Annotated in this window: 55 protein-coding genes and 1 riboswitch; of the genes, 24 read left to right on the top strand and 31 right to left on the bottom strand. The window is 72.1% G+C overall.

Features of this window, described 5'->3' with window-relative positions; genetic code table 11:
- The first annotated feature begins 563 nt into the window (after window positions 1-563).
- The 4 genes from ACIPKM_RS10410 to ACIPKM_RS10395 all read left to right on the top strand — a co-directional run bounded on the left by ACIPKM_RS10410 (window position 564) and on the right by ACIPKM_RS10395 (window position 4,959).
- A complete protein-coding gene (locus ACIPKM_RS10410) occupies window positions 564-1,334 on the top strand; it encodes a winged helix-turn-helix domain-containing protein (protein ID WP_070418345.1) in 771 nt (256 codons plus the stop codon).
- A gap of 282 nt (window positions 1,335-1,616) precedes the next feature.
- A complete protein-coding gene (locus ACIPKM_RS10405) occupies window positions 1,617-2,129 on the top strand; it encodes a MarR family winged helix-turn-helix transcriptional regulator (RefSeq protein WP_254790971.1) in 513 nt (170 codons plus the stop codon).
- A complete protein-coding gene (locus tag ACIPKM_RS10400) occupies window positions 2,126-3,475 on the top strand; it encodes a deoxyribodipyrimidine photo-lyase (protein ID WP_071296691.1) in 1,350 nt (449 codons plus the stop codon). The genes ACIPKM_RS10405 and ACIPKM_RS10400 overlap by 4 nt, the downstream gene beginning before the upstream one ends.
- Window positions 3,472-4,959 carry a serine hydrolase gene (locus ACIPKM_RS10395; protein WP_071296690.1) on the top strand — a complete coding sequence of 496 codons (1,488 nt, stop codon included), beginning with the start codon at window positions 3,472-3,474 and terminating at the stop codon, window positions 4,957-4,959. The genes ACIPKM_RS10400 and ACIPKM_RS10395 overlap by 4 nt, the downstream gene beginning before the upstream one ends.
- A 51-nt stretch (window positions 4,960-5,010) precedes the next feature.
- Here ACIPKM_RS10395 and ACIPKM_RS10390 read toward each other — a convergent pair whose 3' ends face one another.
- Window positions 5,011-5,985 (bottom strand): carbohydrate kinase family protein, encoded by a 975-nt coding sequence (locus tag ACIPKM_RS10390; protein ID WP_139202090.1) that lies wholly within the window; start codon window positions 5,983-5,985, stop codon window positions 5,011-5,013.
- Between the two features lie 160 nt (window positions 5,986-6,145).
- Here ACIPKM_RS10390 and ACIPKM_RS10385 point away from each other — a divergent pair, with 160 nt between their 5' ends.
- A complete protein-coding gene (locus ACIPKM_RS10385) occupies window positions 6,146-6,721 on the top strand; it encodes a TetR/AcrR family transcriptional regulator (protein WP_071296689.1) in 576 nt (191 codons plus the stop codon).
- Window positions 6,722-6,821: 100 nt separating this feature from the next.
- On the opposite strand, the gene ACIPKM_RS10380 is transcribed toward ACIPKM_RS10385, so the two are convergent.
- From ACIPKM_RS10380 to ACIPKM_RS10360, 5 genes are all read right to left on the bottom strand, one after another.
- Window positions 6,822-7,436, bottom strand: coding sequence for a superoxide dismutase (locus ACIPKM_RS10380; RefSeq protein WP_070418340.1), 615 nt, complete (start codon window positions 7,434-7,436; stop codon window positions 6,822-6,824).
- Window positions 7,437-7,480: 44 nt separating this feature from the next.
- Complete coding sequence (locus tag ACIPKM_RS10375) at window positions 7,481-7,990, bottom strand: flavin reductase family protein (RefSeq protein WP_070418339.1); 510 nt, start codon at window positions 7,988-7,990, stop codon at window positions 7,481-7,483.
- Between the two features lie 258 nt (window positions 7,991-8,248).
- Entirely contained in the window at window positions 8,249-9,772 is a 1,524-nt protein-coding gene (locus tag ACIPKM_RS10370; protein ID WP_402736710.1) for an MFS transporter, read from the bottom strand.
- Window positions 9,773-9,992: 220 nt separating this feature from the next.
- Complete coding sequence (locus ACIPKM_RS10365) at window positions 9,993-11,015, bottom strand: LacI family DNA-binding transcriptional regulator (RefSeq protein ID WP_071296384.1); 1,023 nt, start codon at window positions 11,013-11,015, stop codon at window positions 9,993-9,995.
- A complete protein-coding gene (locus ACIPKM_RS10360) occupies window positions 10,994-13,054 on the bottom strand; it encodes an aldo/keto reductase (RefSeq protein WP_336697507.1) in 2,061 nt (686 codons plus the stop codon). Before ACIPKM_RS10360 ends, ACIPKM_RS10365 begins: the two co-directional genes overlap by 22 nt.
- Window positions 13,055-13,237: 183 nt before the next feature.
- Here ACIPKM_RS10360 and ACIPKM_RS10355 point away from each other — a divergent pair, with 183 nt between their 5' ends.
- The 5 genes from ACIPKM_RS10355 to ACIPKM_RS10335 all read left to right on the top strand — a co-directional run bounded on the left by ACIPKM_RS10355 (window position 13,238) and on the right by ACIPKM_RS10335 (window position 17,565).
- The gene (locus ACIPKM_RS10355) at window positions 13,238-14,539 is read left to right on the top strand and encodes an extracellular solute-binding protein (protein WP_402736709.1); all 1,302 of its coding nucleotides are present in this window, start codon (window positions 13,238-13,240) and stop codon (window positions 14,537-14,539) included.
- The gene (locus tag ACIPKM_RS10350; RefSeq protein WP_402736708.1) at window positions 14,536-15,576 is read left to right on the top strand and encodes a carbohydrate ABC transporter permease; all 1,041 of its coding nucleotides are present in this window, start codon (window positions 14,536-14,538) and stop codon (window positions 15,574-15,576) included. Before ACIPKM_RS10355 ends, ACIPKM_RS10350 begins: the two co-directional genes overlap by 4 nt.
- Window positions 15,573-16,496, top strand: coding sequence for a carbohydrate ABC transporter permease (locus tag ACIPKM_RS10345; protein ID WP_083295259.1), 924 nt, complete (start codon window positions 15,573-15,575; stop codon window positions 16,494-16,496). The genes ACIPKM_RS10350 and ACIPKM_RS10345 overlap by 4 nt, the downstream gene beginning before the upstream one ends.
- A gap of 283 nt (window positions 16,497-16,779) precedes the next feature.
- On the top strand, window positions 16,780-17,328 hold the full coding sequence (locus ACIPKM_RS10340; protein WP_070418334.1) for a TetR/AcrR family transcriptional regulator: 549 nt from the start codon (window positions 16,780-16,782) through the stop codon (window positions 17,326-17,328).
- A 66-nt stretch (window positions 17,329-17,394) separates the two neighbouring features.
- A complete protein-coding gene (locus ACIPKM_RS10335) occupies window positions 17,395-17,565 on the top strand; it encodes a hypothetical protein (protein WP_156794867.1) in 171 nt (56 codons plus the stop codon).
- Window positions 17,566-17,737: 172 nt separating this feature from the next.
- On the opposite strand, the gene ribH is transcribed toward ACIPKM_RS10335, so the two are convergent.
- The 7 genes from ribH to ACIPKM_RS10300 form a co-directional block, all read right to left on the bottom strand.
- The gene (gene ribH, locus ACIPKM_RS10330; protein WP_402736707.1) at window positions 17,738-18,217 is read right to left on the bottom strand and encodes a 6,7-dimethyl-8-ribityllumazine synthase; all 480 of its coding nucleotides are present in this window, start codon (window positions 18,215-18,217) and stop codon (window positions 17,738-17,740) included.
- Window positions 18,214-18,930 carry a 3,4-dihydroxy-2-butanone-4-phosphate synthase gene (gene ribB / locus ACIPKM_RS10325; RefSeq protein ID WP_402736706.1) on the bottom strand — a complete coding sequence of 239 codons (717 nt, stop codon included), beginning with the start codon at window positions 18,928-18,930 and terminating at the stop codon, window positions 18,214-18,216. Before ribB ends, ribH begins: the two co-directional genes overlap by 4 nt.
- Window positions 18,930-19,631: a riboflavin synthase gene (locus tag ACIPKM_RS10320; protein WP_092386297.1), complete on the bottom strand. Its 702-nt coding sequence runs from the start codon at window positions 19,629-19,631 to the stop codon at window positions 18,930-18,932. Before ACIPKM_RS10320 ends, ribB begins: the two co-directional genes overlap by 1 nt.
- 91 nt (window positions 19,632-19,722) lie before the next feature.
- Window positions 19,723-19,857, bottom strand: a riboswitch (FMN riboswitch).
- A 197-nt stretch (window positions 19,858-20,054) separates the two neighbouring features.
- Window positions 20,055-22,478 (bottom strand): bifunctional lysylphosphatidylglycerol flippase/synthetase MprF, encoded by a 2,424-nt coding sequence (locus ACIPKM_RS10315; RefSeq protein ID WP_402736705.1) that lies wholly within the window; start codon window positions 22,476-22,478, stop codon window positions 20,055-20,057.
- Entirely contained in the window at window positions 22,475-23,788 is a 1,314-nt protein-coding gene (locus ACIPKM_RS10310) for an alpha/beta hydrolase (RefSeq protein WP_402736704.1), read from the bottom strand. The genes ACIPKM_RS10315 and ACIPKM_RS10310 overlap by 4 nt, the downstream gene beginning before the upstream one ends.
- A gap of 188 nt (window positions 23,789-23,976) precedes the next feature.
- Window positions 23,977-25,620, bottom strand: coding sequence for a chaplin family protein (locus ACIPKM_RS10305; protein WP_402736703.1), 1,644 nt, complete (start codon window positions 25,618-25,620; stop codon window positions 23,977-23,979).
- A 90-nt stretch (window positions 25,621-25,710) separates the two neighbouring features.
- Entirely contained in the window at window positions 25,711-27,057 is a 1,347-nt protein-coding gene (locus tag ACIPKM_RS10300) for a hypothetical protein (RefSeq protein ID WP_402736702.1), read from the bottom strand.
- Between the two features lie 111 nt (window positions 27,058-27,168).
- Here ACIPKM_RS10300 and ACIPKM_RS10295 point away from each other — a divergent pair, with 111 nt between their 5' ends.
- Entirely contained in the window at window positions 27,169-27,600 is a 432-nt protein-coding gene (locus ACIPKM_RS10295) for a GNAT family N-acetyltransferase (RefSeq protein ID WP_402736701.1), read from the top strand.
- Window position 27,601: 1 nt separating this feature from the next.
- Here ACIPKM_RS10295 and ACIPKM_RS10290 read toward each other — a convergent pair whose 3' ends face one another.
- Window positions 27,602-28,129 carry an Lrp/AsnC family transcriptional regulator gene (locus ACIPKM_RS10290; RefSeq protein WP_070418327.1) on the bottom strand — a complete coding sequence of 176 codons (528 nt, stop codon included), beginning with the start codon at window positions 28,127-28,129 and terminating at the stop codon, window positions 27,602-27,604.
- 9 nt (window positions 28,130-28,138) lie between these two features.
- Window positions 28,139-28,705: a TetR/AcrR family transcriptional regulator gene (locus ACIPKM_RS10285; protein WP_071296392.1), complete on the bottom strand. Its 567-nt coding sequence runs from the start codon at window positions 28,703-28,705 to the stop codon at window positions 28,139-28,141.
- A 110-nt stretch (window positions 28,706-28,815) separates the two neighbouring features.
- On the opposite strand from ACIPKM_RS10285, the gene ACIPKM_RS10280 reads away from it, so the two are divergent.
- Entirely contained in the window at window positions 28,816-30,291 is a 1,476-nt protein-coding gene (locus ACIPKM_RS10280) for an MFS transporter (protein WP_402736700.1), read from the top strand.
- Between the two features lie 316 nt (window positions 30,292-30,607).
- Window positions 30,608-31,018 (top strand): phage holin family protein, encoded by a 411-nt coding sequence (locus tag ACIPKM_RS10275; protein WP_402736699.1) that lies wholly within the window; start codon window positions 30,608-30,610, stop codon window positions 31,016-31,018.
- On the opposite strand, the gene ACIPKM_RS10270 is transcribed toward ACIPKM_RS10275, so the two are convergent.
- Window positions 31,019-31,525 carry a hypothetical protein gene (locus tag ACIPKM_RS10270; RefSeq protein ID WP_071296394.1) on the bottom strand — a complete coding sequence of 169 codons (507 nt, stop codon included), beginning with the start codon at window positions 31,523-31,525 and terminating at the stop codon, window positions 31,019-31,021. It abuts the gene before it with no gap.
- 37 nt (window positions 31,526-31,562) lie between these two features.
- Window positions 31,563-31,952 (bottom strand): DUF5997 family protein, encoded by a 390-nt coding sequence (locus ACIPKM_RS10265; protein ID WP_070418322.1) that lies wholly within the window; start codon window positions 31,950-31,952, stop codon window positions 31,563-31,565.
- A gap of 33 nt (window positions 31,953-31,985) precedes the next feature.
- On the opposite strand from ACIPKM_RS10265, the gene ACIPKM_RS10260 reads away from it, so the two are divergent.
- Entirely contained in the window at window positions 31,986-32,747 is a 762-nt protein-coding gene (locus tag ACIPKM_RS10260) for a LysR family transcriptional regulator substrate-binding protein (RefSeq protein WP_402736698.1), read from the top strand.
- Window positions 32,744-33,214, top strand: a complete 471-nt coding sequence (locus tag ACIPKM_RS10255; RefSeq protein WP_402736697.1) for a GNAT family N-acetyltransferase — start codon at window positions 32,744-32,746, stop codon at window positions 33,212-33,214. The genes ACIPKM_RS10260 and ACIPKM_RS10255 overlap by 4 nt, the downstream gene beginning before the upstream one ends.
- Window position 33,215: 1 nt before the next feature.
- On the opposite strand, the gene ACIPKM_RS10250 is transcribed toward ACIPKM_RS10255, so the two are convergent.
- Genes ACIPKM_RS10250 through ACIPKM_RS10240 form a run of 3 tightly spaced genes read right to left on the bottom strand, consistent with a single transcriptional unit; the run spans window position 33,216 to window position 35,137 of the window.
- Complete coding sequence (locus tag ACIPKM_RS10250) at window positions 33,216-34,025, bottom strand: DJ-1/PfpI family protein (RefSeq protein ID WP_229086308.1); 810 nt, start codon at window positions 34,023-34,025, stop codon at window positions 33,216-33,218.
- Between the two features lie 38 nt (window positions 34,026-34,063).
- A complete protein-coding gene (locus ACIPKM_RS10245; RefSeq protein ID WP_402736696.1) occupies window positions 34,064-34,681 on the bottom strand; it encodes a DNA-3-methyladenine glycosylase I in 618 nt (205 codons plus the stop codon).
- 39 nt (window positions 34,682-34,720) lie between these two features.
- On the bottom strand, window positions 34,721-35,137 hold the full coding sequence (locus tag ACIPKM_RS10240; protein ID WP_071296396.1) for a VOC family protein: 417 nt from the start codon (window positions 35,135-35,137) through the stop codon (window positions 34,721-34,723).
- Window positions 35,138-35,233: 96 nt separating this feature from the next.
- On the opposite strand from ACIPKM_RS10240, the gene ACIPKM_RS10235 reads away from it, so the two are divergent.
- Window positions 35,234-35,764 carry a DUF3800 domain-containing protein gene (locus tag ACIPKM_RS10235; RefSeq protein ID WP_402736695.1) on the top strand — a complete coding sequence of 177 codons (531 nt, stop codon included), beginning with the start codon at window positions 35,234-35,236 and terminating at the stop codon, window positions 35,762-35,764.
- Window positions 35,765-35,960: 196 nt separating this feature from the next.
- Here the strand turns inward: ACIPKM_RS10235 and ACIPKM_RS10230 are convergent, their stop codons facing one another.
- Window positions 35,961-36,290, bottom strand: coding sequence for a hypothetical protein (locus ACIPKM_RS10230; RefSeq protein ID WP_071294543.1), 330 nt, complete (start codon window positions 36,288-36,290; stop codon window positions 35,961-35,963).
- A gap of 30 nt (window positions 36,291-36,320) precedes the next feature.
- Complete coding sequence (locus ACIPKM_RS10225; RefSeq protein WP_071294544.1) at window positions 36,321-37,991, bottom strand: sodium:solute symporter family protein; 1,671 nt, start codon at window positions 37,989-37,991, stop codon at window positions 36,321-36,323.
- A 139-nt stretch (window positions 37,992-38,130) separates the two neighbouring features.
- Here ACIPKM_RS10225 and aroQ point away from each other — a divergent pair, with 139 nt between their 5' ends.
- Complete coding sequence (gene aroQ, locus ACIPKM_RS10220; RefSeq protein ID WP_070418316.1) at window positions 38,131-38,574, top strand: type II 3-dehydroquinate dehydratase; 444 nt, start codon at window positions 38,131-38,133, stop codon at window positions 38,572-38,574.
- A 78-nt stretch (window positions 38,575-38,652) separates the two neighbouring features.
- On the opposite strand, the gene ACIPKM_RS10215 is transcribed toward aroQ, so the two are convergent.
- Window positions 38,653-39,249: an NAD(P)H-dependent oxidoreductase gene (locus tag ACIPKM_RS10215; RefSeq protein WP_092386639.1), complete on the bottom strand. Its 597-nt coding sequence runs from the start codon at window positions 39,247-39,249 to the stop codon at window positions 38,653-38,655.
- A gap of 88 nt (window positions 39,250-39,337) precedes the next feature.
- Between ACIPKM_RS10215 and ACIPKM_RS10210 the strand changes: the two genes are divergently transcribed.
- The gene (locus ACIPKM_RS10210; RefSeq protein WP_402736694.1) at window positions 39,338-39,799 is read left to right on the top strand and encodes an MSMEG_6728 family protein; all 462 of its coding nucleotides are present in this window, start codon (window positions 39,338-39,340) and stop codon (window positions 39,797-39,799) included.
- Window positions 39,800-39,820: 21 nt separating this feature from the next.
- On the opposite strand, the gene ACIPKM_RS10205 is transcribed toward ACIPKM_RS10210, so the two are convergent.
- The 7 genes from ACIPKM_RS10205 to ACIPKM_RS10175 all read right to left on the bottom strand — a co-directional run bounded on the left by ACIPKM_RS10205 (window position 39,821) and on the right by ACIPKM_RS10175 (window position 46,344).
- Window positions 39,821-40,111 (bottom strand): hypothetical protein, encoded by a 291-nt coding sequence (locus ACIPKM_RS10205; protein ID WP_402736693.1) that lies wholly within the window; start codon window positions 40,109-40,111, stop codon window positions 39,821-39,823.
- Window positions 40,112-40,356: 245 nt separating this feature from the next.
- Complete coding sequence (locus tag ACIPKM_RS10200) at window positions 40,357-40,623, bottom strand: hypothetical protein (RefSeq protein WP_070418313.1); 267 nt, start codon at window positions 40,621-40,623, stop codon at window positions 40,357-40,359.
- Window positions 40,624-40,713: 90 nt separating this feature from the next.
- Window positions 40,714-41,853 carry a cysteine desulfurase family protein gene (locus tag ACIPKM_RS10195; RefSeq protein WP_402736692.1) on the bottom strand — a complete coding sequence of 380 codons (1,140 nt, stop codon included), beginning with the start codon at window positions 41,851-41,853 and terminating at the stop codon, window positions 40,714-40,716.
- 1 nt (window position 41,854) lies between these two features.
- The gene (gene nadC, locus ACIPKM_RS10190) at window positions 41,855-42,739 is read right to left on the bottom strand and encodes a carboxylating nicotinate-nucleotide diphosphorylase (RefSeq protein ID WP_402736691.1); all 885 of its coding nucleotides are present in this window, start codon (window positions 42,737-42,739) and stop codon (window positions 41,855-41,857) included.
- Window positions 42,736-44,355, bottom strand: coding sequence for an L-aspartate oxidase (gene nadB, locus ACIPKM_RS10185; RefSeq protein ID WP_402736690.1), 1,620 nt, complete (start codon window positions 44,353-44,355; stop codon window positions 42,736-42,738). Before nadB ends, nadC begins: the two co-directional genes overlap by 4 nt.
- Window positions 44,356-44,357: 2 nt before the next feature.
- Window positions 44,358-45,629, bottom strand: a complete 1,272-nt coding sequence (nadA, locus tag ACIPKM_RS10180) for a quinolinate synthase NadA (RefSeq protein WP_402736689.1) — start codon at window positions 45,627-45,629, stop codon at window positions 44,358-44,360.
- A gap of 16 nt (window positions 45,630-45,645) precedes the next feature.
- Window positions 45,646-46,344, bottom strand: a complete 699-nt coding sequence (locus ACIPKM_RS10175) for an NrtR DNA-binding winged helix domain-containing protein (RefSeq protein WP_070418308.1) — start codon at window positions 46,342-46,344, stop codon at window positions 45,646-45,648.
- Window positions 46,345-46,466: 122 nt separating this feature from the next.
- Here ACIPKM_RS10175 and ACIPKM_RS10170 point away from each other — a divergent pair, with 122 nt between their 5' ends.
- The 3 genes from ACIPKM_RS10170 to ACIPKM_RS10160 all read left to right on the top strand — a co-directional run bounded on the left by ACIPKM_RS10170 (window position 46,467) and on the right by ACIPKM_RS10160 (window position 49,628).
- Window positions 46,467-46,730: an acylphosphatase gene (locus ACIPKM_RS10170; RefSeq protein ID WP_083403155.1), complete on the top strand. Its 264-nt coding sequence runs from the start codon at window positions 46,467-46,469 to the stop codon at window positions 46,728-46,730.
- A 128-nt stretch (window positions 46,731-46,858) separates the two neighbouring features.
- Entirely contained in the window at window positions 46,859-48,337 is a 1,479-nt protein-coding gene (locus ACIPKM_RS10165; RefSeq protein ID WP_083295252.1) for an MDR family MFS transporter, read from the top strand.
- Between the two features lie 43 nt (window positions 48,338-48,380).
- A complete protein-coding gene (locus tag ACIPKM_RS10160) occupies window positions 48,381-49,628 on the top strand; it encodes a D-arabinono-1,4-lactone oxidase (RefSeq protein WP_402736688.1) in 1,248 nt (415 codons plus the stop codon).
- 49 nt (window positions 49,629-49,677) lie between these two features.
- Here ACIPKM_RS10160 and ACIPKM_RS10155 read toward each other — a convergent pair whose 3' ends face one another.
- Entirely contained in the window at window positions 49,678-50,166 is a 489-nt protein-coding gene (locus ACIPKM_RS10155) for a 2'-5' RNA ligase family protein (RefSeq protein WP_402736687.1), read from the bottom strand.
- A 143-nt stretch (window positions 50,167-50,309) separates the two neighbouring features.
- Between ACIPKM_RS10155 and ACIPKM_RS10150 the strand changes: the two genes are divergently transcribed.
- Genes ACIPKM_RS10150 through ACIPKM_RS10140 form a run of 3 tightly spaced genes read left to right on the top strand, consistent with a single transcriptional unit; the run spans window position 50,310 to window position 52,968 of the window.
- Window positions 50,310-51,260 carry a MetQ/NlpA family ABC transporter substrate-binding protein gene (locus tag ACIPKM_RS10150; RefSeq protein ID WP_402736686.1) on the top strand — a complete coding sequence of 317 codons (951 nt, stop codon included), beginning with the start codon at window positions 50,310-50,312 and terminating at the stop codon, window positions 51,258-51,260.
- Entirely contained in the window at window positions 51,260-52,300 is a 1,041-nt protein-coding gene (locus tag ACIPKM_RS10145) for a methionine ABC transporter ATP-binding protein (RefSeq protein ID WP_071294557.1), read from the top strand. The genes ACIPKM_RS10150 and ACIPKM_RS10145 overlap by 1 nt, the downstream gene beginning before the upstream one ends.
- Window positions 52,297-52,968, top strand: a complete 672-nt coding sequence (locus ACIPKM_RS10140) for a methionine ABC transporter permease (protein ID WP_217642545.1) — start codon at window positions 52,297-52,299, stop codon at window positions 52,966-52,968. The genes ACIPKM_RS10145 and ACIPKM_RS10140 overlap by 4 nt, the downstream gene beginning before the upstream one ends.
- The last annotated feature ends 267 nt before the right edge of the window (window positions 52,969-53,235 follow it).

The following is a 53,235-nucleotide window of genomic DNA, read 5'->3' as shown; positions in this document are numbered from 1 at the left end:
GGGACCCCCCGGTGCTTTCGGGGGTTTGGGGGGGTTGGGGGGGGGGGTGGCCGGGCGTGGGCGGGGGGCCGCGGGGGGGGGTCCCCCCCCCCCCCCGTGGGGGGGGGGGGGGGGGGCCCGGGGCCCCCCCCGCCTCCTGTCCGTCATGACGGTGCGTTCGCAGAACGCACCGTCCGTGCGGACGGTTGACACGACGTTGGTATCCCACCGATACTCGTCCCATGACTGCAACCGTGTCCACCCGCGTCCTCTCCGAGGCCCAGGGGACCGCCGGCATGATGATGCCGGCCACGGCCGTCATGCGTTGTCGAATGTGTGCCTGATCGGCACCCGTTCCAGCCGGATCCCCCGCGACACCACCCCCGTCGCGCGAGCGTGATCCCCGGGTGACGACCACGTCGACGACGCGCACCACGTCACGAGGTCTGTCCCCCGTACCCCCGGGTCGGCCCCGGTCCGCAGCAGGACCGCAGGGCCCACGGCACTCGCCGTACCCGGACCGACGCATTCGACACGGCCGCGGCACACCTCGACACCGCAGCCACATCGCCCGGAGAACCGCCATGTCGCTCACCATCGCTCAGCCCCGCACCGCCCTCCGCACCGCCGCACCCGCGCCGACCGACCTCGGCACCGTGACCCCGATCCGTCCGCGTCGCGAGCCCGTCGCACCGCCCGTCGCCACCGGCGTGCCGACCAGCCCGGTCGTCGCCCCGCAGCGCAACCGTGCCCTGCCCGAGGGCACCGAGGCACGCGGCTTCGCCCTCTACGTCGGCATCGACGAGGCGAAGGCAGCGGCGGCGGGCACGACCCTCGCTGCGGTCGTCGAGCAGCTCAAGGCCCTGACCGCGCAGCTCGTCCCGACCTCGGAGACGTACGCCGCCGTGGCCGTCGCCGCCGAGGGCTCCGGCGGCCGTGACGTCGACGTCGTCCGGCTCGCCCTGCAGGACCGCTCCGCCGTGGCTGCCCGCAAGCAGGCCGAGAAGCCCGAGCCGGAGGAGACCGGGGTCGTCATCGACATCTCCCGGAAGCGCGTCACGCTCGACGGCGAAGCCGCTCCCCTGACGTACAAGGAGTTCGAGCTCCTGCAGTTCCTCGTCCTCCGCGAGGGCCAGACCGTCGACCGCTCGGCGATCATCGACGGCCTGTGGTCGGACGGCGAGGACGAGACCCCGAACGAGCGCACGATCGACGTCCACGTCCGTCGCCTCCGCTCGAAGCTCGGCGCCTTCGAGGAGATCGTCCGCACCGTGCGCGGTGTCGGCTACCGCTTCGACCGCCACGCCGACGTCGCCGTGCGCTACGCCTCGACGCCGTCGCCGGACCTCTTCTGATCCTGATCGGTCGTTCTTGGTGAACTCGCAGCGAACGACCGCCGCGTCCGGTAGCGCGCCGTTACCCGTTCGTTATACAGTCGTGCGTGCAGACGGTGTTTGCTGTGGCACCGCCTGTGGAATGTGATTGCAGGACACTCTTGGTGCAAGGGAGAGGGCCGGTCATCCCCGTGATGACCGGCCCTCGTTGCGTCCCGGGGGACACGGCTGCGCGTCAGCAGCATCGCGTGTCCGAGGCCGTCGGTAGTGTGGCATGACCGTACGACCAGAGGGAGCGCGACCGTGAACGAGCCACGCCGCAGCGAGAAGGCGACCGCAGTCGCTGCCTGGGAAGCGCTCTTCCGCGCCCAGGTCACGGTGATGCGCGCGCTCAACGCCGACTTCCCGGGCGGCGAGATCTCGTTCAACGAGTACGACGTCTGCTTCAACCTCTCCACGCAGCCCGGCCGCCGCTGCCGGATGCGCGAACTGACCGGCCACCTGCTCCTGACGCAGCCGAGCGTCAGCCGCCTGGTCGACCGGCTCACCGCGCGCGGCATCGTCGAGAAGCAGCCGGACCCCGCCGACGCCCGCGGCGTCATCGTGGCCCTCACCGCGCACGGCTTCGACGTGTACCGCGCCGTCGCCGTCCAGCACGCGCAGACCATCGCCGACCAGGTCGGTGCCGGCCTCGACGACGCCGAGCTGCGCACGCTCACCGAACTCTGCACGAAGCTCCGGACCGCGGCGGGTGCGGCCTCACCCCGACGTGGCGCGACCCGGGCGGCGTCCGACGTCGACGCGGCAACGGTGTGACCGGCGCCCTGGTCTGGCTCCGCGACGACCTCCGTCTCGCGGACAACCCGGCACTCCGAGCAGCGATCGAACACGGCGGCGACGTCACGGTCGCGTACGTCCTCGACGAGCAGTCCCCCGGCATCCGCCCGATCGGGGCTGCGGCACGGTGGTGGCTGCACCACTCGCTCGCCGCGCTCGACGATGAGCTCCGCGAACGTGGGTCCCGACTGGTCCTCCGCCGCGGGCCCGCTGCCGAGGCCGTCGACGCGCTCGTGTCCGACACCGGCGCCGACGCGGTGTTCTGGAACCGCCGGTACGGCCGAGCCGAGCGGGACCTCGACGCCGGCATCAAGTCGACGCTCACCGACGGCGGGACCGAGGCGCACAGCTTCGCCGCAAGCCTGCTCTGGGAACCGTGGACCGTCCTCACCGGGCAGGGCGAGCCGTACAAGGTGTTCACGCCGTTCTGGCGTGCCGCCCAGGCGATGCCCGAGCCCCGCCACCCGCTGCCCAAGCCGCGTGACCTCCCCGCGGCGCCCCGGGTCGCGAGCGACGACCTCGACGACTGGGACCTGCTGCCGACGCACCCCGACTGGGCCGGCGGTCTCCGGGACGCCTGGGAACCCGGCGAGCAGGGCGCGCACCGGCGGCTCGAACACTTCGTGCACCACGCGCTCGAGGACTACGACCAGCGCGACGAACCCGCGATGGCCGCCACGAGCGACCTCTCCCCGCACCTGCGGTGGGGCGAGGTCAGTCCGTACCAGGTCTGGCACCGCCTGCACGGCCAGCTCGAGCCCGAGCAGCGCAAGAACGCCTCGGCGTTCCTCCGGCAGCTGGCCTGGCGCGAGTTCAACTGGAACGAGTACTTCCACTGCGAGGACATCACCACGGTGAACGTCCGGCGCGAGTTCGACGCCTTCCCCTGGCGGGACGTCCCCGACGCCGAGGTCGACCGCTGGCGGACCGGGACGACCGGGTTCGACCTCGTCGACGCGGGCATGCGGGAGCTCTGGCACTCGGGTGCGATGCACAACCGGGTCCGGCTCGCGACGGCCAGCTTCCTCGTGAAGAACATGCTCGTCGACTGGCGCGTGGGCGAGCAGTGGTTCTGGGACACCCTCGTCGACGCCGACTCCGCCAACAACGCGGCGAACTGGCAGTGGGTCGCCGGGTCCGGGTTCGACGCGGCGCCGTACTTCCGGGTGTTCAACCCGGACCGGCAGCTCGAGCGGTTCGACCCGCACCGCGAGTACGTGCACCGCTGGGTCCCCGCCGACGAAGACCGTCCGGAGCCCATGCTCGACCTCAAGGAGACCCGGCAGCGGGCACTCGACGCGTACGACCGGATGCGCCGGTCGTGAGCGGTATCGATCCGCAGGTGATCGCGGACGTCGACGCGCTGTTCCGCGAACGAGTCGAACGCGGCGTCGCACCGAGCAGCGTCTGGGGCGTGTTCGACCGCACCGGGCTCGTCGCCTCGGGCGGGCACGGCGACCGCGGCGACGGCATCGCTCCCGACGCCGACACCGTGTACCGGATCGCCTCCTGCACGAAGAGCGTGACGGCGGCCACCCTGCTCGCGCTCGTGGCGGACGACCGTGTCCGGCTGGACGCGCCGATCACCGACTTCGTCCCGGCCTTCGCCGACGTCGTGCTGCCCACCGCCGACTCCCCCGTGCCGACGCTCCGCATGCTCCTCACCATGGCCGGCGGCTTCCCGACCGACGATCCGTGGGCCGACCGGCAGGAGTCGATCTCGGACGCCGAGCTCGACGACGTTCTGCGCGCGGGGCTCCTGTTCGACTCGGTCCCAGGGACCCGGTTCGCCTACTCGAACACCGGGTACGCGTTGCTCGGCCGGGCGATCGCCGTCGTGGCCGGCCGTCCCTTCCCCGAGGTCGCGACCGAACTCCTCCTCGGCCCCCTCGGCCTGCGCGACACCGTCTTCCGCGCCGACGACGCCCGCGGTCACGTGGTCACGGGCGTGCGGCCCGCCACTGACGGGGCGGGCGTCGGCACGTGGGAGCCGCTGGCGATGTCGGGCCCCGGCGCGTTCTCGTCGATCGGCGGGCTCTTCTCGACGGTCACGGACCTCGCCCGCTGGGGTCGGCACCTCGCGTCGGCGTTCACCGAGACGCCCGAGCCCGGACCGGTCTCCCCGGCCGACCGCCGACTCATGCAGCAGGCGATGCGGGTCGTGCCCGCAGCGGTGGTGCCGACCTCGAGCCGCGCGACGGCCTACGGCTTCGGGCTCTTCGTCGAGCAGGACCCGGCGTTCGGCGAGCTCGTCTCGCACTCCGGCGGGTACCCGGGGTTCTCGGCGCACATGCGGTGGTCGGTCCGGAACGGCCTCGGCGTCGTCGCCTTCGAGAACGCCACGCAGGCGAAGGTCTCGGCGGCGGCGGACCGGGCGCTCGACCTCGTGCTGACCGCCCGCGCGAGCGCCCGCGCGACCGCCGCGGCCGACCGTGCATCCGCGGGCGGCGCACTGGCGGACCGTGCACCCGGCACCGGACCGACCGTGGACGCGACGCGGGCGGCGCAGGCTGCCGTGACGCGCCTCCTGGCCCACTGGGACGACGAGCTCGCCGATGCGATCTGCACGCCGAACGTGGCGATGGACGTGCCGTACGAACGACGCCGCCGGGCCATCGCGGAGGCGGTGGCGGCCGTCGGTGCCGACCTCGGGGCGGAACCGGTGGCCGACGAGTCCCAGGCCCCGTCGCACCTGCGCTGGTGGCTGCCGGGGACGGCCGGTCGGCTGCGCGTCGAGATCCGGTTGGCGCCGCTCGCGGCCGGCCTCGTGCAGACCCTGGTGGTCCGGGCCGAACCCAGCGAGCACTGACCCCGCGACCGGTGGTACCGGCCGAACCCAGCGAGCGCTGACGCGCGGGCGTCAGACCGGCGGACGCCCGCCCACGAACCCGAGCGCCCGCGCCGCGACCCGCGTGCCCTCGCGCGCAGCCGCCGCGACCCGCACCGGATCGGTCGCCCACGCACGGAGGAACCCCGCGGCGAACGCGTCCCCGGCGCCGAGCGTGTCCACCACCGTCGCCGGCGTGATCGGCACCCGCTGCGGCGTCCGACCACGCCGCCCGAGCAGGACGCCCTCGGTCCCCATGGTCACCACGACCAGGGGCACGCGGTCGGCGAGCGACTCGATCGCCTCCGTGACGGTGGGTGCTCCGGTGAGCGCGAGTGCCTCGTCCTCGCTCGGGAAGAGGGCATCGAGGCCGGAGAGCGCCTCGAGGAACTCCGACGCACCGACCGCACGCACCACCGCGGCGGAGGAGGGGTCGAGGGACACCCGGGCGGAACCGGACCGGGCCTGGGCGACGAGTGCCGCGATGCGGTCCGGACCGCCTCCGCCGAGCATCGCCGAGCCGGTCAGGTGCACGATGTCCGCGCGCGCCACGAGGTCGACCGGCAGGTCCTCCGCCGACAGCACCCCGCTCGCTGCGGGATCGGACATCGCGGTCCGACCGTTCCCGTTCCGCACGGACACGACGGCGCCGGTCGCGGTCCGGGCGTCGTAGCGGATGTGCGCGCGGACGCCGGCGTCGGCGAGCGATCGCTCGTGCCGGTAGACGTCGTCCACGCCGACCCGCCCCACCAGGTCCACGTCGGCGCCGAGCCAGCCGAGCCAGGTCGCGGTGTTGCCCGCGGCGCCGACCGGTCGGTGCCGGATGACCGCGGCCGGGTCGTGTGCACCCATGCTCGCGGCCGTGGTGTGCACGAGCACCCCGTCCAGGACGTCGCCGACGACGAGGAAGCGCTTCCCCGCCCCGCGACGGCGTCCGGCGACCGCCCGCCCGGCACGGGGTGCCTCGGGGCGCGACGGGGCCACAGGGCGCTCTGGAGGCATGGACATCGGCCCCATCCTACGTGGAATCGAGTAAAACTCCGCTTCTCGCCACAAATCCCTTGCACCCGTTATAGATTCCCGGCTGTTTCCCGGCGATCGTCAGTAATATACTCTGTGATCGTATGTGAACGGTCGCGTACTGCCCATCACGCTCGTTGGAGACGCCATGCCCCGCAAGCCCGACCCGACACTCAAGCCGGCGATCATCGCGAAGGTGGCCGAGCACCTGCAGGACACCAAGCTCGAGGACGTCTCCGTCCGTAGCCTCGGTCGGGTGCTCGGGACGAGCGCGTACCCGATCGTGTACCACTTCGGCACGCGCGAAGCCCTGATCGACGCCGTGGTGGACCACCTGGCGGAATCGGTCTCCGACGTCACGCTCGACCCCGGCGCCGACGACCTCGGGCTGACCGACTACCTCATCGCGGTGTTCGGCGGGCTCGACGACCCCGAGCGCTCCCTCGCCGCCCGGCTCACCTTCGAGCTCGGATCGGTCGAGTCGCTCGACGGCCGTGATCGCGAGCGCACCTTCCACCGCGCGCAGGTGAGCGCGATCGCCGCCTGGTGCGCCGAACACGGCTACGGCGCGGTGGATGCCGAACGGGCGGCCCGCGGTGCCGTCCTCGCGGCTCGGGGCGTGCAGTGGGGCACGATCGTCGACCGCGAGCGGGCGACGCCCGACGCCGCGCTGCGCGCGATCGCGCAGAAGCTGGTCGCCGGGGCCCACTTCCAGTCGGCCTGAGCGGTCGACGCGCACCGACGAACGACGGGAGGCGCGGTGCCAGCCGGCACCGCGCCTCCCGTCGTTCACCGGGTCACGACCGTGACCCGCTGCGTCCGTCTCAGAGGGTGACGAAGCTCTGCGACTTCGCGTTCGCGAAGCGCGCGGCGACGTTCTCCCAGTCGACGATGTTCCACACGGCCTTGACGTAGTCCGCCTTGACGTTGAGGTAGTCGAGGTAGAAGGCGTGCTCCCACATGTCGAGCATGAAGATCGGCACGAGACCGAACGGCACGTTGGCCTGCTGGTCGAACAGCTGGAACGTGGTCAGCTTCTGGCCGACGGTGTCCCAGGCGAGGACGGACCAGCCGGAGCCCTGGATGCCCGTGGCGACGGCGGTGAACTGGGCCTGGAACTTCTCGAACGAGCCGAAGAACTCGTCGATCGCCGCGGCGAGCTCGCCCTCGGGGACCTTCGTGTCCGGGCCGAGGTTGGTCCAGAAGATCGAGTGGTTGACGTGGCCACCGAGGTTGAACGCGAGGTCCTTCTCGAGCTTGTTGACGTTCGCCAGGTTGCCGGACTCACGGGCCTCGGCGAGCTGCTCGAGCGCGGTGTTCGCACCCGTCACGTAGGTCTGGTGGTGCTTGTCGTGGTGCAGCTGCATGATCTTGCCGCTGATGTGCGGCTCGAGTGCGGCGTAGTCGTACGGCAGCTCCGGCAGGGTGTACTCAGCCATGTGAGTTCCTTTCGATCAGTGGTGTGCGGATGGTGCTCCGCGGCTCACGAGAGCCGGGAACGATCGGTGAGGGAGTGGAATTCCCGGTTGTGGTAGACCAGCGGCTCGCCCCGCTCGAGGCCGACGACGATGTCGAGGACCTCGGCGACGACGACGGTCGACGAGCCGATCGGCGTGGTCGAGAGGGGCCGGCAGCGCAGGGCGCTCGCGGCACTCGGCAGGTAGCGGTCACCCGACGGCAGGGTGCCCCAGATCGGGTCGTCCGCGGCGGGGCTGCCGGTGGAGGCGAACCGACGGGCGAGGGCGACGCCGAGCGAGTCGACGAGGTGCACGACGAAGATCGGGGCGCCGAGCACGACCCCGGCGGACCCGGAGTTCGTGGACAGCGAGAACACGAGCACGGGCGGGTCGATCGCCACGCTCGCGACGCTCGATGCGGTGAGGCCGGTCGGACCGTCGGGGCCTTCGGCGGTGATGACGGCGACACCGGCCGGGTGTCCACGGAAGGCGGCCTTGTAGGCGTCCGCGATGTTCGCCGGTGCTGCGTCGGGCATGGGAGTCGTGGTCGTTCCTTCGATGGGGAGGGCCGCGGCTCCGCGGCCATGTCCCAACGTATGACCTGAACCATGGTTGAGGTCAACGATTCCCAGGTTCGGTCGATCCCGGGCGTGCCGTGTGACCCCGTGTGACGTGGGGTGCGGCGGTGCGGGCCCGACTTCGTGAGCAGAAATGGTCGGGTCGCTCGCGGCGACCCGACCATTTCTGCTCACCAAGCGCGGCGCCGCCCGCGGCGGCGCGGGCGCGGCGCGGCGCTACCGGCGCTTGAGCATGACGACGGCACCGGCGGCCGCGACCACCATCAGGAGCGCGGCCGCCCCCGCCGTCACCGTGACGCCGGAGTCGAACGCAGCCCGCGCCGACTCGAGCAGCGCCTGACCCGCCGACCCACCGAGGGACGACGCCGCCGACACCGCTCCGCCGAGGGTCTCCTGCGCAGCGGTGTGCGCCGACGAGGACAGCCCGTCCGGCACCACGACGTGCGCCCGGTAGGCCGTGGCCAGGATCGTCCCGAGCACCGCGGTCCCCAGCACGGCACCGATCTCGTACGCCGTCTCGGACATCGCCGACGCCGCACCGGCCTTGTCCGCCGGCGCCGTCGAGATGATGAGGTCGTTCGTCACCGTCTCCGAGGCACCGATCCCGATCCCGAGCAGCACGAACGCGAACGCCAGCGCCACGATCGAGGCGTGGTGCCCGAGGACCGCGACCATCGCGTAGGCGGCCGCCGAGAACAGCAGCGACACGGCGACGACCCAGCGCGGAGCGACCCGGGCGACGATCGGCACGACGACGAGCCCCGCCACGATCGTGAGGATCGACCCCGGCACCAGCACCATGCCGGACGCGAAGGGGTCGAGGCCGGCGACGAGCTGCAGGTGCTGTGCGATGAAGAACAGGAACCCGGTCAGCGAGAACATCGCCGCCATGTTCATGAGCACGCTGCCGGTGAACGCCGTGCTCCGGAACAGCCGGAGGTCGAGCATCGGGGTCCGCGAGCGGAGCTGCCGACGGACGAACGCGATGCCGCACAGGACGCCGACGGCGAGCATCGCGATCGCGAAGCCGCGCTCCTCGGGGTGCACGACGGACTTGATCGCCCACGCGATCGGGGCGAGGGCGCCGAGCGACAGGAACATGCTCGGCACGTCGACCGGCCCCGGGTTCGGGTCACGGGACTCCGGCACGCAGAACGGCACGGCGACGAGCATCACGACGAGGATCGGCACCGCGACGAGGAACACCGCGCCCCAGTGGAAGTGCGCGAGCAGTACGCCGCCGACGAGCGGCCCGAGTGCGTTGCCCGCCGCGAACATGGTCGACCAGACGGCGAGCGCCATCCGCCGCTCCCCCGCGTGGACGAAGACGTTGCGGATGATCGAGAGGGTCGCCGGCATGAGCATCGCGCCGAACACGCCCATGACGATCCGTGCGGCGACGAGCATCCAGGCGTCGGTGGCGAAGGCCGCGGCGACGGAGAAGAGCGCGAAGCCGGTGGCACCGACGACGAGGATCCGACGGCGGCCGATGCGGTCACCGATGCTGCCCATCACGACGAGGAGGCCGGCGAGGACGAGCGGGTACGCGTCGACGATCCAGAGCTGCGTGGTGGCGTCCGGGTTCAGCGCGCGCGAGATCGACGGCAGCGCGAAGCTCAGGACGGTGTTGTCCACCGAGATGAGGAGGACGGGCAGCATGAGCACCGCGAGGGCGGCGAACCGGCGGGCGCGGCTGCCGGTGGCGGCAGTGGGGATCGGGCTGGTGAGCAGGGCGGACACGGTGACTCCAGGGACTTCGAGCCGGACCAGGTCGACGGCGGAACTGACGAACGGACCGGACGGGACGCGGGGTGTGCACGCATCCCGTCAGGACTCCGTTAGTGTACCGTCTGGACGGTAATGGTTGCAAATGCAACTGAGGACGAACGGGAGGCGCGGTGCGGGCCCGCACCGCGCCTCCCGTCCGTCCTCCGGTCGCGCTGTCTCGTGGGCCGCGTCGTCAGGCCGACTCGCGCAGGAGCAGGCGGTGCCGCACCGTGCGCTGCACCGCGTCACCCTGCCGCGGCAGCTCGCCGGCGAGCATGCCGAGGGCGAGGTCGAGCGCCTCACGCGCGACCTCGTCGAGGTCCACCGCCAACGTGGTGAGCGTCGGCGAGACGAGCGAGCCGAGCGGCAGGCCGTCGACGCCGACGACCCGGAGCTCCCGCGGGACGTCGACGCCCGCCCGCCGACAGGCCTGCAGGACACCGAGCGCCATCACGTCGTTGAAGGCGAGGATCGCGTCCTGCCGTCGGCGTCGCCGGAGGATCCGTGTCGTCTCCTCGGCGCCGCACTCCGCCGTGCCGTGCTCCGCGTGCACGAGCTCGGGCAGGTACCCGCGCCGCTGGAGGGCGTCCATCATGAGGATGCCGCGGACGCTCGTGTGCTCCGGCGAGGAGTTGTCGAGCACGACCGGGTGCCGGACCCCGGTGGCGACGAGGTGGTCGGCGAGGACCTCGATCGCGTCGGCGGGGTCGATCCAGACGGCTGCGGTCGGTGGCTCCGAGTACGGGTCGAGCTCGACCATCGGCACGGTGCCGAGGAGCTCGCGCCACCGATCGCGACGGGAGCCGAGGTACCCGATGACGACGTCCGTCTGCGACCCGAGCGCCTGCACCATGCGGTCGGCGTCGCTCGCCAGGTCGACGTCGGCGAGCATGACGTTCCAGCCCTGCTCGGCGGCGAGCCGGAAGACGGCCGAGGCGAGCTGCGGCGTGTAGGGGTTGCGCAGGTCGTTCACGACGAGGCCGAGCTGGTGGTCGCCACCCGTGACGAGCCCGCGGCCGAAGCGCGACGGCCGGTAGTCGAGGCGCTCCGCGGCGGCGAGGACCCGTTCCTTCGTCGCCGCGCTGATGCCGGACATGCCGTTCATCGCCCGGGTGACGGTCTGCCGGGACACCCCGGCGGCCGCGGCGACGTCGATGATCGTCGCCCGGCCGCCGGGTGCGGGAACGGGTTCGGTCAGTCGCGGAGGTCCAGCCATGCCACCTGTTCCGGAGTGAGGTCGACGGAGAGGCCGGTCATGGACGACCGGGCTTCCGCGATCGTACGCGGTCCGAAGAGCGGGAACGTCGGGAACGGCTGGTGCAGCACGTACGCCAGGGCGATCGCCGTCGCGGGGACGCCGAACCGCTCGCCGAGCTCCGACGCACGGCGCAGCCGCTCGAAGTTCTCGTCGCTGTAGTAGCAGCGCACGAGTTCGGCGTCGCTCGTGTCCTCCGGCTTGGCCCGGCCGGTGAAGAACCCACGCGCCTGCGAGGACCAGGGCAGCAGGGGCACCTGGCGCTCCTCGAGCCACTGCTTCGACGCCGCGTCGGTGGCGTGCTCGCAGCCGGCCCACGGCACGTCGTACGCCTCGGCCAGACCGAAGTGGTTGCTCAGCACCTCGAACTCGTGCTTGCCGTTCGCGCGGGCGTAGGCGTTCGCCTCGTCGAACCGGGCAGGGGTCCAGTTCGAGCCGCCGTACACGCGGATGCGGCCGGCACGACGGTGCTCGTCGAGGACGTCGACGAACTCCCCCACCGGGATGTCCGTGTTGTCGCGGTGCATCATGTAGATGTCCGCGTAGTCGGTGCCCTGGCGCTCGAGGCTCTCGAGCAGCTGCCGGGTGAGGGACTCCGGGTCGCAGTACGGCGTGTGTGCGCCCTTGGTGATCACGACCACGTCCTCGCGGACGCCGCGGTTCTGGATCCACTTGCCGAGCCGGCCCTCGAGCACGCCCCCGCCGTAGATGTAGCCGGTGTCGAACACGTTGCCGCCCTGCTCCACGAACAGGTCGAAGATCGCGCTCGCGTGCGCGAGGTCGGGCTGGTTGTCGACACCCATCACCAGTCGGGACATGCGCTTGCCGACACCCGCGACCTCGCCGTAGCGCATCGGGTTGTCGGCTCGGTCCGGCTCGTGCGCGGCGACCGTGAGGGGTCGGCCGCTGACGGTCGGGATGTCGGCGGTCTCGGCCTCGAACGGGAAGCGCAGACCGATCGCGGCACGCCACTTGTCGAGCGTCCGGGCGGTGGCGAGCGACTCGTCGAGGGTGAACTCGGGGGCGTCGACACGACCGGCCGCGAGGGCCGCCGTGGTGGCGTCGGCCTCGAGGGCGTAGGGGTGCGCGCCGGCGAAGGACAGCGTGCGCGGGTCCTCGTCGACCGTGCTGATCTCGATCGTGGGGTCGTCGCCGAGGGTCCACGGGTCGGTGAGCGTGATCTTCCCCGTGGTGCCGTGGACGACCACGGCGTTGTCATCCTGCACGCGGACGCCGGTCCGGAGGTTCGCGGTGATCCCGCCGGTGTAGCTGAGCTGTGCCACCGTCCACTCGTCGACGCCCGTGGGGCCGACGGTCCCGGTGGCGGTGAGCTCGGTGGGCTCGGCGACGGCCACGCCGGTCGCGGCCTGCACGATCGCGGCCGTCATCGTCACCGGGTAGCCGCCCACGTCGAGGATCCCGCCACCGGCCGTCTCGACGTCGAAGAGCCGCCCGGACCGGCTGCCCGCCCGGAACGCGAACGAGGCGTCGACGTGCGTGACGGTACCGACGGCGCCCTGCCGGACGAGGTCGAGCAGGGCCGCGGTCTGCGGGTGGAAGCGGTACATGTACGCCTCGACGAGGGGCAGGCCGGCCTGGCGTGCGGCATCGGCGAGCGCCATGGACGTGCCGTGGTTCGGCGAGAGCGGCTTCTCGCAGAGGACCGCCTTGCCGGCCGCGAGCGCCGCGAGGACGAGCGCCGCGTGCCCGGTGTGGACCGTCGAGACGTAGACGGCGTCGACGCGCGGGTCGGCGAGCACCTCGTCGTAGGTGGCCGCGGCGACGTCGGCGAACCCGTGCTCGGCAGCCTCGGCAGCGAACGCTCCCGCGCGCTCCGCCGACGAGCTGCCGGCGGCGACGAGGGTCGCCCCGACCCCGCTCGAGGGCAGCTGTGAGAGGAAGCGGCGGGCGATCCCACCGGGGCCGAGGACGGCCCAACCGGGGGTGTCGTGCCCCGTCGAGGAGGTGCTGCTGGCGGTGGTCGCGGTCTGCGCTGACATGCGGATCCCTATCGTGTCGTGAACCTTCACGGTCCCGACGACCGTACCCGTCCGTCTCCGCACCTGCAACGATGCAGATGCTTGACACGGCGTGTCGGCCGGGGCATGCTCTGACCACTTCGTGAGCGTTCACGGTCGAGCGCTCAACGGTTCCGCATCTCAACGACGAGAGCAGGCACTCCAGTGACAGCAGCAACGCACAGTCTCAGCCGGCGGGGGTTCCTCGCCGGCGCAGGCGCCCTCGGCGCACTCGCCACCACGGCCCTCCTCGCCGGGTGTTCCACCGGCACCGCGATCTCCAAGGACCCGGACGAACTCGTCCTCTGGTACTGGAACCGGTCCCTCGACCCGAAGTTCCTGAAGCAGGCGGCCGGGGGCATCAGCGGCCACGAACCGATGCGGCTGCGGCCGGACCTCATCGGCGGGGCGTCGTACGACACCAAGTTCCGGACCGCCCTCGCCGGGAACGCGTTCATCCCCGACGTCCTCATGGTGAACTCGAACTGCTGGCTCTACTTCCCCGACGAGGACCTCTTCACCGACTTCGATCCCTCCGCCACCGAGAAGTCCGCCTACTACGACTGGAAGCTCTCGCTCGGCCGGACCCCGTCCGGGCGGCAGTGCTTCTGGCCCGTCGACACCGGCCCCACCGGCTTCTTCTACAACCAGGACGTCCTGCAGAAGGCCGACCTCCCCACCGACCCGGACGAGGTGATCGCGGCGATCCAGACCTGGGCGGACTTCCGGACCTTCGGCAAGCAGATCAAGCAGAAGACCGGTGCCGCGACGATCATCACCGCGACGCAGCTCTTCAACCAGTTCGTCTCCGCGAGCCCCACGCGGTACTTCGACCGTGACGACCAGCCGCTCTACCACCACGACGACAGCTCGATCCGGAAGGCCTGGGAGAACGCGGTCGAGTCGATCCACGCCGGGATCACCGGCAACCTGCAGTCCGGGACCGACCAGAACGCCGGGTGGGTCGCGGGTCGGGTCGCCGGGCAGATCGAGGGCGCGTGGTGGACGCAGATCATCCACGACACGGCTCCGGACCTGTCCGGGAAGTGGCGGATCGCCCGGCAGCCCGAGCGACCGGGCAACAGCGGCGGCTCGTTCCTGGCCGTGCCCAAGACGTCGAAGAACCCGGAGGCCGCGGTGGCGTTCGCCAAGTGGATCACCGGCGCGGACGTGCAGTCCCACACCTACAACGACATCCAGCTCTTCCCGTCGACACCCGCGTCGTTCGAGAACGGCATCATGCGCAACCCCGGCGACTTCTTCGGGGACCAGAACCCGCTCGACTTCTTCAGCAAGGCTGCACCGGAGGTCCCCGTGACGTACATCTCGAACTCGGAGCGGTTCATCGGCGCCTTCGCGACCGAGATCACGAACGTGGAGTCCGGCGGCAAGGACCCGGAGCGTGCCTGGCAGGACGCCATCGACCAGACCGACCGCGTCCTGGCGAAGCGCGGGGTGTCGGCATGAGCGCGCCGATCCGCGAGAAGACCGCCACCACCGCGAACCCCGTCGTCGGGGGCGCACCCACCGCGTCGATCTCCACCGCGGCGACCGGGCACCGCTTCAGCCTGCGCCGGTTCTGGCCGCAGTACGTGGCGATCGCGCCGTTCTACGTGCTGTTCCTCGTGTTCGGGCTGTTCCCGATCGTCTTCTCGATCGTGCTGTCGTTCACGGACTGGGACGGCGTCGGCTCCCCCGCGTTCGTCGGCCTCGCGCAGTACCAGTACCTGCTGACCGACCCGCGGTTCTGGAACGCCGTCTCGAACACCTTCATCATCTGGATCATCTCGACCGTCCCGATGCTGTTCCTCGCCCTCGTGCTCGCGTTCCTGCTGCACGGCAACATCCGGGCGAAGGGGTTCTACCGGGTCGCGTTCTTCATCCCGAACGTGACGAGCATGGTCGCGATGGCGATCGTGTTCGGCTCGGTGTTCTCGGACGGGTTCGGGCTCGTCAACGCCGCGCTCCGAGCCGTCGGTGCCGACCCGGTCGGCTGGCTCTCGTCGTACTGGGGCATCAAGGTCACGATCGCGGTCATGGTCATCTGGCGCTGGACCGGGTACAACGCGATCATCTACCTCGCCGGCCTGCAGTCGATCTCGACCGAGCTGTACGACGCGGCGAAGGTGGACGGCGCGAACACCTGGCAGATCTTCACGCGGATCACGATCCCGATGCTGCGGCCGGTCATCCTGTTCACCGTCATCACGTCGACCATCGGTGGCCTCGGGCTCTTCACCGAGCCGCAGATCCTGTTCAACGGGCAGGCGGTCGGTGGCCCCGACGAGGCCGGCATGACGATCGTGCTCTACCAGTACGACCAGGCGTTCAACCAGTTCGACTTCGGGTACGGCTCGGCGATCGCCTGGGTGCTGTTCTTCTTCTCCGTGGTCTTCGCGATCATCAACTGGCGACTGCTCAGCGAGCGCGACGGGCTCAAGACCCCACGGCGACTGCGCGCCCCGCGCACCGTCACGACCAGCGCGAAGGGACCCCGCGCATGAGCGCCGACACCGCACCCCGCACCACGAACACCGCCGCCGCACTCGGCCGGCCGAACGCCGTCACCGACGGGCCCGACGACCACCGCCGGGGGTTCAGGCACGGCTGGGTCGGACGGCTCGTCACGCACCTGTGCCTCATCGTCGGCGTCGTGCTGTCGATCTTCCCGTTCTACTGGCTGCTCGTCATGTCGACGTCGTCGAACGCGCAGATCTTCGGCTACCCGCCGTCGCTGTGGTTCAGCGACCACACCATGCAGAACCTCGCCACGGTGTTCAGCAGCGTCGACATGCTGCGGGCGCTCGGCAACACCGTCATCGTCGCCGGCGGCACCGCGGTCCTGGTCATGCTGTTCGACTCGCTGGCCGCGTTCGCCTTCGCGAAGTACGAGTTCCCGTTCAAGCGCTCGCTGTTCACCGTCATGCTGGCGACGTTCCTCGTCCCCGGCAGCCTGTCGCTCGTGCCGAGCTTCGTGCTCATGGCGCACCTCGGGTGGATCGGTGGACTCCAGGCGCTCATCGTCCCCGGGGCGGCGAACGCGTTCGGCATCTTCCTCCTGCGGCAGTTCGCCACCGGGTCGATCCCGAACGAGGTCATCGACTCCGCGCGCGTGGACGGCGCCGGGTTCTTCCGCACCTGGTGGTCGATCGCGGTCCCGATGCTCCGCGGAGGCCTCGCGTTCCTCGGCATCTTCACCTTCATCACGGCGTGGAACGACTACGTGTGGCCGTTGATCGTGCTGATCGACCCGAAGGGACAGACGCTCCAGGTGGCACTCGCCTCGCTCAGCTCGGTGAACGCGACCGACCTCGGCTCGGTGATGGCCGGTGCCGTGATCAGCGTGTTCCCGCTCATCGGGGTGTTCATCATCGGCTCGAGGCACTTCATCGCGAACATCGCGGCGGGGGCGCTGAAGGGCTGACCGGACCCGCAGGCGCCGTGGAGGATGGCCCACGGCGCCTGCGCTGCGCCCGCCGTGTCGTCGGCACCGCGCCTCCTCCGCGCCTGCGCTGCGCCCGCCGTGTCGTCGGCACCGCGCCTCCTCCGCGCCTGCGCTGCGCCCGCCGTGTCGTCGGCACAGCGCCTCCTCCGCGCCTGCGCTGCGCCCGCCGTGTCGTCGGCACAGCGCCCGCTCCGCGCCTGCGCTGCGCCCGCTCCGCGCCCGCCGGACGCGGCACGCCCGCGTCCCATGGCAGACTTCCGGCATGGCAAGCGCCCGCGATCGTGTCCTGGACAGCTTCGTCGCCATCGTGTGCGAGGAAGGAGAGCGTCCGGCGACCCTCGACGCCGTGGCCGCTCGGGCCGGGGTGTCCAAGGGCGGACTGCTCTACCACTTCGGCTCGAAGGCCGCCCTGGTCGAGGGACTCTGCGAACGCCTGTCCGACCTCTCCGCCATCGACGTCGAGCGCATGCGGGACGCCGAGGACGGCGCCGCCCGCTACTTCGTGCGGAACTGCCAGTTCGTGGGCAGCGAGCTCGACCTCGCCCTCCTCGCGGCGAGCCGGCTGCAGCAGGCCGGCTACGAAGAAGCGGGCCGCACCCTCGACGAGACCGAGAACGCCTGGCTGGCCACGCTCGTCGACTCGCTCGGGGACGTCCCCACGGCGCAGGCGATCAAGCTCATGGGCGACGGGCTGTACCACGCGGCGTCCCTCGGCGCCGCCAGCGAGGTTCGACCGGACCGCGCCTCGGTCGACATGGAACCGCTCCTCGCCGTGGTCGACCGGTTGATCGCCACCCGCCCCGGCGCGTGAACCGAGTTCGTCCCTCCTGGGGATAGACTGGGTCCGATCCACCCGCCTGATTCCGGAGGTACCACTGTGGGCCGCGTCATCGCCGCTGTTTTCTCGATCCTGCTGCTGCTGGTTTCGATGTACCTGTTCGGCTTCGCGTTCCAGGTGAGCTCGGGTCAGGCGTTCATCTTCATGGGCGGTCTCGTGCTCATGTGCCTCTCCTTCTTCCTGCCGATCCACGTGTTCGGCAAGCGGTAGTCAGCACCACCGCACACGAACGGCCCCGCACCTGAAGAGGTGCGGGGCCGTTCGCACAACGGAAGCCACCCCGCACCACGTGATCGCGTGGCGCGGGGTGACTTCGGTTGTGCGAGCGCAGGAGCGACGCGCGGACGCGCTGACGCGCGGCGGCCCAGGAGGCGCGGGTCGCCTACGCGAGCACGCGCAGCCGGCGCAGGGTCACCACGGTCGACACGGCGGCGTGCACGGCCTCGGCTCCCTTGTCCTCCTTCGAACCGGGCAGCCCGGCACGGTCGAGGCCCTGCTGCTCGTCGTCCAGCGTGAGCACCCCGAACCCGACGGGCTTGCCGGCGTCGATCGCGACCCGGGTGAGGCCGCTCGTCGCCGCGTCCGAGACGTACTCGAAGTGCGGTGTCCCACCGCGGATGATCACGCCGAGGGCGACCGCCGCGTCGAACCCGGCCTCGAGCGCGGCCTTCGCGACCACGGGCAGCTCGAAGCTCCCGGGGACGGCGATGACCTCCGCCGTGGCCCCGAGCCGCTCGACCTCGCGCTGCGCCCCGGCGAGGAGGCCCCCGGCGATCTCGTCGTGCCACTGCCCGGCGACGATCGCCACCCGGATGCCGCTGCCGTCGACGTGGTCGCGGTCCGCCGCGCCTGCTCCGCTCATCGTGCCGTTCCTTCCGTGGGCGCGGACTCCGCCGCTGCCCGGTCTGCCGCGTCGAGCCAGTCGGCGAGCGCGGCGATGGTGATGACGGGCACGCCGGCGCGTGCCCCGAGTCCGAGGAGTCCCGGCAGACGCATCATGCCGCCGTCCTCGTCGACGATCTCGCAGATCGCCGCGGCGGGCCGGAGCCCTGCGGCGGTGACCAGGTCGATCGCGGCTTCGGTGTGGCCCGCACGCTCGCGGACCCCGCCCGGACGGGCGCGCAGGGGCACGACGTGTCCGGGCCGGTGCAGGTCGTCGCGCACGGACGCCGGGTCGGCGAGGACCCGCAACGTGTGCGCTCGGTCGTGGGCGCTGATGCCGGTGGTGACCCCGACGGCGGCGTCGACGGTCACGGTGTAGGCCGTCCCGCGGACGTCCTCGTTGTGGGCGACCATCGGCGGGAGGTCGAGTGCGTCGGCGATCTCGACGCTCACCGGTGCGCAGATGAAGCCCGACGAGTGCGCCACGGTCCAGGCGATCCACTCGGGGGTGGCGAGTTCGGCGGAGAGGATGACGTCGCCCTCGTTCTCGCGGTCCTCGTCGTCGGCGACGATCACCGGGCGGCCGGCGGCGATGGCGGCGATGGCCTCGTCGACGCTCGACAACCCGAGCGATCCCGGGACGACCGCACCGGAGGCACCCGCCTGCGCGGCGGGACGTGCCCCGGCGACCATCACCGTGCCTCCTGGCCGAGCGTGGCACCCTCGAGCGGACGCGCATCGCCCTCGAGCGGACGCGCATCACCCTCGAGCGGCCGCGCCGCCGCGTCGAGCCGCAGCATCCGCCGGACGTGCCGGGCCAGGACGTCGGTCTCGATGTTCACCCGGTCACCCGGCACGCGGGCGCCGAGTGTGGTGGCCTCGAGCGTCTCGGGGATGAGGCTCACCTCGAACCAGGCGTCCGCGGCGGGGGTGTCCTCGGAGGACACGGCGCTGACCGTCAGCGAGACGCCGTCGATCGCGATGGAGCCCTTGTCGACGACCAGGGGGCTGAGGTCCGGCGCGAGCGAGAACCGGACGCGCCGCCAGCCGTCGCCGTCCGCGGTCTCGAGCACGGTGGCGGTGCCGTCGACGTGGCCCTGGACGATGTGCCCGCCGAGCCGGTCGCCGACCGAGGCCGCGCGTTCGAGGTTGAGCCGGTCGCCGACCGCGAGCGACCCGTGCGCGCTCATGTCGAGCGTCTGCTTCATGACGAAGGCCGTGAAGGTCTCCGGGGTCTGCTCGACGACGGTCAGGCAGACGCCGCTCGTCGCGATGGAGTCGCCGTGCCGGGCGTCCTGCACGACGACGGGCCCGCGGACGGTGAGCGCGACGGAGTCGCCGTGCTGCTCGACGGCGGTGACGGTGCCGAGTTCCTCGATGATGCCGGTGAACACTGGTGTCCTCTCAACGGGACTCCGGGGGCGTTCGACGATCGTCGGCATCGATGGACGGGTCGCGCCCACGGATCGTGGGACGTCTCGTCCGCCAGCGCGCCTCCCATCCGGACTTTCACCGTCGGTCCCGGAGTTCCACCGGGTCAACCTCTGCCGGGTTCGCACCCGTCATCAGTTCGTGGACTGTCACCACCGGTTCGGACTTGCACCGACCCCGGAGCGCTTGCGTACCGGGAACGATACCCCACGCAGGTGACGGACACGTTGCGCCGGTTCCGTGGGCGTAACCGGACGTCGCGTGACCGCGCTGCGGGCCAGGAGGCGCGGTACGGCCGACCCCGCGACCCACGTCCGCCACCCGGTCCCGCTGGCCGCGGGGCGGAGGTGCGCCGCGCCTCCCGAACCGTCCGTCGGTCCGTCTGCTCAGCCGCGCCCGCGCGCCAACGCCACCGCCTGCCGGAGCGACAGGTCCGGCAGGTACGCGCGCACCACCGCGATCCCGATCGCCGGCAGCGCGACCGGGTCCGGGTAGGCGAGCACCAGCGGGTGCAGCTCGGGGCCGAACTTCTGCTTGAACCGCAGCAGCGACCGGAACCCGTACACCGGCTCGAGGACCCCGCCGACCAGGTCCAGCAGGCTCTGCACGCCGTCGTTCGCCTGCGGGCCCTCGGCGGCCTGCGCGAGCGGGGCCGCGGACAGGCTGAGTCGCTCGACGCCGTCCTCGCGCATCCGGTCGGCCGCACTCGCGACGAGGAACTCCATCACGCCGTTCGGTGCCGCGGGCGTGCGTCGCATGACGTCGAGCGTCCAGGCGACGACCCGGCCGTCCCGGTACCCCGGCAACCAGCTGGTGACCGCGAGCACCGTGCCCTCGGGGTCCTGCGCGACGAGGGTGCGCACCGCGGGGTCGCGCATCTCGTCGACCCCGCCCAGGGTGAACCCCATCTCGGGCAGCTCGCGCTCGGCGACCCACTCCTCGGAGATCGCCTCGATCTGCCGGGTGGTGGACGCGGGCAGCTGCTGCCAGCTCGACCAGGTCGCGGTGAGGCCTTCGCGCGCCGCCTTGTTCACCGAGGTCCGGACGTCCTGCTTCTTCTTCCCGCTCGTCGTCCACGTCCGGGGATCGAAGTCGGCGTCCTCGGCCACCGGGAGCGTCGCCCAACCCTGCGCGGTGAGCACCCCGGCGGTCTCCGCGCCGATGCCGTAGAAGACCGCCGTCCAGCCGTTGTCGTCGCACCACCGGGCGAACGCGGTCATCGCCGCCGTGCGGGCGTCGGGCCAGCCGAAGGGTCCGCCGACCGTCACCGCGACGCGGCCGTTGCGGCGGAAGGCAACGCCGGCGCGTCCGTCCTCGGCGAACCAGTAGGCGTTGCCCTGCCAGGTCGTCATCCAGCCGAACGCGTCCCCGCCACCGGCGACGAGCAGGGCGCGGGCGCGCTCGCGGTCGGCGTGCGCAGCGTCGGCGTCGGTGTCGGGTTCGACGGCCCCGGTCGGCCGGACGGCGGCGATCGCCACGACCAGCCAGAGCACCGGTCCGCTCAGCCCGAGCACGAGCCGGAGCGCGTGGTCGAGCGACGGGAGCCGGTCCCAGAAGCTCACCGGTGCGAGCGGGCCGAGGGCGGCGAGCGCCAACCGCAGGGGGTCCTCGACGTGGTGCGCCGAGGACGCGGCGACGACCAGCACCACGACGACGATGCCGACCGCGGCCGCACCGACGGTCACCGCGAAGGCGACGACGCGGCGCCGGCTGGTGAGCACCGTGAAGGACCGCCGCAGCACGACGAGGACGACCGCGGTCCCGAGCGGGACGACGATCGACGCGACGATGGACACGTCGGTGACGAACTGGTCCTCGAGGCCGTGCTGTGCGACGATGCGCCCCGGGACGAGGCCGTACGTGATCGCGGCGGCGATCGCCGTCACCGTGTCGACGACGACCACGAGCCACACCGCGAAGCGACTGCCGCGGAAGAGCCCGAGTCCGCCGACGACGAGCACGAGCAGGGGCGCGACGGCGAGCACGAGGGTCCACGGGTCGGTCGCACGGAAGGACAGGAGCCCGCGGAGGCACTCCCCCGCGACCGCGTCCGCACGGCAGCCCCGCACCGGGGTGACGGGGCCGGCGCCGACGACCGCGGCGATCGGTGCGAGCAGCCCCACCCGCGCGCGGGAGACCAGCGCGATGACGGGGCCGACGGCGGACACCAGCACCGCGGTGCCGAGCAGCACCCGGATCTCGCGGTGCGAGCTGCGCACCCAGCCCTGCCGCTTCGGCGTGCGGCGCAGGAGTTCGCCGAGCAGCCACCCGGCGGCCGCGGCGAGGACGGCGGACAGGTCGGAGACGTGCCCGGCGTAGAGCAGGAGGGCGGCGACCACGGCGAGGGCGTTCACCCGGATCCGCCGCCGCCACAGCGTCCCCGCGAAGGCGCTGGCGGTGACGACCGTGCCGACGATCGCGGTCCAGGGGTCGAAGCTCGTCGCCCGGCCGATCACCATCGGCACGGCGCCCTTGCCGTCGAGGTCGACGAGCACGGCGAACGCGGCGATGCCCGTGCCGACGACGGTCGTGACCACGAACGCCAGCGCCGTGCGCCAGGACCCCATGAGCCGCTCCGACGCCCCGACGAGCACGACCACCCCGGCGAGCGTCAGCAGCAGGGCGAGCACGCCGGTCGACGCCGCGAAGACCCGGAACGGACCGAACACGGTCGCGTGCGCTCCGTGTTCCAGCCGGAGCACGAACGCGAGCGTCGAGGTCGCCAGCACGAGCAGGACGATCGCCGTGGTGACCGGGCGGGTGACGACGACCCGGCGGACCGTCGCCACTGCCGATGCGACGCCGCTCACAGCGGTCCGCTCGCGGGGAGCCCGAGGTGGTCGAGCAGCGGTGGGAGGCCGTGTGCGAGCACGTAGCGGACGGTGTTCCAGTCGTGCGCCGACCCCGGGGAGACGACCAGCTGCGTGGCGATGCCCTCCCGCTCGGCCGCCGCACGGAGCGTGGCGGTGGACGCCTTGTACGGGGCGTCGTCCCCGCCCACCCCGAACACGACGAGGTGGTCGGCGTACCGGCCGTGGGCGCGCATCTCGGCGACCGGCGTCGCGGCGTCGTAGGCGGAGCGGGAACCGCCGAAGCCGACGGCGATGGTGTGCTGCAGGCTGCCGTTCTTCGGGGCGATCTCGCTCGAGATCGCCAGCGCGGACCCGAAGACGTCGGGGTGGGCGGACGAGAACTGCATCGCGCAGGTGGCCCCCTCGGAGAAGCCGAGCACGCCCCAGCCCGTCGGTGCCGTGGCGACCGCGAGGTGCTTCCGGATCCAGTTGACGGTGTCCGTCATGACGTAGGTCTCGCTGCGCCCGAGCCGCCGGGAGTCCACGCACATCGGGTTGCGGTTCGGGGCGCCGAGCTGGTCCGGGGCGACGACGATCGGGGCGAGGCCGTCGTGCGCTGCTGCATACCGGTCAAGGTAGTGACCGATGTCGCCGGTCTGGAAGAGGTCGGCCGGTTCGCCGGGTTGCCCGGAGAGTGCGACGAGCACGGGCAGCGCCGGGGCGTTCCGGACCTGCGCGGCCGGCGGGAGCCACACCACGGCCTTCCGGGCGTGGAAGTGCGAGATCGTGCCGGGGATCGTCACGCTGAAGGTCTCGCCCTCCTTCGGCATGTCCGCCGGGGCGTGCCAGTCGTGCAGGTCGACGAGCCGCTCGACCGCCGGATCCCGTTCCGCCAGGGTCCGCGTCTTGTAGGGGTTCGTGGCGATGGCCTGCTCGACGTTCTTGTAGAAGCCGAAGTCGACGTTGATGCCGAGTCCCGCTGCGAGCAGCAGGCTCGCGGCGGCGGCCCCGGCGACCACCCGGCCCGTCCAGCCGCCCTGCACGAGCAGCACGACCAGCAGCAGGACCCCGGCGCACGCCAGGGCGACCCACATCCGGGTCACCGAGGTGAACGCGACACCGAACGCGTCCTGGACGTCGCCGAACCACCAGACGAGCGCCAGCCCGGCGACCGCACCGACGCCGAGGGCGGCGATCCGGACGAGGACGCGGCCGAGCGATCGCGGCCGGGCGAGGAGCGCCCACACGACGAGGACGGCGGCGAGCACGTCGACCGGTACGAGGACGGTCGAGCCCGTGATGGGGATGCGCAGGAGGTCGTGGAGCACGCTCTCATCGTGGCGCTGCCCTGCTGCCGGGCGGCCTCGGAGGCGCTTCTGCTCCGCACAGGTTCGCCATGGTCCGCTCCCAGAGAGCCTTCGGCGTTCGTCCAGCGGACGGCGGACACAGGTCCGGCCGACGGCGGGCACGGGTGCGAGGGGCACCGCGGCGCGGTGCCCCTCGAGCCCGTCGGACGTCAGTGCCGCTTGCGCAGCACCAGGGTCCCGGCTCCGGCGAGGAGCAGCAGCAGGGCGATGCCGGCGGGGACGACCGGCGAGGACGCTCCCGTGTAGGCGAGGGTCGGCTGGCTGCTCGACGCAGCCACCGTGCGGACGGCGGCCTGGACGACCGTCGAGGCACCGGCGGTCGTCGCGACGACCGTCGCGGGCCGGGAGGCGCTGGTCGCCACGGCCGCGCCGGCCCCGGTGGCCGGGGTGGTCACCGTGACGGGCGTGGTGCCGTCGCCGGCGCCGTTCCCGTCGCCGGGGTCGGTGCCGTCACCGGGGGTGGTGCCGTCACCGGGGTCCGTGCCGTCACCAGGGGTGGTGCCGTCGCCCGGGTCCGTGCCGTCGCCGGGGTCGGTGCCGTCGCCGGGAGTGGTGCCGCCACCGGGCGTCGTGGTCGAGCTGGTGCCGTCGCCGACGATGCCGATCCCGTTGCCGCCGATGGTGATCGGGAGGCTGATCACGGGTGTGATCTGGCTGCCCGAGAGCAGTCCCCCGTCACCCGAGGTGGATCCGCCCGCGGTGGGCGTCGTGGTCCCGGTCGCCGGGGCGGTGGAACCCGTGCTCGTGCCGTCACCGACGAGGCCGATGCCGTTCCCACCGATCGTCACCGGAACCGACACCACCGGGGACACCTGCGTGCCCGAGGCCGTGCCGTCCGACCCCGAGGTCGAACCACCCGCGGCCGGCGTCGTGGTGCCGGTCGCCGGGGCCGTCGACCCCGAGCTGGCACCGTCACCGAGCAGCCCGATGCCGTTGCCCGACACCGTCACCGGCACCGAGACCGCACCGAGGACCTGCGTCCCCGAGAGCAGTCCGTCACTGCCGGAGGTCGAACCACCCGCGGCCGGCGTCGTGGTACCGGTCGCCGGGGCCGTCGACCCCGAGCTGGCACCGTCACCGAGCAGCCCGATGCCGTTCCCCGACACCGTCACCGGGACGGACACCACGGGCGCGACCTGCGTGCCCGAGGCCGTGCCGTCCGACCCCGAGGTCGTCGGCGCCGCCGCCGGAGCAGCAGGCGTCGAGGCAGCGGGCGCCGTCGCGGCAGCGGACACGGCGTCGCCGCCGACCGCCACCGCGTTGCCCGTGGCGGACACCGGCGCGGTCACCGCACCGGCGACCTGGGTCCCCGAGGCGATGCCGTCCGACCCGGAGGTCGTCGGCGCCGCAGCGGGCGCAGCAGCAGGGGCCGCCGGAGCAGCCGAAGCCGCCGGAGCCGGAGCCGGTGCGGATGCCGCGGCAGCGTCGCCACCGACCGCGATCGCGTTGCCCGCGACCTGCACGGGCGCCGCGACGTCCGGCACGACCTGCGTCCCCGAGGCGATGCCGTCGGCACCCGACGTGGACGGTGTCGCGGCCGGAGCCGAGGACGACGGTGCTGCCGGAGCCGCGGGCGCTGCGGGACGGGTGACCGACGCCACGGCGTCACCGAGGACCCCGAGTGCGTTGCCGGTCGCGGACACCGGCGCGTCGATCGACGGCGCCACCTGTGTGCCCGAGGCGGTGCCGTCCGCTCCGGAGGTCGTCGCCGCGTTCGCCGCGACCGCACCCCCGAGCGTCAGACCGCCGACGAAGAGGGCGAACCAGAGCCCTCTCGAGACGTACTTGTTCATGATCGTTGCTCCCTGATCGAGATGAGATGTGGACCGACCGCGATGGCGGCCGGTGGTGCGTGCCTGCCGTGTCGGACAGGCGCACCGATCTCAGTCAGGGGCGACGTCGTGCTCGCCGACGATGGACGCGGGGACGGCGTCGTCGGCGATGGTGCCGCGTGACCCCGCGGCGCGGGAGACCTGGTCGTCGGAACCGACGATGCCGACGGCTGCTGCCGACCCGGCGGAACCGGCAGCACTGCCGCCGAGGGCACCGGTGGCGGAACCGTCCGCGGGGCCGCCGAACGTGACGCCGTGGCCCTCGGGGACGAGGAGTGCCCGGCCGCCGAACGTCGCGTCCTGCACGCCCGGTGCAGCGGCGGCGCTCGCGCCTCCGGCGAGCACGGAGGCCCGCACGGTGGCGACGGCGTCCGTCCGCTCGGCAGCGCTGTCCGGCGCCACGGTTGCCGGCGCGACAGCGCTGGCGGCGCCCGGGGACGTGAGCGACGGTGTCGACGCGACCGGGGCCGTGGACGTGCCGCCCACCGGAGCGGTGGGGAGGCCGACGACGGGATCCGTGCCTCCTGGCAGGACGCCGCCGACCGTCGGCGGCAGGCCGGTGAGCACGTCCGGCACCGATCCGACGACCGTGCCGACGCCGCCGAGGGTGTCGTCCACCAGCCCGCTGACCGGGTCGGTCACGGTGCCGAGGGTGTCGTCGCCGAGGACCGTGCCGACGACCGGGAGGCCGCCGACCACCTGGTCGAGCGTGTGCACGACGGTGGTCACCGGGCGAGCGTCGGTGAGGGTCTGGACGGCGCCGGTGACGGGACGGAGGACGGTCGCGACCGTGCCGGTGGCGGGCCTGGAGGCGCTGCTCGCCTCCGCCGGTCCGGCCTGCGGTGCTGCGGGGGTCGCGCCGGTCGCTTCGGGTGCCGCCGCGGGGGCGGTCGCGGGCTGCGCTGCCGGTGCTGAGGGTGCAGCCGGGGCGGGCGCGGTGTGTGCCGGTGTGGACGGTGCCGGAGCGGCGCTCGACGGCTGCGTGTGGGCCGGAGCGGCGCTCGACGGGCGGGTCGGCGCCGGAGCGGCGGGGGCGGGTGCCGCCGGGGCCGCGGGTGCCGGGTGCGCTGCCGGGGCGCTCGGTGCGGGCGCGGCCGGAGCTGCCGGAGCGGCGGGGACGACGGCCTTCCGGACCGGGGCGACGACGCCGTCGACGACGTGCCCGACCCCACCGGCGACGCCTTGGACGGTGTCGCCGAGGCCGTCGACGACCCCGCCGACCAGCCCGCGCTGCTGCGACGGGTGGGTCTGCAGCGTCTGCTGGGCGGGCGCGGGGGCCGCCGCGGCCGGACGAGCGCCGAGCACCAACGAGAGCAGCACGAGGGCAGCGGCGATGCCGACGCCGAACACGACGTACCGGATCATCGCGCGCCAGGGTGCGCGCAACGGCTGGTCCATGCGCTCACCTCCTGATCTCGGCTGCGCACGTAGAGTGGTTGTCCGGCAATGTACGCCGCTCCGTTCCGGAACGCACCCTGTTTCGGAAGAAATCGTCAGGAAAGGCCGGTCTTGGTCTCGATCTTCAACGCCCCGACGCGCAACCTGGACGTCGTCACCCTGCACGAGATCCTGCGACTCCGGCAGGACGTGTTCGTGGTCGAGCAGGCAGCCGCCTACCCGGACATCGACGGGCGCGACCTCGAGCCCGGCACGCTGCAGTTCTGGGCGGGGCACGGCTCGGTCGACGCCACGCTCCGGCTCCTCCGCGAGGACGACGGCACCGAGCGCATCGGCCGCGTCGCCACCGCGAAGGCCGCCAGGGGGCAGGGACTCTCGTCGCTGCTGATGGAAGCCACGATCGCCGAGGCACGCTCCCCGCGCATCGCGATCGACGCGCAGGCACACCTCGAGCAGTGGTACGCCCGGTTCGGGTTCGTGCGCTCGGGCGAGGACTTCGACGAGGACGGGATCCCCCACCTCCCGATGACCCGCACGCGCTGAGTCAGGCCCGCCAGCGCCGGAGCTCGTCGAACGACCGCCCCTGCTGTGCACGGTCGGCGACGAGCCGTTCGAACACGATGTTCGTCTGCGTCGTCGCCACCGAGGGGTCGCCGCTGAGCTCGTCGGCCACGAAGTCGCGGAGCTGCTCGGTGGACGTGCACGCGATGTGCACGAGGAAGTCCTTGTCGCCGGCCAGGAACGACACGTCCTGCACGACGGGCACCCGGAGCAGCCGCTTCGCGAAGTCGCGGAGCTCGTGGCGTGCTGCGGCGTGCACCCGGACCGAGACCATCGCCTCGATCGCGAAGCCGAGCCGTGCGACGTCCACGTCGGCCCGGTAGCCACGGATGACCCCGGCGTCCTCGAGTGCGCGGACGCGCGTCAGGCACGTCGACGGGGCGATGCCGACCGCAGCGGCGAGGCGGTTGTTCGGGATCCGGGCGTCAGCGGCGAGGGTCCAGAGGATCCGCTCGTCGACCTCGTCGAGGCGCGGCGCGGGATCGGGGCGACGGACGTGGCGATCGGACACGGCTCGACGCTACCGCGGCCCGGCGAGGAGCTGCCGCAGGACCCCGGTGAGCGCGTCCGAGACCGCCTGGTGGTCGGCCGACGCGAGCGGCTCGACCTTCGTGGACGTCCGGAGCATCGTCATGCCGAGCACCACCGCCAGGGCGATCTCGGCGCGGAGGAGCAGGTCGTCGGTGACCTCGTCGTGGACGGCCCCGGCGAGTCGTTCGGCGTAGCGGCGCAGTGTCTCGCGGCGGATGGCGTCCGCGCCGTCGTCCCCCGAGGAGCGCAGCAGCAGCATGAGCTGGAGCGAGTCGTCGTCGGTCGGGGACCGGACGGCGTGCTCGATCATGCCGGCGAGGGACCGCTCGAGGTCCGGCACGGGCCGCTCCTCGGCGCCGAGGTCGCGGGCGACGCGGTCGAGACACTCCCGGAAGAGCCCCTCCTTCGACACGAAGTACCGGTTGATCAGGGCGACGTTCACGCCGGCGTCCGCAGCGATGTCGCGCACGGTGGTGGCCCGGTAGCCGTCGAAGGCGAACCGACGTCGCGCGGCCTGCACGAGCAGTCGGCGGGTTGCCTCGGCGTCCTTGCTCATGCTCCGAGCGTAGCGGTTCGGGGACGGATGTAAGCAAGTGTTGACATCCGCCTGGAACCGCGTACCCTCGTCAAGTCAGCAACTGTTTACATCCGAGCGTACGGAGCACGATGACCGAGACCATGGAGACCCCGCGGACCGGGTCCCACCCCACCACCGGTGCGCGCCGGCCGAACAGCACGGCGATCATCGTCTACCTGTCGCTCGGCGGCCTGTCCTTCGCCGTCCTGCAGTCGCTCGTCGCACCGGCGCTGTCGACCATCGGACAGGACCTCGGCGCCTCCACGAGCGCGACGAGCTGGGTGCTCACGGCGTACCTGCTCTCGGCGTCGGTGCTCACGCCGATCCTCGGCCGGCTCGGGGACATGGTCGGCAAGCGCAAGGTGCTCATCGTCGTCCTGTCGATCCTCCTCGTCGGCGCCGTCCTCGCCGCTCTCGCACCGAACCTCGGCACGCTGATCGTCGGTCGCGCGCTCCAGGGTGCCGCCGGTGCCGTGATGCCGCTGTCGATCGGCATCGTCCGCGACGAGCTCCCGAAGGAGAAGGTCAGCGTCACGATCGGCCTGCTGTCGGCGATCTTCGGCATCGGCGCGGGCGTCGGGATCGTCGCCGCGGGCCCGATCGTCGAACACCTCTCGTGGCACTGGCTGTTCTGGCTCCCCGCCGTGCTCGTCGTCATCGCTCTGATCGGCGCGGTCTTCGGCATGCCCGAGTCCCCTGTCCGGAAGCCCGGTCGCCTGGACATGCTCGGCACCGGTGTGCTCGCGGTCTCCCTGGTCGCGATCCTGCTGGCGATCAGCGAGGGCGAGACCTGGGGCTGGGGCGACGGCAAGACCGTCGGTCTGCTGATCCTCGGCGCGGTCGCACTCGTCGCCTTCGTGCTCGTCGAGCTCCGCGTCGCCGAACCGCTCATCGACGTCCGGCTGTTCGCGGTCCGCGGCGTCTGGACGGCCCACGTGGTCGCGCTCGTCTTCGGCTTCGCGATGTTCGGCACGTTCGTCCTCGTCCCGACGCTCCTCCAGCTCCCGACCGCCGTCGGGTACGGGTTCGGCAAGGACGTGACCGAGGCCGGGCTCTTCCTGCTCCCGACCGTCGTCATGATGATCATCGCCGGGCCGATCGCCGGCATCCTCGTCCGCAAGGTCGGCCCGAAGCCGCCGATGCTGCTCGGTGGGGTCGCCATCGTCGCCGCGTTCCTCATCCCCGCGATCTCACACGCCGCGATCGCCGAGGTCGTCGTGTCCGGCGTCCTGATCGGCATCGGCATCGGCCTCGCCCTCGCCGCGTGCTCGAACGCGATCATCGAGAGCGTCCCCGCGAACCAGACCGGCGAGGCCATCAGCGCCAACACCGTCGTCCGCACGATCGGCTCCAGCGTCGGCACCGCGGTCATCGCGGCACTGATCACGTCGCACACCACCGCGCAGGGGCTGCCGACCGACGACGCGTTCACGATCGGGTTCTGGGCGTGCACGGGCGTGGCCGTCCTCGCGGTCCTCGCCGCCGTCGCGGCACCGTCGATGCGGGCGCGGCGGGCCGCTGCCGCCGCACGCGGGATCGACGACCTGGACGAGACCGCGTCCTAGCGCACCACGGCGGTCCAGACCCGACCGTCTCCGGAGGCCCGTCCAGCGTCGACGACGCGAGCCGGGCCTCCAGTCCGTCACTCGCTCCCGCGCGCGGCGGACGCGCCGAAGCCCGTGTTCTTCTCGGCGCGTGACCGTTCCGGTTCGCGATCCCCGGCATCCGCGAACCAGAACGGTCACGCGCCGGACGGAACCTGCTCGTCGCCGGCGGTCCTGGGAACCCGCCGAGCATGCGCGTCGCAGGCGTGACGACTCCTGTCCCCGACGCGTCACCCTGGTGGGTGCGGACGACCGCGCCCGAGGAACAGGAGACACCATGAGCACCGACCACGACGACACCACGACCGGCAAGCCGTCCTTCCGTGACACCGTCACCGCCGGGCTCGTGCAGAAGGCGCTCGAGCCGGTGCTCCGCGCCGTCCGCGACGAGGTCGCTTCCGCACGACGCGAGATCGGCGACCGCGTCAGCGGCGCGAAGACGGGCCTCGTCCTCACCGGTGTCGCGGTGGCGTTCGCGCTGACGACCCTCGTCCTGCTCGCCGGGTTCGTGGTGGTGCTGCTCGCGCTCGTGCTCCCGCTCTGGGCCGCGACCGGCATCACGCTCATCGTGTTCGGCGTCGTCACCGCGGTCCTCGCGGCCGTCGGCATCGCCGGCATCCGTCGGGGTGTGCCGCCGGTGCCGTCCGACACGATCCACGAGGTGCAGGAGCGCGTGGCGAACCGCTGACTACATCGCGAGCGTCATGCCGACGACGGCGACCGTCATCGCGAAGACCTCGCCGCTCCGGACGGCACGCCGGTCTTCTCGTGCCCACTCGTGGCGGAGCAGCCACCCGCTGAACGCGGCGTAGCCGATCACTCCGGCGCCGAGCACCGCGGTCAGGGCGATGCCGTGGCCCGCGTGTCCGTCGGCGATGCCCGTGGCGTGCCCCATCAGGAGCATCCCGGACATCACGACCGCCGACAGCGCCCGGTGGACGTCCATCGGCTCGGCACGGCGACCGTCGGCGCGGCGCCGCCGCATGACGGGCAGCGGCGCGAGGAGCAGGAGCACGGTGGCGGCGAGGAGCGTCCACACCGCTCCGGCGTGCACGACGGGCATGAGCATCGCGACGAGCATCACCGCCGCGGGGACGATCACGCCCGGGCGAGGCCGGTACCGGTCCCCCACGATGCAGCACACCGACGCGAACTGCGGCACGACGAGCATGGCGTCGGCGACGGTCTCGTGCACGGGGTGTCCTCGGGCGGCGGGGTGGTGCGGGTCGGGGTCAGTCCTCGGTGCGGCCAGCGGCCTTCGCGGCACGCTCCTGCTTCACGCGGGCGTTCTCGGCGTGCACCGCGGCCTGCGTCGCACGCTCGCGGACGAGCCACTCGGGCTTCTGCTCGAGCAGCGTCTTGATCTCCGCCGTGGTGAGCGGTTCGTCGATGCCCGCACGGGTCAGCCCCGAGATCGACACGCCGAGCTTCTGCGCCACGACGGGTCGCGGGTGCGGTCCGTCGCGACGGAGGTCCTCGAGCCAGGTCGGGGGTTCCGTGCGGAGTTCGTCGAACGCGGTCCGGCTGATCGGCGCGTCCCGGAAGGTCTCCGGGGCGGCCGCCAGCAGGATGCCGAGCTTCTTCGCGGCCGTCTCGGGCTTCATGGTCTGTTCCTGCGCCATGGACACAAGGGTACGGCCCCTATGCTCGGTTGCATGACCGCGGCACTCACCATCGCCTTCGTGCCGGGGGTGTCCCCCGCGAAGTGGGCCCGCGTCTGGCGCGAGCGCTTCCCCACGACCGAGCTCCGACTCCGCCCGATCGGAGCGGACGAGGTCGACGACGCACTCGCCGGCGAGGCCGACATGGTGTTCGCCCGGATCCCCGTGTCGGACACGCACAACGCCATCCCGCTCTGGACCGAGACCGCCGTCGTCGCGATGCCGAAGGACTCCCCGCTCGCGGACCTCGCCGAGGTCGACCTCGCCGCGACGGACGTGCACGTCGTCGACCCCGGCCCGGTCCCGGACGACGTCGACGCCACGCTCGACCTGGTCGAGGCGAACGTCGGCGTGGCCGTCCTCCCCCAGTCCCTCTTCCGTGCCGCGAGCCGCAAGGAGCTCGTCAGCCGCACGCTCGCCGGCTCGTCCGGCACCCGGATCGTGCTCGTCTGGCGTTCCGAGGACGCCACCGAGACCACCGAGGAGTTCATCGGCGTGGTCCGCGGGCGCACCGCGAACAGTTCGCGGGGCGACCAGGACCAGCCAGGAGGCGCGGCTCCCGACCCGAAGGACGGGTCGCGTCCGGCGAAGGGCGGCGGCAAGGCCGCACCGTCGAACGCGAAGACGGTCGCCAAGCGCGGCGCCACCAAGGGCACCGGTGGCAAGAGCGGCGGCGGGAAGAACTCGACCGGTCGCGGCCGTGTGCAGCGCGGCATGAAGGGCAAGCCGAAGCGCGGGTCGAAGGGCAACCGGTGACCGACACGCACCTCGTCGCGATGCCGGCCGAGCGACTGCCCGGGTGGCTCGACCGCACGATGGCGGAGTACGTCGAGTCACGCATCCGGGCGGGCGAGACGCGGGAGCGCGCGGAGGCGAACAAGCAGCAGTCCCTCGACAAGTGGTTCCCCGACGGCACGCCGCTGCCCGAGCACTTCGTCTGGGACGTCCTCGACGGTGTCGACGCCGTGGTCGGGTACCTCTGGATCGGCCCGTTCGCACCGGGCAGCACCGACTGGTGGGTGTTCGACGTCGAGATCGACGAGCCGCACCGACGCAGGGGGCACGCCCGCCGAGCGCTCGAGCAGGCGCACGAGGTCGCCCGCGCGAACGGCGCCCGGACCATCGGCCTGAACGTGTTCGGGTACAACACGGGCGCGCAGGACCTCTACGAGCGACTCGGCTACGGCGTCACCGCGACGCAGATGCAGCTCCCGCTCGACTGACTCAGCGCATCACGGCCGCAGCCGCCCGCGCCACCCGGTCACCACGTGCCGCTTCCGCTGCGGCACGCGCCTCGGTCACGATCCGGGTGTCCGCCCGGACGGCCGAACCCGCGTCGAACGGCGGCTGCGGGTCGTACTCGATCTGGAGCTGGATCGCCTCGGCTGCAGGCTGCCCGGCCAGCTCGGCCGCGAGCCAGAGCGCCATGTCGATGCCGGCGCTCACCCCGGCCGCGGTGACGACGGCCCCGTCGTCCACGACACGGTCGTCGACCGGCTGCGCGCCGAACGCCGCGAGCATCGGCTTCGATGCCCAGTGCGTCGTCGCGCGCTTGCCGGCGAGCAACCCCGCCGCGCCGATGACGAACGCGCCGGTGCACACCGAGGTCACCCAGGTGGCGCGCTCGGCCTCGCGCCGGACGAACGCGATCACCGCGGGGTCGAGCATCGCGTCGAAGGCGCCGTCGCCGCCGGGGACGACGAGCACGTCGGCCGGGCTGGCGTCCGCGATGGTCGTGGTCGGCACGAGGGACAGCCCACAGTCGCTCGGTACCGGGTCGAGCGTCGCCGCGACGTACTCGACGCGGGCTCCCGGGACGCGGGACAGCACCTGCGCCGGCCCGGTCAGGTCGAGCTGCGTCAGGCCGGGGAACAACAGGAACGCGATCCGGATCTCGGCCGGGTCGTGCTCGGGGGTGCCGGCACCGGGGTCGTCGGACGGCTCGGGCGTCGGCACCTCGGCGTCGAGGGGCACCTCCACCACCTCGGCCTCGACCGGGTGGACGGGGCGGACGCGCGGGTTCTCGGAGCTCATGCCGCGACCCTAGCCCTGCACCGTCGGCACCGTCGGGGTCAGCTCCAGACGCCGGAGGTCCCCCGGCGGTGGCTGCCGACGAGGTGCGTGTCGACGATGCCGAGCGCCTCCATCAGCGCGTACATCGTGGTGGGCCCGACGAAGGCGAAGCCCCGCTTCCGGAGCGCCTTCGACAGTGCGACGGACTCGTCCGACTTCGTCGGGACGTCGGCGTACGTGAGCGGCTCGGGCGTCGTCGCCGGCCGGAACGACCACACGAAGTCGGCCAGGCCGCCGTCCTCGCGCAGGGCGATCGTGGCGTTCGCGTTGGTGATCGTCGCGAGGATCTTCGCCCGGTTCCGCACGATGCCGGCGTCGGCCATGAGCCGTGCGACGTCGTCCTCGCCGAACGCCGCGACCGTGTCGGCGTCGAAGTCCGCGAACGCTGCCCGGAACGCCGGACGCTTCGCGAGGATCGTCCGCCACGACAGCCCGGACTGGAACGCCTCGAGCGACAGGCGTTCGAACACTCCGCGCTCGTCCCGCACGGGCATGCCCCACTCGGTGTCGTAGTAGTCGCGCAACAGCTCGTCACTCGATGCCCACACGGGCCGGGCGAGGCCGTCGTCACCCACGACGAGGTCGGACGGGACAGCGGCGACGGGCTCGGAGCTCATGGCACCATCCTGGCCGTCGCCGCCGACACCCGTCGTCGCTCACTCGGCGGGCGGACCGTCCTGCGCTGCCTGCGGGTCCATCCACACGTACTCCCAGCGGTGCCCGTCGGGGTCCACGAAGCTCCGCTGGTACATGAACCCGAGGTCCATCTCGGGGCGGTCCTCGGAGCCACCGGCGGCGACCGCTGCGTCGACGATCCGGTGCACCTCGTCCTTGGAGTCGGCGCTGAGCGAGTTGATGACCTCGATCGTGTCCGCGTCGGCGATGGTCTTCGTGGTGAACTCCGCGAACTTGGCGTGGGTGAGCACCATGACGTAGATGGTGTCGCTCACCACGACGCACGCCGCGGTGTCGTCGCTGAACGCCGGGTTGATCGAGTAGCCGAGGGCCTCGTAGAACGCCTTCGAGCGCTCGAGGTCGGCGACGGGCAGGTTGATGAAGACCATCGTGTCCATGGGGAGGATCCTTTCGTCGTGCTCAACCTGGCGCGCCCGGGGACGGAGCGCAACCGTTTCATCGGCGAAGCAACCGGTACGCAATGTACTGGTCCGATGCAGACGGCATACGTCGACGAGTCCGAACCCGGCGGCGGTCGCGACCACACCGCGTACGTGATGGCCGCGGTGGTCGTGCACGACCGGGAGCGCGACGACGTCCGCGCCGGGATCCGAGCCGCGACGCCCCGTCGGATGCGGAAGCTGCACTGGTACGAAGCGCTGCACGCGCAGCGGATCTCGTGGCTGGAACTCCTGCGTCGCGCGGTCGCGGTCGTCGTCGTCCGCTACGACGGGGCGGCCGCGCGCGTCGAACGCCGACGGCGCCACTGTCTCGAACGACTGGTGTGGGAACTCGAACAACGCGGGGTCGGGGAGATCGTCATCGAGTCCCGCGGACGGGCCCACGACGACGCAGACCGATCGATGTTCGATGCGCTCCGACGTCGAGGGGTCGGGCGCTCGGTCCGCCACGAGCACGTGCGCCCGGACGACGAGCCGCTGGTCGCGCTGGCCGACCTGGCGTGCGGCGCACACGTCGCCGCGCTCGACCACGAGTTCGACGGATCGGTCGTCCGCGTGCCGTGAACGCAGCCGGACAGCGCAAAACCCCGGTCCCGCGCTGGCTGCAGGATGCTCCGGGGCTCACTTCCGACCGAGCAGCACGCGGTCGACATATCAATACTAGGACCGCCGCGAGACTGCCGTCAACCGGCACCGAGACAGACGGGAGGCGCGGTGCCAACCGGCACCGCGCCTCCCGTCCGTCGGTCAGCTCACCTGATCAGGCGAGCTCGCGGCCCTCGCCGGCCGCCTTCTGGTGCTCCTCGGCCTCGGCCTGGCCGATGATGTCCTCCGCCGGGACGGGGTTCAGCCGGTCCCAGAGGAAGAAGAGCAGCCCGCCGACGAGCATCGACAGCCCGACCCACAGGTTGATGTGGATGCCACCGGTCTTCTCGGGGTCGGTGTTCCAGTGCACGATGCCGACGATGGTCACGATGACGCCGTACAGGACGAACAGGCCACCGAGGATGCGACGCAGGTCGAGTCGGCGGGTGGAGCGGACGAGGGCGGCCTTCTGCTCCTCGGTCATGGCGGTGTTGGTGTCGCTCATGGGAGATCTCCTTCGCGGGTCTTCGCGGGCCTAGAGGAACGGGAGGTAGAGGACGACGCACAGGATCAGTGCGACGGTGCCGAGCAGCGCCGGGGAGCGGTACCAGGCGGTGTCGGTCGCGACGGAGTCGCTGTGCAGGTCGATCTTGCCGACGCCGTACACCAGCCCGCCGAGCTCCTTCTCGTCCTTCGGCTTCGTGACCATCGACACGACGAACCCGACGACGAGCACGGTGACGAACGAGATGATCGCGCCGTAGAGGGTCTCGGCGGTCGCGGTGGCGAACAGGTCCGGGTTGACGAGGTACGCGATCCACGTGATCGTCGGCGTCACGATGCCGAGGATGTAGCCCCACAGCGCACCGGCGGTGGTCATCCGCTTCCAGAGCAGCCCGAGGATGAACACGGCGAACAGCGGCGCGTTGAAGAACGAGAACAGCGTCTGCATGTACGTCATGATGTTCGACGCCTGCGCGGCGATGAACGCGGTCGCGATGCCGACGAGCACGCCGACGACGGTGACCCAGCGCCCGGTCTTCAGGTAGTGCACGTCGGGCATGTTCGGCTTGATGTAGCGCTGCCAGATGTCGTACGTGAAGACGGTGTTGAACGACGACACGTTCGCCGCCATACCGGCCATGAACGAGGCGAGGAGACCCGTGACCGCGACGCCGAGCACACCGGTCGGCAGGTACATCTGGATGAGCTTCGGGATCGCGTCGTTGTAGTCGAGGGCACCCGAGGCGAACTGGTTGCCCACGACGGCGGCGGCGATGAGGCCGGGGATGACGACGATCGCGGGGATGAAGAGCTTCGGGATCGCGGCGATGAGCGGGGTGCGGCGGGCGGCGGACATGTTCTTCGCCGAGAACGCGCGCTGCACCTCGGTGAAGTTCGTCGTCCAGTAGCCGAAGCCGAGGACGAACCCGAGGCCGAGCACGATCGCGAGCCAGTTCGCGCCGATCGGGTTCGTGACGTCGCCGAAGCCGGTGCCGGCCCACGCCTGCAGGTGCTGCACGCCCTGGGTCTCGGTGATGGCCTTCGAGAGGCCGCTCCAGCCACCGACGCGGTGCAGACCGACGATCGTCAGCGGGATGAGGCCGGCGATGATCACGAAGAACTGCATGACCTCGTTGTAGATCGCGCTGGAGAGCCCGCCGAGGGTGATGTAGACGAGCACGAAGCCCGCGGACACGATGATCGCGAGCCACTCCGGCCAGCCGAGCATCGCCTCGATGACGATGGCCATGGCGTAGAGGTTGATGCCGGCGATGAGCACGTTCGACACCGCGAACGCGATCGAGTTCACCAGGTGCGGGGCCTTGCCGAAGCGGCGGAGCATGAACTCCGGCACACTGCGGACCTTGGACCCGTAGTAGAAGGGCATCATCACGAGCCCGAGGAACACCATGGCCGGCACGGCACCGACCAGGTAGTAGTGCAGGGTCGCCATGCCGATCTGGGCACCGTTGGCGGCCATGCCGAGGATCTCGGTCGCGCCGAGGTTCGCGGACACGAACGCGAGGCCCGTGATCCACGCGGGCATCGAGCGGCCCGACAGGAAGAAGTCCATGCTCGTCCGGACCTGCTTCCGGGCGGTGAAACCGATCCCGATGACGACCGCGAAGTACACGATGATCATCAGGTAGTCGACCCAGCCCAGATCGAGCCGGATCCCGTTGTTCGCTGCAGCGAGAACCATTCAAACTCCACGTCAGTGTGTTGCGATCGACAACTCCGCCGACCCGGACGGGAACGTTACACCGGATTGTGACCGTTCACATAGCCGAGGTATGCATCGCACCCGCAATGCGACTGCGGGCGCTCGGTAGGCTCCTGGCATGACCGAGCAGCCGCGCATCCTCGTCCTCAACGGCCCGAATCTCGACATCCTCGGACGGCGCGACCCGGACCAGTACGGCACGGTGACGCTCGCTGAGATCGAGGCGATCGTGCACACCGAGGCCGCGGTGCACGAGCTCGAGGCGGACTTCCGGCAGACGAACCGCGAGGGCGAGCTCGTCGAGTGGCTGCACGAGGCACTCGACGACTTCGTGGGCGTGGTGATCAACCCCGCCGCGTACGCCCACACCTCGGTCGCGCTGCACGACGCGGTCGAGGCGCTGTCGGTGCCGGTCGTCGAGGTGCACCTCTCGAACACGTGGAAGCGGGAGCCGTTCCGGCACGTCGACCACGTCGCGACGGCCGCGACGGCCGTCATCGCCGGCGCCGGTGCGGACGGCTACCGCCTGGCGGTCGCGCACGTCGCGTCCCTGCTCGGCTGAGTCGGGTCCAGGAGGCGCGGGTCGGGCCCGCACCGCGCCTCCCGTCTCACGCGCGGTCTCGTTCACCCACGGGGCGGGTCAGAAGTCGGCGGGGCGCCGGACCTCGGTGGTGGCAGCGGTGGCGAAGCCCCCGCGGATGATCGGGAGCGCCCGCTGCACGGCCTGGTCGATGCGGAGCTCGAGGTCGACGTTCGCGATGTCGTAGCCGCCCTCGCGCTTGGCGAAGTCCCGCTCGTTGCCGAAGACGCCGAGCGGCAGCGTCGTCGACTGGAAGAAGCCGAACAGCGGGCGCATCTGGTGCTCGACGAGCAGGGCGTGCCGATCGCTCCCGCCGGTCGCGGTGAGCAGCACCGGGGTGTCGACGAGGTCGTACTGCCCGATCCAGTCGAAGAAGAGCTTGAACGCACCGGAGTACGCGGCGCGGAACGCCGGGCTGCCGACGACGAGGACGTCCGCCGCCTCGACGGTCTCGAGCGCGCGTCGCGTGCGGTCCGACATCGCCTCGCGGGACGGTGCCGCGCCGAGGTCGGCGAGCAGCGGCCCGATCTCGACGGTCTCGGTGCGCGCGTCGTCGATCTCCTGCCCGAGGCGCGCCACCGTCGCAGCCACCAGGGTGGACGTCCGCGAGGGGTCCGAGGGGCTGCCACTGACGCCGACGACGAGTTCTCCGCTCATGTGCTCGATGCTCACACGCCGGGACTCCCGGCGGTCGGCGTGTGACGGCATGTGTCGGGTTCCAGCGCCGCCGCGTACCGTCCGCGCCATGCAGACGTTCTTGCCGTACCCGGACTTCCGCGCCTCGGCCGAGGTGCTCGACGACCGGCGGCTCGGCAAGCAACGGGTCGAGACGCTGCAGGTGATGCGGGCACTGACGCTGCCGGACTACGGCTGGCAGCACCACCCCGTCGTGGCGATGTGGCGTGGGTACCGTCCGGCGCTGATGGCGTACCAGCAGGCCACGTGCCGCGCGTGGACCGACCGCGGGTACGCCGACACCTGTCTGGAGAAGACCCTCGCCGACCTCGCGCTCGTCCCCGAGGACCTCGACGCGTACGAGCGGGCCGACTACCCGGTGCCGTCGTGGAACGCGGACCCCGCCGTGCACCGCTCGCACCGGTCGAAGCTCGTGCAGAAGGCGCCGGAGCACTACCGGCCGCTGTTCCCCGACGTGCCGGACGACCTCGACTACGTCTGGCCGGGGACGGTCACGCCGGTGCCGCGCTGACGACGCGTCCTCCTCGTCGCCTCAGGCGATCGGGGTCCATCGACCGCCGTCACGGCGGGTGACGACGACGGACCGCACCTCGGCCGTCGCTCGCAGCCCGGTGGCCGCGTGCTCGGCGACGGCATCGGCCACGTCGTCCGACGGCGACTCGAACCGGACCACTGCGCACGGGACCCCGCGCAGCAGCCGGACGTCCCGCGCCTCGACCACCACGAGCTCGGCGACGAGCCGGGCGGCCTCGGGGAGCACGGCGTCCGGGGCGGTGCCGGGTGCGAGCGCTCCGACGGCGAGGGTCACACGGTAGGAGGGCACGGTCCCACGCTAGTGCGAGCGCCCCGGCTCGTGGGCGCGGAGCAGCGCACCGGGACCCGCCGTGGGCACAGGGGGTTCGGGCATCGCACAGGGGAAGCGACGCCCGCGCCCACGACGGGTCACAGGTGCTGCGGAGCACGACGAATCAGGGGGTGTCGTGCCCCGCGCCGGACGCAGGTCAGGGAACCTGGTCCGGCTCGTCGCACCGGCGAGTCCGCAGGGGTCGGACTCGACGGTGCTGGTCCTCAAGGGTGTTCGGTGTCCTCTCGGTACCGGTCCGTCTCGGTCGGTGCGGGCATCGACCGTCGGGCCGCGGCGGGTCGGACCATGGGGAGCAGGGCACTCCCGATGGTCGCCAGTGCTCCGACGACGGCGATGAGCCCGAGCGGGGCGGTGCCGAGGTCGTGCTGCGCGGCCAGGACGAGCGCGAGGACGGTCGCGGGTGCGGGGAGGAGCTGGACCGCCCGGAAGTGGTCCTCCTGCCGGACCCGAGTCGTCATCGCGTTTGCCATGTGAACACTCTGGCGCACTTCGCCGGTCCGCAAAAGGGGGGACACGACCCCACTCATGGAGTAGAACGTCTAGTACACCCTTGTCAGACGTCAGGCGAGGGCGCGGACGGTCGCGACGGCTGCGGCGACGGCATCGACGACCACCGGGACGTCCGCCGCGGTCAGGCCGGCGTCGAACGTCAGACGCAGCGCCGTCCGGGCGACCTCGTCGGACAGGCCGAGCGCCGTGAGCACGTGCGAGGCCTCGGTGCTGCCGGCAGCGCAGGCGCTCCCGGACGACGACACGACGTCGCGCTCCTCGAGCTCGAGCAGGACCGTCTCGCCGTTCACCCCGGGGAAGCAGAACGACGCGTGGCCGGGCAGCCGCGACGTCCGCGACCCGGTGACGAACGCCCCGGGCACCGACCGGAGCACCCCGTCGAGCACGGCGTCCCGGGTGGCGGTCGCGGTCCGGGCCGCGTCGTCCCGGCCCGCGGCGACGAGCGCGAAGGCCGTGGCGACGCCGACGGCACCCGCGACGTCCTCGGTGCCGGAGCGTCTCCCCCGCTCCTGTCCCCCACCGTGCAGCAGCGGTTCGAGCGCCACGCCGGACCGGACGGCGAGCACGCCGGTGCCCTTCGGTGCGCCGAGCTTGTGCCCGGACACCGACACCGTGTCGACACCGAGCACGTCGAGCCCGACCGGGAGCCACGGCGCCGACTGGACGGCGTCCGTGTGGAACCGCGCCCCGACGGCGTGCGCGACCGCGGCGAGCGCCGGCACGTCCTGCACCGTCCCGATCTCGTTGTCGGCGTGCGCGATCGAGACGAGGGTGGTGTCGGGTCGGAGCGCTGCCGCGAGGACGTCCGGGTCGACGACCCCGTCGCGGTCGACCGGCAGGACCGTGACGTCGAACCCGTGGAACCGTTCGAGGTACCGGCAGCTCTCGAGCACCGCCTCGTGCTCGATCGCGCTGGTGACGACGTGGCGACCGCGGGGGGACGCCAGGGCGATGCCCTTCACGGCGGTGTTCGCACCCTCGGTCCCGCCGGTGGTGAACACGACCTCGGCCGGGCGGCACCCGAGCACCGCGGCGACGGTGGCGCGGGCGTCGGCGAGGCCCCGGGCTGCGGCGTCGCCGACCCCGTGCGTGGAGGACGGGTTGCCGAAGGTCCCGGTGAGGTACGGCCACATCGCCTCGAGCACCTCGCGGCGTACGGGCGTCGTGGCCGCGCGGTCCAGGTAGAACACGTCAGACGCGGGTGCCGACGGCCACGTCGACGTCGAGCCCGAGGTCGAGTGCCCGCGCCGAGTGGGTGAGCGCCCCGACGGAGATCACGTCGACCCCGGTGGCGGCGATCGCGGCGACGGTGTCGAGGGACACCCCGCCGGAGGCCTCGACGAGGGCTCGCCCGGCGACGACCTGGATGCCGGCCTCGAGCTGGTCGGTGGTGAAGTTGTCGAGCATGATCGTGTCGACACCGGCCGCCACGACGGGCTCGATCTGGTCGATGCGGTCCACCTCGACCTCGAGGTGGACGGTGTGCCCGAGCCGCTCGCGGGCCGCGGCGATCGCGTCCCCGATGCCGATCCCGCCGGCGAGGAGCACGGCGAGGTGGTTGTCCTTCGCGAGCACGGCGTCGGACAGCGAGGTCCGGTGGTTGTGCCCGCCGCCGCACCGCACGGCGTACCGCTCCAGGGCCCGCAGGCCGGGCGTGGTCTTGCGGGTGTCGACGATCCGGGCACGGGTGCCGGCGACGGCCGCCACGTAGGTCGCGGTCGCCGTGGCGATGCCGGACATCCGCTGGGCGAGGTTCAGTGCGACCCGCTCGGCACGGAGGACCGACCGGGCGGGACCGCTCACGGTCGCGAGGACGTCGCCCGCGGTGAACCGGCTGCCGTCCGGCACGTGCAGGACCGCGTCGATCGTCGGGTCGACCGCGTGCATCACGGCGACGAACACGTCGCCCCCGCTGAGGACGCCGGGCTCGCGCGCCGCCAGGGTCGCGGTCGCCGTGGCGTCTGCGGGGATGAGCGTCTCGCTCGTGACGTCGCCCCAGGGGGCGTCCTCCTCGAGCGCGGTGTCGATGACGCGTCGGAGGGCGTGCGGGGGGATCGTGCCGGGGTCGTCGGTCATGCGGGTACCTCCTGCGGGACGGCGGTGTGCTGGGCGACCCACGCGGTCGACGCGGGGGCTGCGGGATCGGTGTCGGGGTGGTCGGTGCGGGCGTGGGCACCGCGGGACTCGGTCCGGGCCTCGGCGGCGAGCACCGTGACCCGGGCGAGGTCGAGCAGTGCCCGGTCCTCGAGGTCGCGGACGCCGGTCGGCTCGGGCGCGACGAGGGCGGCCAGGTCGCGTCGTGCGCTCGCGAGACCGCTCGCGTCGCGGAGGAGCCCGACCCGGTCCGTCATGACGGACTGGACCGCCTGGCGGACGTCGGCGGCGTCGGTGGGTCGAGCCGCGCCTCCTGGCAGCAGGGGACGGGAGGCGCGGATCACGTCGGTCGCACTCGGCACGCTGGTGACGGGGAGACCCGCGTCGCCGCGCAGGCGGAGTCTGCCGGGTCGCGGCACGTCGAGCGCGTCCGCTGCGCGGACCGCGAAGACGAGTCCTTCGAGCAGCGAGTTCGACGCGAGCCGGTTGGCGCCGTGGACGCCCGTGCAGGCGACCTCGCCGATCGCGAGGAGGCCGGGCAGGCTCGTCCGTCCCTCGGCGTCGGTGGCGACCCCGCCCATCGAGTAGTGCGCGGCCGGGGAGACGGGGACGCCCTCGCGGGTCCAGTCGAAGCCGGCGGTCCGGGTCGCACGGGTGAGCCCGGGGAAGCGCCGGACGAGGAAGGCGGGGTCGAGGCCGGTCGCGTCGAGGAGCACGGGCCCTCCGTCCTGCTCCCGGACGGCGGCCGCGATGCCCCGGGCGACGACGTCGCGGGGGGCGAGCTCGGCGTCGGGGTGGACGTCCACCATGAAGCGGTGCCCTCGTGCGTCACGGAGTACCGCTCCCTCGCCGCGGACCGCCTCGGAGACGAGCCCGCCGCCGGGGACCGCGAGGCGGGTCGGGTGGAACTGCACGAACTCGAGGTCGGCCAGCACGGCACCGGCACGCCAGGCGGCTGCCTGCCCGTCGCCCGTCGCGACGAGCGGGTTGGTGGTCTCGCGGAACAGGTGCCCGGCGCCGCCGGACGCGAGCACGACGGCGTCCGCGTCGATCCGCCGGGGCTCGCCGAGGAGGTCGAGGACGTCGACCCCGACGACCGAGCCGTCCCGGACCACGAGGTCGACGAGGCAGGTCCGTTCGAGGATCGTGACGTGCCGGCGGTGCAGGGCGGCGATGAGGGTGCGCTCGATGGCGGCCCCGGTCGCGTCGCCGTCCGCGTGCACGACGCGCCACCGGCCGTGCGCTGCCTCGCGCCCGCGGGCCAGGTCGTCGCCGTACCGGTCGAGGCTCGTCCGGTCGGTGGTGCGGTCGAACGGGACGCCGAGCGACAGCAGGTCCCGCACCCGTGCGGGGCCGTCGGTGCAGAGCACCTCGACGGCGCGGGCGTCGGCGCTGCCCGCTGCCGCCACGTGGGTGTCCGCCTGGTGGAGCGACGCGGAGTCGTCGGCGCCGAGCGCGACGGCGACGCCTCCCTGCGCGTACGCCGTCGCGCCGTCGGCGAGCGCGCCCTTCGTCACCAGGGTGACGTCGTGACGGGCACTCGCGCGGATCGCTGCGGTGAGTCCGGCGATGCCGGAGCCGACGATGACGACGTGCACGGTCAGACCGTGGGTCGGGCGGCGAGCATGCGCTCGAGTGCGACCTTGGCGTCGGCCTGGACGTCGGCCGGCACGACGATCTCGTTGAGGACCTCGCCGCGCACGAGCGCCTCGAGGACCCAGGCGAGGTAGCCGGGGTGGATCCGGTACATCGTCGAGCAGGGGCACACCACCGGGTCGAGGCAGAAGATCGTGTGCTGCGGGTACTCGGCGGCGAGCCGGTTCACCATGTTGATCTCGGTGCCGATCGCGAACGTGGTCGGTTCGGTGGCGGCCGCGACGGTCTTCCGGATGAGGTCGGTGCTGCCGGCGTGGTCGGCGGCGTCGACGACGGCCATCGGGCACTCGGGGTGCACGATGACCTGCACGCCGGGGTGCTCGCGACGGGCCTGGTCGATCTGGTCGACGGTGAAGCGGCGGTGCACCGAGCAGAAGCCGTGCCAGAGGACGACCCTGGCGTCCTGCAGGGTCTGCTCGTCGTTGCCGCCGAGGGGCTTCCGCGGGTTCCACATCGGCATGAGGTCCGTGCTGATGCCCATCGCCTTGGCGGTGTTCCGGCCGAGGTGCTGGTCGGGGAAGAAGAGCACGCGCTGCCCCCGCTCGAACGCCCACTCGAGGACGGTCGCGGCGTTCGACGACGTGCACACGATGCCGCCGTGCCGCCCGCAGAACGCCTTGAGGTCGGCGGCGGAGTTCATGTACGTGACGGGGATGACCGGCACGCGGCCGTCGGCGTCGGGCTCGGCGCCGTAGACCTGCTCGAGCTCGGCCCACGCCGCCTCGACGCTGTCGATGTCGGCCATGTCGGCCATCGAGCAGCCCGCGGCGAGGTTCGGCAGGATCACGCGCTGGTCGTCGCGGGCGAGGATGTCCGCGGTCTCGGCCATGAAGTGCACGCCGCAGAACACGATGGCCTCGGCGTCGGGCTTCGTCAGCGCGGCGTTCGCGAGCTGGAACGAGTCGCCGAGGAAGTCCGCGTGCCGCACGACCTCGTCGCGCTGGTAGAAGTGCCCGAGGACCACGACGCGGTCGCCGAGGGTGGCCTTCGCCCGCTCGATGCGTTCGTGCAGCTCGTCGTCCGGGGCGTTCCGGTACTCGTCCGGGATGACGCCCTGCCGGGGCGCCGAGGTCGGGATGACGTCCGACATCGACGAGCCGGGGCCGTAGCCGGGCCGGGAGTCGAAGTCCCACGTCGGCATCGCCAGGTCGGGCGTGCAGGTGCTGCCGGCGGCCTGACCGTTGGAGATCAGTTCGATGGTGGTGGCGATGGACACGGGTGTTCCTTCGGTTCTACGGCTTCTTGCCCTGCTGCAGCGGACCGTTGTCCGCGTAGGCCAGGTCGGGGTTCGAGCGGTACAGCCGGGCCGGACGGTGCCGGTCCCCGCTCGTGGTCTCGTCCGTCGGCAGGATCGCGTCGGTCTTCTCGACCTGGCGACGGAAGTTCGCGGGGTCGAGCGCACGCCCGAGCACCGCCTCGTACACCCCGCGGAGTTCGGCGAGGGTGAACCGGTCCCCCAGGAACGCCTGGGCGATCCGGGAGTACGACATCTTGTTGCGGAGCCGCCAGAGCGCGTACGCGACGATCCGGTCGTGGTCGAAGGCGAGCGGCGGGTGTTCGTCGGCGAGGAACCACCGCACGTTCCAGTCGTCGGGGACCGAACTCGCCTCGTCCGGGTGGACGAGGGCCCAGTACACGATCGACACGACGCGGCTCGGCGAGCGGTCGACGTCACCGAAGGCGTAGAGCTGCTCGAGGTAGCGCGGCTGCACGTTGGTGGTCTCGCGGAGGCGGGCCGCGGCGGAGTCCTCGAGCCCCTCGTCCGGCCGCACCCAACCACCCGGGAGCGCCCACGCCCCCTCGTACGGCTCGGCCACCCGACGCACGAGCGGCATCCACAGCGCCGGCGCCCCGGTGTCCGGGTGCGGGCGCAACGCCACGATCACGGTGGAGACCGCGACGCGGATGGGGAGCTCGGGAGTAAGTGTCATGATGACTCGAAGTGTTCGGGTTGAGATGACACTATCACCGGGTTTCACGAGACGGAAACAGCGTCGAAAACTCCTGGTCGGACCGCGCGCCTACATTGAGCCGCATGACTACGGTGACGAGGATGCACGCCGTCGTGTCGGGGACGGTCCAGGGGGTCGGTTTCCGGTACTGGACCGCACGGAAGGCCGACGGGCTCGAACTCGCCGGGTACGCCCGGAACCTGTTCGACGGCACGGTGGAGGTCGAGGCCGAGGGTCCGGCCCCCGCGGTCGACGCCCTGATGACGTTCATCCGGACCGGCCCGCCGTCCGCCGAGGTCACCGACGTGACCTGCCGCGCGGTGGTGCCGCACGGCGACGTCGACGGCTTCGCGATCCTGCACTGACCCGGTCGCCGCCCGACGTCGACGGATGTCGGACCGAATCGGAATAATCGAATCCACTCAGGCGGTTGCCCTGTCTGCGCCCATGGCGCCCCCTCGTTCCACCAGTCGTGATCCACCAGGAGCCCCGCATGACCCAGGCCGTCGATTCCGCACCCCGCACGGGGAGCGTCGCGCAGCCCTCCGCCGGCGAGACCCGACTCGTGATCGGGCTGCTGCTCGTCTCGGCGTTCGTCGTGATCCTCAACGAGACGATCATGGGCGTCGCGCTCCCGCGGCTCATGGACGACCTCGACATCAGCGCCGCGACCGGGCAGTGGCTCACCACGGGCTTCCTGCTCACCATGGCGGTCGTCATCCCGATCACCGGGTTCCTGCTGCAGCGTTTCAACACCCGGCCGGTGTTCGTCTGGGCGATGAGCCTGTTCTCGGCCGGCACCCTGATCGCGCTGCTCGCGCCCGGGTTCTCGATGCTGCTGCTCGGGCGCATCGTGCAGGCCAGCGGGACCGCGATCATGATGCCGCTGCTCATGACGACGGTCCTCACGCTCATCGAACCGGCGCACCGCGGCCGTGTGATGGGCAACATCTCGATCGTCATCTCCGTCGCCCCGGCGATCGGCCCGACCATCTCCGGGCTCATCCTCAACGCGTTCTCGTGGCGCTGGCTCTTCGGCTTCGTGCTGCCCATCGCCATCGCCGCGCTGATCCTCGGCATGGTCAAGGTCCGCAACGTGTCGACGCCCCGCAAGGCCCCGCTCGACGTGCTCTCGGTCGTGCTGTCCGCCTTCGCGTTCGGCGGCATCGTCTACGGCCTCTCGAGCATCGGCGAGGCCGGCACCACCGGGCCGCTCGTGCCGATCGTCTCCCTCGTCGTCGGCGCCCTCGCCCTCGCCCTCTTCGTGTTCCGGCAGACCCGGCTGCAGCGTGCGGACCGCGCCCTGCTCGACCTCCGCACCTTCCAGACGAAGGGCTTCACCGTCCCGATCGTCGCGATGGGCCTGAGCTTCATGGCGATGTTCGGCACCCTGATCCTGCTGCCGATCTACCTCGAGCGGGTCCTCGGGCTCGACGTCCTGAACGTCGGCCTGCTCCTGCTGCCCGGCGGCCTCATCATGGGCCTGCTGTCCCCGATCGTCGGTCGCGTCTACGACCGCCGTGGTCCGCGGGTGCTGCTCATCCCGGGCTCGATCATCGTCAGCGCCGTCCTCTGGGCGCTCTCGACCGTCGGCGTCGACACCAGCGTGTGGTTCGTCCTCGGCGCCCACGTCGTCCTGAGCATCGGGCTCGCCCTCACCTTCACGCCGCTGTTCACCGCGGCGCTCGGCGGGCTGCCCCCGAAGCTCTACTCGCACGGCAGCGCGGTCCTCGGCACGGCGCAGCAGCTGGCCGGAGCCGCCGGCACGGCGCTGTTCGTCACGCTCCTCACCATCGGTGCCTCGGGCGCGGCGGCCGGCAGCGGCGCCGCGGGCCTCGCCGAGGCCACGGCCTCCGGCGTGCGGACGGCGTTCCTCGTCGGCGCGGTGATCTCGCTGTTCGGGATCGTGATGTGCTCCCTCGTGCGTCGCCCGGCGACCCCGGACGGTGCCCCCGCGCCGTCGATGCACTGACGGGAACCGCACGCGCCGGGGTGCGCGTGGCATCGTGGGCGTCATGCGGTCGACGACGAGCGAGCTTAACTGGTCCGGCACGGTCACCTACACGGCCGAACGGGTCCTCCGCCCGTCGGCGATCGACGAGGCCGCCGAGATCGTCGCCCGGTCGCCCCGGGTGCACGGCCTCGGCACCCGGCACTCGTTCAACGACGCGCCGGACGCCCCCGGCGTGCTGCTCGACCTCACCGGGATCCCGACCGACCTTGAGGTCGACGCCGTGCGGCGGACGGTCACGATGGGCGCCGGTACCCGCTACGGCGTCGTCGCGCCCGAGATCGACCGCGCCGGGTTCGCGCTGCACAACACGGGGTCGCTCCCCCACATCTCGATCGCCGGCGCCATCGCGACCGGGACGCACGGTTCCGGCACCGCACTCGGGTCACTGAGCACCGCGGTCCGGTCGTTCGAGGTGCTCGGGCCCGACGGGTCCGCACGGACGATCGAACGCGACGACCCGGCGTTCGACGGCGCCGTGCTCCACCTCGGCCTGCTCGGCGTCCTCACCCGGGTCACGCTCGACGTCCAGCCGAGCTACCGGATGCGCCAGGACACCTACGGGCCGATCCCGTGGGACACCTTCACCGCCCACGTCGCCGAGGTCCACGCCGCTGCGACGTCCGTCTGCTCCTACACGGTGTTCGGCGACACGGTGAGCGAGGTCCTGCTGAAGTCGCGCGTGCCGGACGGCGACGACGACGTGGCCGTCCCGGACGAGCTGTTCGGCGCGCCCCGGCTGCCCGGCTCGCCCGGCGACGGACACCACACCGCCCGGGACGGCTCGGTCGGGCCGTGGTGGGACCGGCTGCCGCACTTCCCGATCGACTCCGTGCCGAGTCACGGCTCCGAGGTGCAGAGCGAGCACTTCGTCCCCCTCCGGCACGCGGGTGCGGCGCTCGACGCCGTCCGGACCATGGCCGCCCGCATCCAGCCGCACCTGCACGTCTGCGAGCTCCGCACGATGGCGGCGGACCCGTTCTGGTTGAGCCCGACGCAGGGCGAGGACGTGCTCTGCATCGCATTCACATGGCAGAAGCACCCGGCCGAGGTGGCCGCGTTGCTCCCGGACCTCGAGGCGCTCCTCGCACCGTTCGACGGACGACCGCACTGGGGCAAGATGAGCTCCCTCGACGCGGCCGCGATCGCCGGGCTGTACCCGCGGCTGGCCGACTTCCGCGGCCTCGTCGCGGCGGCCGACCCGGAGCGGACGTTCGCGTCGTCGTTCGGCGAGCGGGTCTTGGGGACGTGAGCCGCGCCTCCTGGGCATCGTCACGACGCGGACGTGAGCCGAACCCGCGTCACCCGACCGGCGTGACCGTCCTGGACTCTCCGTCCCAGAACCGCACGCCACCGACCACGAGATCGGGGAGCGGGGTCCCGCGGAGCGCCGCGACAGCCGCACCGAGGTCCTCGTCCCGGACCCGTCGCGCGAACGTCAGGTGCGGCGACCACGCGCCCGGCGACGTGGTGTCGATCCCTCCCGGGGACGCCCGGTGCACCGCCTCGTGGAACGCGGCGAGCGCACGGTCGACGACCACCGCGCGGGCGAGCACCGAGCGCCCGGGTCCCGCGGGGAACAGCAGGACGCCACCGAGCCGGAGCCGTGACGGCACCGGCACGTCGAACCCGCTCGGGATCCGGAGGTCGTCGCCCGCGGCCAGCGTGACGTGGGGGCGGTTGGTGTCCGACCGTCCGAGGCTCGGCAGGTCCGCACGGACCAGCGCGTCCCACGCGGCGCGCACGGCGGCGTCCGACGACGGATCGAGGACGAGTTCGAGACTGCGCACGGACCGAGTGAACCAATGAACCGTGTGACAGGGATGTAACACGGCGGAACGGAACTCGCACCGTGCCGGGCTGCCCGTCACACTCGACTGCACGCCGCGGACCACCGCGGACCCCCACAGCACTGCCCACGAGGAGCTCCGTCATGTCCGCTGCACCCGCTCTGCCCGAGAAGCCGAAGGGCAAGCGCCCGATCGGCTGGATCATCGCCGCCGCGGTGGTCGTCGTCGCGATCGTCGTCGCCCTCATCGTCGGCGCCGTCCGCTCCGGCGGGTCCGACGACGGCGCTGCCGCCGGTGGTTCGCCGAAGACCGTCACGATCGGCGTCGCGGACAAGTCGCTCTCCTACTGGAGCACCTACACGAAGCTCGCGAAGTCGAAGCTCAACGTGACGGTCAAGCTGACCAACTTCTCGGACTACTCGCTGCCGAACCCGGCGCTCAAGGACAAGCAGCTGGACCTCAACCAGTTCCAGCACATCCAGTACCTGGCCGACTACAACGTCACCTCGAACGACGACCTGCAGCCGATCGGCTCGACGGCCGTCTACCCGCTGCCGCTCTACGCGACGAAGTACGACAACGTCGCCGACCTGCCCGAGGGCGCCAAGGTCGCGATCCCGGACGACTCGATCAACCAGGCCCGCGCGCTGCTCATCCTGCAGGCGGCGAAGCTCGTCACGCTCAAGGACGGCGGGTCGGCCTTCTCGACGACCACCGACATCGAGTCGTCGAAGGTCGACGTCCAGCCGCTGAACGCCTCGCAGACGGCGAACGCCCTGCAGCAGGGCTCGGTCGCGGCCGCCGTGGTGAACAACAACTACGCCACCGCCGCCGGCCTGCCGATCTCCGACGCGATCTACCAGGACGACCCCTCGAGCGCGAGCGCGGCACCGTACGTCAACGTCTTCGCCGTGCGCAACGCCGACAAGGACAACACGACCTACCTCGACCTCGCGAAGCTCTTCCAGGACGAGTCCGTGCAGAAGGTCTTCAAGAAGGACCTGCCCGAGGCGGTCAGCCGTGACGAGAGTGCGTCCTCCTTGCAAGAGGAACTCGCGAAGGTCGAGCAGGACGCGAAGGCGGCCAAGCAGTAGTGCCGGTCCTCGTCGAACTCCGCGGCGTCTCGAAGCACTACCGCCGCGCCGACACCGGCGAGACCGTGGTGGCCGTCGAGGACGTCTCCCTGGACGTGCACCAGGGAGAGGTCCTCGGCGTCATCGGGTACTCCGGTGCCGGCAAGTCCACGCTCGTCCGGCTCGTCAACGCACTCGAGCTGCCCTCCTCCGGGTCGGTGACGGTCGCCGGCAACGAGCTCACGGCGCTGCCCGAGCGGGACCGCCGGACGGCACGGCGCAACATCGGGATGATCTTCCAGCAGTTCAACCTCTTCCGGTCGCGCACCATCGCCGGAAACGTCGCGTACCCGCTCAAGGTCGCGGGCGTGCCGAAGGAGGAACGGGACCGCCGGGTCGCCGAGCTGCTCGACTTCGTCGGGCTCCTCGACCGCGCCTACGCCTACCCCGAACAGCTCTCCGGTGGGCAGAAGCAGCGCGTCGGGATCGCCCGGGCGCTCGCGGCGTCGCCCGACCTGCTCCTCGCCGACGAGGCGACCAGCGCGCTCGACCCCGAGACCACGTCCGAGGTCCTCGGGCTCCTCCGCCGGGTGAACAAGGAGCTCGGCGTCACGATCATCGTCATCACGCACGAGATGGACGCCGTCCGACAGATCGCCGACCGCGTCGCCGTCATGGAGCAGGGGCGCGTCGTCGAGGTCGGGGACGTCTACGACGTGTTCGCGAACCCGCAGACCGGCGCGGCCCAGCGCTTCGTCCGGACCGCTCTGCACGACCGGCCCTCGGCGGAGACCGTCGCGCGGCTGCGCGAACGGCATCCCGGTCGCCTCGTCACGGTCCAGATCACCGACGAGGCCGGGCTGCAGAACCGCATCGACCAGGTCTTCCGCTCCGCCGGGGTGACCGCCGAGCTCGTCTACGGCGGGGTCGGCGAGATCCGGGAACGCCGGATCGGGTCGCTCACCTACGAGCTGACCGCGGCCCGTCCGTCCGAGATCGACGCGGCCGTCGCGGCCCTCCGTGCCGCGCGCATCACCACCGACGAGGAGGGCGCAGCGTGAACAACTCGTTCCAGAGCGTGATCGACACGTTCGACGTCTTCGTCGCGTCCATCCGCGACACGATCGTGATGTCCCTGGTGTCGCTCGTCATCGCCGGCATCATCGGCCTGGCGCTCGGCCTCGCGCTGTACGCCACCCGCCCGGGCAACCTGCTCGGCAACCGGGCCGCGTACACGATCATCAACGTGGTCGTGAACCTCGTCCGGCCGATCCCGTTCGTGATCTTCCTGGCGGCGATCGCCCCGCTCTCCCGCGTGGTCGTGCAGACCACGATCGGTGTCCCCGCGGTGACCTTCGCGATCTCGCTCGCGGCGTCGTTCGCGGTGTCCCGGATCGTCGAGCAGAACCTGCTGTCGGTGGACCCCGGCGTCGTCGAGGCGGCACGGGCATCGGGAGCGCACCCGCTGTCGATCCTGCTCACGGTCCTCATCCCCGAGGGCCTCGGACCGCTCATCCTCGGCTACACGTTCATCTACATCGGCATCGTCGACATGACGGCGCAAGGGGCGTTGATCGGTGGCGGTGGACTCGGCGAGTACGCGATCACGTACGGGTCGCAGCGGTACGACTGGTGGATCGTGTACGTGTCGGTGGCGGCGATCGTCATCATCGTGCAGCTCGGCCAGTTCATCGGCAACCGGCTGGCGCGGGCGACCCTGCGTCGCTGACGCGCGGGCGCCCGGGCCCGCGCGCCCCGCGCGCGCCGGGCGGGGCCGAGGTCGCACGAAGTGCAGCCGTCCGCACCGCGCAGCGGCACGTCGTGCGACCTCGGCGTCACGCTGGCGGCATGTCCTGCGACTGCGACAGCCTGGAGGCGGGGGGGGGGGGGGGGGGGCGCCGCCCCCCCCCCCCCCCCGGGGGGGGGGGGCCCCCGGGCCGCGGCGGGGGGGGGGGGGGGTAGACCGGGGGCCCCCCCCGGGCGCGGGGGCGGGGGC

The organism is Curtobacterium sp. NPDC086286 (genome assembly GCF_044746255.1).
Classification (GTDB): Bacteria; Actinomycetota; Actinomycetes; order Actinomycetales; family Microbacteriaceae; genus Curtobacterium.
Note: the sequence above shows the minus strand (reverse complement) of the source record. Positions and strands in the feature narration are given on the sequence as shown.

Excerpts from the sequence above, each read along its gene's own strand:
- ACIPKM_RS10265 (WP_070418322.1), bottom strand. The coding sequence starts at position 31,952 with ATGGCGCAGGAACAGACCATGAAGCCCGAGACGGCCGCGAAGAAGCTC.
- ACIPKM_RS10390 (WP_139202090.1), bottom strand. The coding sequence starts at position 5,985 with ATGTCCATGCCTCCAGAGCGCCCTGTGGCCCCGTCGCGCCCCGAGGCA.
- ACIPKM_RS10360 (WP_336697507.1), bottom strand. The coding sequence starts at position 13,054 with ATGTCAGCGCAGACCGCGACCACCGCCAGCAGCACCTCCTCGACGGGG.
- ACIPKM_RS10280 (WP_402736700.1), top strand. The coding sequence starts at position 28,816 with ATGACCGAGACCATGGAGACCCCGCGGACCGGGTCCCACCCCACCACC.
- ACIPKM_RS10365 (WP_071296384.1), bottom strand. The coding sequence starts at position 11,015 with ATGGCTGGACCTCCGCGACTGACCGAACCCGTTCCCGCACCCGGCGGC.
- ACIPKM_RS10385 (WP_071296689.1), top strand. The coding sequence starts at position 6,146 with ATGCCCCGCAAGCCCGACCCGACACTCAAGCCGGCGATCATCGCGAAG.
- ACIPKM_RS10215 (WP_092386639.1), bottom strand. The coding sequence starts at position 39,249 with ATGAGCGGAGAACTCGTCGTCGGCGTCAGTGGCAGCCCCTCGGACCCC.
- ribH (WP_402736707.1), bottom strand. The coding sequence starts at position 18,217 with ATGAGCGGAGCAGGCGCGGCGGACCGCGACCACGTCGACGGCAGCGGC.
- ACIPKM_RS10210 (WP_402736694.1), top strand. The coding sequence starts at position 39,338 with ATGCAGACGTTCTTGCCGTACCCGGACTTCCGCGCCTCGGCCGAGGTG.
- ACIPKM_RS10260 (WP_402736698.1), top strand. The coding sequence starts at position 31,986 with ATGACCGCGGCACTCACCATCGCCTTCGTGCCGGGGGTGTCCCCCGCG.
- ACIPKM_RS10160 (WP_402736688.1), top strand. The coding sequence starts at position 48,381 with ATGCGGTCGACGACGAGCGAGCTTAACTGGTCCGGCACGGTCACCTAC.
- ACIPKM_RS10250 (WP_229086308.1), bottom strand. The coding sequence starts at position 34,025 with ATGAGCTCCGAGAACCCGCGCGTCCGCCCCGTCCACCCGGTCGAGGCC.
- ACIPKM_RS10245 (WP_402736696.1), bottom strand. The coding sequence starts at position 34,681 with ATGAGCTCCGAGCCCGTCGCCGCTGTCCCGTCCGACCTCGTCGTGGGT.
- ACIPKM_RS10275 (WP_402736699.1), top strand. The coding sequence starts at position 30,608 with ATGAGCACCGACCACGACGACACCACGACCGGCAAGCCGTCCTTCCGT.
- ACIPKM_RS10225 (WP_071294544.1), bottom strand. The coding sequence starts at position 37,991 with ATGGTTCTCGCTGCAGCGAACAACGGGATCCGGCTCGATCTGGGCTGG.
- ACIPKM_RS10375 (WP_070418339.1), bottom strand. The coding sequence starts at position 7,990 with ATGCCCGACGCAGCACCGGCGAACATCGCGGACGCCTACAAGGCCGCC.
- ACIPKM_RS10300 (WP_402736702.1), bottom strand. The coding sequence starts at position 27,057 with ATGGACCAGCCGTTGCGCGCACCCTGGCGCGCGATGATCCGGTACGTC.
- ACIPKM_RS10165 (WP_083295252.1), top strand. The coding sequence starts at position 46,859 with ATGACCCAGGCCGTCGATTCCGCACCCCGCACGGGGAGCGTCGCGCAG.
- ACIPKM_RS10380 (WP_070418340.1), bottom strand. The coding sequence starts at position 7,436 with ATGGCTGAGTACACCCTGCCGGAGCTGCCGTACGACTACGCCGCACTC.
- ACIPKM_RS10285 (WP_071296392.1), bottom strand. The coding sequence starts at position 28,705 with ATGAGCAAGGACGCCGAGGCAACCCGCCGACTGCTCGTGCAGGCCGCG.
- ribB (WP_402736706.1), bottom strand. The coding sequence starts at position 18,930 with ATGGTCGCCGGGGCACGTCCCGCCGCGCAGGCGGGTGCCTCCGGTGCG.
- nadC (WP_402736691.1), bottom strand. The coding sequence starts at position 42,739 with ATGACCGACGACCCCGGCACGATCCCCCCGCACGCCCTCCGACGCGTC.
- ACIPKM_RS10340 (WP_070418334.1), top strand. The coding sequence starts at position 16,780 with ATGGCAAGCGCCCGCGATCGTGTCCTGGACAGCTTCGTCGCCATCGTG.
- ACIPKM_RS10350 (WP_402736708.1), top strand. The coding sequence starts at position 14,536 with ATGAGCGCGCCGATCCGCGAGAAGACCGCCACCACCGCGAACCCCGTC.
- ACIPKM_RS10410 (WP_070418345.1), top strand. The coding sequence starts at position 564 with ATGTCGCTCACCATCGCTCAGCCCCGCACCGCCCTCCGCACCGCCGCA.
- ACIPKM_RS10235 (WP_402736695.1), top strand. The coding sequence starts at position 35,234 with ATGCAGACGGCATACGTCGACGAGTCCGAACCCGGCGGCGGTCGCGAC.
- ACIPKM_RS10305 (WP_402736703.1), bottom strand. The coding sequence starts at position 25,620 with ATGAACAAGTACGTCTCGAGAGGGCTCTGGTTCGCCCTCTTCGTCGGC.
- ACIPKM_RS10345 (WP_083295259.1), top strand. The coding sequence starts at position 15,573 with ATGAGCGCCGACACCGCACCCCGCACCACGAACACCGCCGCCGCACTC.
- aroQ (WP_070418316.1), top strand. The coding sequence starts at position 38,131 with ATGACCGAGCAGCCGCGCATCCTCGTCCTCAACGGCCCGAATCTCGAC.
- ACIPKM_RS10170 (WP_083403155.1), top strand. The coding sequence starts at position 46,467 with ATGCACGCCGTCGTGTCGGGGACGGTCCAGGGGGTCGGTTTCCGGTAC.
- ACIPKM_RS10150 (WP_402736686.1), top strand. The coding sequence starts at position 50,310 with ATGTCCGCTGCACCCGCTCTGCCCGAGAAGCCGAAGGGCAAGCGCCCG.
- ACIPKM_RS10200 (WP_070418313.1), bottom strand. The coding sequence starts at position 40,623 with ATGGCAAACGCGATGACGACTCGGGTCCGGCAGGAGGACCACTTCCGG.
- ACIPKM_RS10175 (WP_070418308.1), bottom strand. The coding sequence starts at position 46,344 with ATGACACTTACTCCCGAGCTCCCCATCCGCGTCGCGGTCTCCACCGTG.
- ACIPKM_RS10230 (WP_071294543.1), bottom strand. The coding sequence starts at position 36,290 with ATGAGCGACACCAACACCGCCATGACCGAGGAGCAGAAGGCCGCCCTC.
- ACIPKM_RS10240 (WP_071296396.1), bottom strand. The coding sequence starts at position 35,137 with ATGGACACGATGGTCTTCATCAACCTGCCCGTCGCCGACCTCGAGCGC.